The 57,671-nt window shown below is 36.6% G+C and carries 47 protein-coding genes and 1 pseudogene (2 of these 48 cut by a window edge); 14 read left to right on the top strand and 34 right to left on the bottom strand.

Annotation, left to right across the window (positions count from 1 at the left end):
• The 4 genes from glpX to spo0F all read right to left on the bottom strand — a co-directional run.
• A protein-coding gene (gene glpX, locus ACTT1L_RS13215; protein WP_000442336.1) for a class II fructose-bisphosphatase crosses the window boundary here: on the bottom strand, positions 1 to 526 show its 5' portion. It extends 440 nt beyond the left edge of the window; only the first 526 of its 966 coding nucleotides appear in the window; its start codon is at positions 524 to 526; its stop codon lies beyond the left edge, outside the window.
• A 116-nt stretch (positions 527 to 642) separates the two neighbouring features.
• Complete coding sequence (gene murA, locus ACTT1L_RS13220; RefSeq protein ID WP_086706997.1) at positions 643 to 1,932, bottom strand: UDP-N-acetylglucosamine 1-carboxyvinyltransferase; 1,290 nt, start codon at positions 1,930 to 1,932, stop codon at positions 643 to 645.
• Positions 1,933 to 2,264: 332 nt separating this feature from the next.
• Positions 2,265 to 3,122, bottom strand: a complete 858-nt coding sequence (locus tag ACTT1L_RS13225) for a class II fructose-bisphosphate aldolase (RefSeq protein ID WP_001131850.1) — start codon at positions 3,120 to 3,122, stop codon at positions 2,265 to 2,267.
• Positions 3,123 to 3,332: 210 nt separating this feature from the next.
• Complete coding sequence (spo0F, locus tag ACTT1L_RS13230; RefSeq protein ID WP_000398594.1) at positions 3,333 to 3,701, bottom strand: sporulation initiation phosphotransferase Spo0F; 369 nt, start codon at positions 3,699 to 3,701, stop codon at positions 3,333 to 3,335.
• 201 nt (positions 3,702 to 3,902) lie between these two features.
• On the opposite strand from spo0F, the gene ACTT1L_RS13235 reads away from it, so the two are divergent.
• The gene (locus ACTT1L_RS13235; RefSeq protein ID WP_442821946.1) at positions 3,903 to 4,427 is read left to right on the top strand and encodes a DUF2529 domain-containing protein; all 525 of its coding nucleotides are present in this window, start codon (positions 3,903 to 3,905) and stop codon (positions 4,425 to 4,427) included.
• Between the two features lie 30 nt (positions 4,428 to 4,457).
• Here the strand turns inward: ACTT1L_RS13235 and pyrG are convergent, their stop codons facing one another.
• The 8 genes from pyrG to ACTT1L_RS13275 form a co-directional block, all read right to left on the bottom strand.
• Complete coding sequence (gene pyrG / locus ACTT1L_RS13240) at positions 4,458 to 6,065, bottom strand: CTP synthase (RefSeq protein ID WP_000170454.1); 1,608 nt, start codon at positions 6,063 to 6,065, stop codon at positions 4,458 to 4,460.
• A 257-nt stretch (positions 6,066 to 6,322) separates the two neighbouring features.
• The gene (rpoE, locus tag ACTT1L_RS13245; RefSeq protein WP_000346283.1) at positions 6,323 to 6,856 is read right to left on the bottom strand and encodes a DNA-directed RNA polymerase subunit delta; all 534 of its coding nucleotides are present in this window, start codon (positions 6,854 to 6,856) and stop codon (positions 6,323 to 6,325) included.
• A 154-nt stretch (positions 6,857 to 7,010) separates the two neighbouring features.
• Complete coding sequence (locus ACTT1L_RS13250; protein WP_000238604.1) at positions 7,011 to 7,640, bottom strand: TetR/AcrR family transcriptional regulator; 630 nt, start codon at positions 7,638 to 7,640, stop codon at positions 7,011 to 7,013.
• A gap of 64 nt (positions 7,641 to 7,704) precedes the next feature.
• The gene (gene acdA / locus ACTT1L_RS13255; RefSeq protein WP_000545521.1) at positions 7,705 to 8,844 is read right to left on the bottom strand and encodes an acyl-CoA dehydrogenase AcdA; all 1,140 of its coding nucleotides are present in this window, start codon (positions 8,842 to 8,844) and stop codon (positions 7,705 to 7,707) included.
• 21 nt (positions 8,845 to 8,865) lie between these two features.
• Positions 8,866 to 9,996, bottom strand: coding sequence for an acyl-CoA dehydrogenase (locus ACTT1L_RS13260; protein WP_431085046.1), 1,131 nt, complete (start codon positions 9,994 to 9,996; stop codon positions 8,866 to 8,868).
• Between the two features lie 72 nt (positions 9,997 to 10,068).
• A complete protein-coding gene (locus ACTT1L_RS13265; RefSeq protein WP_000538858.1) occupies positions 10,069 to 10,920 on the bottom strand; it encodes a 3-hydroxybutyryl-CoA dehydrogenase in 852 nt (283 codons plus the stop codon).
• 49 nt (positions 10,921 to 10,969) lie between these two features.
• Positions 10,970 to 12,253 carry an acetyl-CoA C-acetyltransferase gene (locus ACTT1L_RS13270; RefSeq protein WP_116777227.1) on the bottom strand — a complete coding sequence of 428 codons (1,284 nt, stop codon included), beginning with the start codon at positions 12,251 to 12,253 and terminating at the stop codon, positions 10,970 to 10,972.
• A 9-nt stretch (positions 12,254 to 12,262) separates the two neighbouring features.
• Complete coding sequence (locus tag ACTT1L_RS13275) at positions 12,263 to 14,374, bottom strand: heterodisulfide reductase-related iron-sulfur binding cluster (protein ID WP_442821947.1); 2,112 nt, start codon at positions 14,372 to 14,374, stop codon at positions 12,263 to 12,265.
• Between the two features lie 306 nt (positions 14,375 to 14,680).
• Between ACTT1L_RS13275 and cls the strand changes: the two genes are divergently transcribed.
• From cls to ACTT1L_RS13290, 3 genes are all read left to right on the top strand, one after another.
• A complete protein-coding gene (cls, locus tag ACTT1L_RS13280) occupies positions 14,681 to 15,874 on the top strand; it encodes a cardiolipin synthase (RefSeq protein WP_076868018.1) in 1,194 nt (397 codons plus the stop codon).
• A 32-nt stretch (positions 15,875 to 15,906) separates the two neighbouring features.
• Positions 15,907 to 16,860 (top strand): UV DNA damage repair endonuclease UvsE, encoded by a 954-nt coding sequence (gene uvsE / locus ACTT1L_RS13285; protein ID WP_000605890.1) that lies wholly within the window; start codon positions 15,907 to 15,909, stop codon positions 16,858 to 16,860.
• A gap of 128 nt (positions 16,861 to 16,988) precedes the next feature.
• Entirely contained in the window at positions 16,989 to 19,667 is a 2,679-nt protein-coding gene (locus ACTT1L_RS13290; RefSeq protein ID WP_061131880.1) for a DUF4084 domain-containing protein, read from the top strand.
• Between the two features lie 17 nt (positions 19,668 to 19,684).
• Here the strand turns inward: ACTT1L_RS13290 and papR are convergent, their stop codons facing one another.
• Both papR and plcR read right to left on the bottom strand, forming a co-directional pair.
• Positions 19,685 to 19,831 (bottom strand): quorum-sensing peptide PapR, encoded by a 147-nt coding sequence (papR, locus tag ACTT1L_RS13295; protein WP_000734728.1) that lies wholly within the window; start codon positions 19,829 to 19,831, stop codon positions 19,685 to 19,687.
• Positions 19,832 to 19,920: 89 nt separating this feature from the next.
• Positions 19,921 to 20,778: a transcriptional regulator PlcR gene (gene plcR / locus ACTT1L_RS13300; RefSeq protein WP_000542931.1), complete on the bottom strand. Its 858-nt coding sequence runs from the start codon at positions 20,776 to 20,778 to the stop codon at positions 19,921 to 19,923.
• Between the two features lie 172 nt (positions 20,779 to 20,950).
• On the opposite strand from plcR, the pseudogene ACTT1L_RS13305 reads away from it, so the two are divergent.
• A pseudogene (locus ACTT1L_RS13305) lies at positions 20,951 to 21,453 on the top strand (M4 family metallopeptidase); the annotation flags it as partial.
• A 66-nt stretch (positions 21,454 to 21,519) separates the two neighbouring features.
• On the opposite strand, the gene ACTT1L_RS13310 reads toward ACTT1L_RS13305, so the two are convergent.
• Genes ACTT1L_RS13310 through ACTT1L_RS13325 form a run of 4 tightly spaced genes read right to left on the bottom strand, consistent with a single transcriptional unit; the run spans position 21,520 to position 24,883 of the window.
• Positions 21,520 to 22,122 (bottom strand): response regulator transcription factor, encoded by a 603-nt coding sequence (locus tag ACTT1L_RS13310; RefSeq protein WP_000619261.1) that lies wholly within the window; start codon positions 22,120 to 22,122, stop codon positions 21,520 to 21,522.
• A complete protein-coding gene (locus ACTT1L_RS13315) occupies positions 22,119 to 23,249 on the bottom strand; it encodes a sensor histidine kinase (RefSeq protein ID WP_000136743.1) in 1,131 nt (376 codons plus the stop codon). The genes ACTT1L_RS13310 and ACTT1L_RS13315 overlap by 4 nt, the downstream gene beginning before the upstream one ends.
• Positions 23,250 to 23,984 carry an ABC transporter permease gene (locus ACTT1L_RS13320; RefSeq protein WP_061131882.1) on the bottom strand — a complete coding sequence of 245 codons (735 nt, stop codon included), beginning with the start codon at positions 23,982 to 23,984 and terminating at the stop codon, positions 23,250 to 23,252.
• Positions 23,981 to 24,883 carry an ABC transporter ATP-binding protein gene (locus ACTT1L_RS13325; RefSeq protein WP_071741895.1) on the bottom strand — a complete coding sequence of 301 codons (903 nt, stop codon included), beginning with the start codon at positions 24,881 to 24,883 and terminating at the stop codon, positions 23,981 to 23,983. The genes ACTT1L_RS13320 and ACTT1L_RS13325 overlap by 4 nt, the downstream gene beginning before the upstream one ends.
• Before the next feature lie 157 nt (positions 24,884 to 25,040).
• On the opposite strand from ACTT1L_RS13325, the gene map reads away from it, so the two are divergent.
• The 4 genes from map (at position 25,041) to ACTT1L_RS13345 (ending at position 38,817) form a co-directional block, all read left to right on the top strand.
• Positions 25,041 to 25,835, top strand: a complete 795-nt coding sequence (map, locus tag ACTT1L_RS13330; protein WP_098857976.1) for a type I methionyl aminopeptidase — start codon at positions 25,041 to 25,043, stop codon at positions 25,833 to 25,835.
• Between the two features lie 827 nt (positions 25,836 to 26,662).
• The gene (locus tag ACTT1L_RS13335) at positions 26,663 to 36,403 is read left to right on the top strand and encodes a SpaA isopeptide-forming pilin-related protein (RefSeq protein WP_442821948.1); all 9,741 of its coding nucleotides are present in this window, start codon (positions 26,663 to 26,665) and stop codon (positions 36,401 to 36,403) included.
• 490 nt (positions 36,404 to 36,893) lie between these two features.
• On the top strand, positions 36,894 to 38,294 hold the full coding sequence (locus ACTT1L_RS13340; RefSeq protein WP_044791910.1) for a M28 family metallopeptidase: 1,401 nt from the start codon (positions 36,894 to 36,896) through the stop codon (positions 38,292 to 38,294).
• Positions 38,295 to 38,442: 148 nt separating this feature from the next.
• Positions 38,443 to 38,817 carry a hypothetical protein gene (locus tag ACTT1L_RS13345; protein ID WP_442821949.1) on the top strand — a complete coding sequence of 125 codons (375 nt, stop codon included), beginning with the start codon at positions 38,443 to 38,445 and terminating at the stop codon, positions 38,815 to 38,817.
• 24 nt (positions 38,818 to 38,841) lie between these two features.
• Here the strand turns inward: ACTT1L_RS13345 and ACTT1L_RS13350 are convergent, their stop codons facing one another.
• From ACTT1L_RS13350 to ACTT1L_RS13370, 5 genes are all read right to left on the bottom strand, one after another.
• Complete coding sequence (locus tag ACTT1L_RS13350) at positions 38,842 to 39,513, bottom strand: anti-sigma factor (protein WP_071742871.1); 672 nt, start codon at positions 39,511 to 39,513, stop codon at positions 38,842 to 38,844.
• Positions 39,497 to 39,811, bottom strand: coding sequence for a hypothetical protein (locus tag ACTT1L_RS13355; protein ID WP_048553440.1), 315 nt, complete (start codon positions 39,809 to 39,811; stop codon positions 39,497 to 39,499). The genes ACTT1L_RS13350 and ACTT1L_RS13355 overlap by 17 nt, the downstream gene beginning before the upstream one ends.
• Positions 39,798 to 40,325, bottom strand: a complete 528-nt coding sequence (locus tag ACTT1L_RS13360) for an RNA polymerase sigma factor (RefSeq protein WP_042876137.1) — start codon at positions 40,323 to 40,325, stop codon at positions 39,798 to 39,800. Before ACTT1L_RS13360 ends, ACTT1L_RS13355 begins: the two co-directional genes overlap by 14 nt.
• A 273-nt stretch (positions 40,326 to 40,598) precedes the next feature.
• Positions 40,599 to 42,269, bottom strand: coding sequence for an arginine--tRNA ligase (argS, locus tag ACTT1L_RS13365; protein WP_001086456.1), 1,671 nt, complete (start codon positions 42,267 to 42,269; stop codon positions 40,599 to 40,601).
• Entirely contained in the window at positions 42,269 to 42,706 is a 438-nt protein-coding gene (locus ACTT1L_RS13370) for a DUF1934 domain-containing protein (protein ID WP_000414868.1), read from the bottom strand. The genes argS and ACTT1L_RS13370 overlap by 1 nt, the downstream gene beginning before the upstream one ends.
• Positions 42,707 to 42,908: 202 nt before the next feature.
• On the opposite strand from ACTT1L_RS13370, the gene ACTT1L_RS13375 reads away from it, so the two are divergent.
• Positions 42,909 to 43,895, top strand: coding sequence for a S66 family peptidase (locus ACTT1L_RS13375; RefSeq protein ID WP_061185271.1), 987 nt, complete (start codon positions 42,909 to 42,911; stop codon positions 43,893 to 43,895).
• Positions 43,896 to 43,920: 25 nt separating this feature from the next.
• On the opposite strand, the gene ACTT1L_RS13380 is transcribed toward ACTT1L_RS13375, so the two are convergent.
• On the bottom strand, positions 43,921 to 44,283 hold the full coding sequence (locus ACTT1L_RS13380) for a YxeA family protein (RefSeq protein WP_000779936.1): 363 nt from the start codon (positions 44,281 to 44,283) through the stop codon (positions 43,921 to 43,923).
• 234 nt (positions 44,284 to 44,517) lie between these two features.
• Between ACTT1L_RS13380 and ACTT1L_RS13385 the strand changes: the two genes are divergently transcribed.
• A complete protein-coding gene (locus ACTT1L_RS13385; protein ID WP_000996317.1) occupies positions 44,518 to 45,555 on the top strand; it encodes a PTS sugar transporter subunit IIC in 1,038 nt (345 codons plus the stop codon).
• Between the two features lie 237 nt (positions 45,556 to 45,792).
• On the opposite strand, the gene speB is transcribed toward ACTT1L_RS13385, so the two are convergent.
• The 4 genes from speB to ACTT1L_RS13405 all read right to left on the bottom strand — a co-directional run bounded on the left by speB (position 45,793) and on the right by ACTT1L_RS13405 (position 49,451).
• Entirely contained in the window at positions 45,793 to 46,665 is an 873-nt protein-coding gene (gene speB / locus ACTT1L_RS13390; RefSeq protein ID WP_001209831.1) for an agmatinase, read from the bottom strand.
• Between the two features lie 217 nt (positions 46,666 to 46,882).
• Positions 46,883 to 47,710: a polyamine aminopropyltransferase gene (speE, locus tag ACTT1L_RS13395; protein ID WP_000424696.1), complete on the bottom strand. Its 828-nt coding sequence runs from the start codon at positions 47,708 to 47,710 to the stop codon at positions 46,883 to 46,885.
• 164 nt (positions 47,711 to 47,874) lie between these two features.
• Positions 47,875 to 49,038, bottom strand: coding sequence for an MFS transporter (locus ACTT1L_RS13400; protein ID WP_071742876.1), 1,164 nt, complete (start codon positions 49,036 to 49,038; stop codon positions 47,875 to 47,877).
• 5 nt (positions 49,039 to 49,043) lie between these two features.
• Positions 49,044 to 49,451: a MerR family transcriptional regulator gene (locus ACTT1L_RS13405; RefSeq protein ID WP_000276568.1), complete on the bottom strand. Its 408-nt coding sequence runs from the start codon at positions 49,449 to 49,451 to the stop codon at positions 49,044 to 49,046.
• Between the two features lie 152 nt (positions 49,452 to 49,603).
• Between ACTT1L_RS13405 and ACTT1L_RS13410 the strand changes: the two genes are divergently transcribed.
• Both ACTT1L_RS13410 and ACTT1L_RS13415 read left to right on the top strand, forming a co-directional pair.
• On the top strand, positions 49,604 to 50,329 hold the full coding sequence (locus ACTT1L_RS13410; protein ID WP_061131890.1) for a glycerophosphodiester phosphodiesterase: 726 nt from the start codon (positions 49,604 to 49,606) through the stop codon (positions 50,327 to 50,329).
• Positions 50,330 to 50,428: 99 nt separating this feature from the next.
• Positions 50,429 to 52,480, top strand: a complete 2,052-nt coding sequence (locus tag ACTT1L_RS13415; RefSeq protein ID WP_071742877.1) for a transglycosylase domain-containing protein — start codon at positions 50,429 to 50,431, stop codon at positions 52,478 to 52,480.
• A gap of 130 nt (positions 52,481 to 52,610) precedes the next feature.
• Here ACTT1L_RS13415 and ACTT1L_RS13420 read toward each other — a convergent pair whose 3' ends face one another.
• Together ACTT1L_RS13420 and ACTT1L_RS13425 are read right to left on the bottom strand one after the other, a co-directional pair.
• The gene (locus ACTT1L_RS13420) at positions 52,611 to 53,120 is read right to left on the bottom strand and encodes a YwhD family protein (protein WP_000136688.1); all 510 of its coding nucleotides are present in this window, start codon (positions 53,118 to 53,120) and stop codon (positions 52,611 to 52,613) included.
• Positions 53,121 to 53,145: 25 nt separating this feature from the next.
• On the bottom strand, positions 53,146 to 53,820 hold the full coding sequence (locus ACTT1L_RS13425) for a site-2 protease family protein (protein ID WP_000372461.1): 675 nt from the start codon (positions 53,818 to 53,820) through the stop codon (positions 53,146 to 53,148).
• A gap of 111 nt (positions 53,821 to 53,931) precedes the next feature.
• On the opposite strand from ACTT1L_RS13425, the gene ACTT1L_RS13430 reads away from it, so the two are divergent.
• Positions 53,932 to 54,117: a 2-hydroxymuconate tautomerase gene (locus ACTT1L_RS13430; RefSeq protein ID WP_001147171.1), complete on the top strand. Its 186-nt coding sequence runs from the start codon at positions 53,932 to 53,934 to the stop codon at positions 54,115 to 54,117.
• A 39-nt stretch (positions 54,118 to 54,156) separates the two neighbouring features.
• On the opposite strand, the gene ACTT1L_RS13435 is transcribed toward ACTT1L_RS13430, so the two are convergent.
• The 4 genes from ACTT1L_RS13435 to ACTT1L_RS13450 form a co-directional block, all read right to left on the bottom strand.
• On the bottom strand, positions 54,157 to 55,461 hold the full coding sequence (locus tag ACTT1L_RS13435) for an HD domain-containing protein (RefSeq protein ID WP_000262739.1): 1,305 nt from the start codon (positions 55,459 to 55,461) through the stop codon (positions 54,157 to 54,159).
• A 146-nt stretch (positions 55,462 to 55,607) separates the two neighbouring features.
• Positions 55,608 to 56,552 (bottom strand): ABC transporter substrate-binding protein, encoded by a 945-nt coding sequence (locus ACTT1L_RS13440; RefSeq protein WP_061131892.1) that lies wholly within the window; start codon positions 56,550 to 56,552, stop codon positions 55,608 to 55,610.
• A gap of 191 nt (positions 56,553 to 56,743) precedes the next feature.
• Positions 56,744 to 57,556 (bottom strand): ABC transporter ATP-binding protein, encoded by an 813-nt coding sequence (locus ACTT1L_RS13445; protein WP_000212060.1) that lies wholly within the window; start codon positions 57,554 to 57,556, stop codon positions 56,744 to 56,746.
• Positions 57,557 to 57,571: 15 nt separating this feature from the next.
• On the bottom strand, positions 57,572 to 57,671 hold the 3' portion of the coding sequence (locus ACTT1L_RS13450; protein ID WP_001260776.1) for a FecCD family ABC transporter permease. It continues 917 nt past the right edge of the window; only the last 100 of its 1,017 coding nucleotides appear in the window; its start codon lies off the right edge, out of view; the stop codon is at positions 57,572 to 57,574.

The raw sequence follows: 57,671 nt of genomic DNA on the forward strand, positions 1-57,671 counted from the left end.
TACGAATTTCTTCAATAATTGCTTGATGACGTGGACGGTTTAAAACTGTCGCTACAACATCTTCAATATCTTTGTTTTTCGCTTTCGCAACTGCACGTAAGTTATCGATAATAGGCGCATCAATATCGACCGCCCCAACTGCTTCTGGGCCAACCGCGATTTTATCCATGTACATGTCAGGAGCATGTAACAAATTACCATGATCTGCAATTGCAATAACAGCAAGAGCATTCCATCCACCAGCTGCTACAATGTTTGTCCCTTCTAAAGGATCAACTGCAACGTCTACACGCGGACCATATCCTGTACCTAATTTTTCTCCGATATATAGCATTGGTGCTTCATCCATTTCACCTTCACCAATTACAACTGTACCTTTCATCGGAATTGTATCAAATACATCACGCATAGCTGATGTTGCTGCACCGTCTGCCTCATCCTTTTTCCCGCGTCCCATCCAACGCGCTGATGATAAAGCTGCAGCCTCTGTTACACGTACTAACTCCATAGATAAACTTCTTTCCACGATAATCCCTCTCCTTTAAGTCTTTATATTTCTGCCGTATTTTGTGAATCGTGTTTTTCTATAAAGTGTACTTCCGCAAGTAGTGATGCTTCGCTTCCCCCTCGCGGAAGTATCACTTATGCGTTCTTCATTTCTTCAATTTCTTGCTTTGTCATTTGTTCTCGCCAAATGTTTGCACCAAGCCCTTTAAGCTTGTCTACTATATTTTCATAGCCACGATCAATATGCTCAAGTCCGGTTACTTCTGTAATTCCATCCGCCATCAATCCTGCAATAACAAGGGCTGCTCCAGCTCGCAAATCACTCGCTTTCACTTTTGCACCTTGTAATAAAACAGGACCAGTTACGATAGCTGACCGACCTTCTACTTTAATTTGCGCATTCATACGACGTAATTCATCAATATGTTTAAAACGTGCGCCATAAATCGTATCCGTTACAACACCCGTTCCATGCGCCTTTGTTAAAAGTGTTGTAAATGGCTGTTGTAAATCTGTTGGGAAACCTGGATATACAAGCGTTTTTATATCAACTACTTTTAATCTTCTATCACCGTTCACTGTAATCTGGTCATCATTCGTTTCAACTTGGACACCAGCTTCTCTTAATTTTGCAGTAACTGACTCCAAATGCTGAGGAATAACATTATCAACTGTTACTTCTCCTCCTGACGCAGCACCTAAAATCATATACGTACCCGCTTCAATACGATCTGGAATAATCGTATGATGACAACCGTGCAATGAATCCACACCATCAATTCGGATTACATCTGTACCAGCACCTTTAATGCGTGCTCCCATGCTAGTTAACAGTGTAGCTACATCAATAATCTCTGGTTCTTTCGCTGCGTTTTCAATAACAGTTCTACCTTTCGCTCGTACAGCTGCTAGCATAATATTAATCGTAGCTCCTACACTAACAACATCTAAATAAATACGTGCCCCTCGTAGTTCATCTGCTCTTAAATAGATAGCACCTTGTTCATTCGTAACATGTGCACCTAACGCTTCAAATCCTTTAATGTGCTGATCAATCGGCCTCGGTCCTAAGTGACATCCACCTGGAAGCCCAATAACAGCTTTTTTAAAACGGCCAAGCATCGCACCCATTAAATAATAAGAAGCACGCAATTTTTTCACTTTTCCATTTGGTAAAGGCATTGCAACCATGTTAGAGGGATTGACTACCATCTCTTCCTCCTGTCCATACGTTACTCTTCCTCCAATTTCCTCTAGTAAGTCTCCTAACATTTTCACGTCCGAAATATTAGGGACACCACCAATAGTTACTGGAGTATCTGCTAAAATTGTCGCTGGAATTAGTGCAACGGCGCTGTTCTTTGCACCACTCACACGAATTGTTCCATTTAAAGCTCTTCCGCCTTCAATTAGCAATTTTTCCATATTGAGCTCCCTTCTTGTGAATGTATTTACTTTCTATATTTTTATAGAAAGCTCCCCCTTAAGAATCTCAATCACTCTTTCCACCCTAACACTCAATAAATAGGAAACCATCATCTTCATTTCTCCTGTAATACAAAAAGATAAAGATTAACTATTTATCGAATTTACTTTATCAATTTAGATACATTATCACATTTATTAATAGGACTATGCACATTATTTTCTATTTCAAAAACAAAATGATAAAATCTTTAGACTTGTTCACGCTTTCATTATACAACGAAAGGAAACCGTCTAAAAGAGTAGACGGTTTCCAAAACGGAATTTTATTCTTACGCTTTACCGTTAGAACCGAATTCGCGAATTTTACCAATAACAGTTGCTTTGATAGCGTCGCGGCCAGGTCCGATAAATTTACGAGGATCGTAAACTTCTTGGTCTTTGTTTAATACTTCACGAACAGCTTTTGTAAACTCAATTTGGTTCTCAGTGTTTACGTTGATTTTTGAAGTACCTAAAGAGATAGCTTTTTCGATATCAGCAGTTGGGATACCAGTACCACCGTGTAATACTAAAGGTACGCCAGTGAAGTCACGAACTTGTTCCATTTCAGCGAATCCTAAGTTAGGCTCACCTTTGTAAGGACCGTGTACAGAACCTAAAGCTGGAGCTAGGCAATCGATACCTGTTGCTTCAACAAGGTGCTTACACTCAGCTGGGTCAGCGTAAATTACGCCTTCAGCGATTACGTCGTCTTCTTGTCCGCCAACTGTTCCAAGCTCAGCTTCAACAGATACGTTACGAGCGTGTGCGTATTCTACTACTTTTTTAGTAGTTTCTACGTTTTCTTCGAATGGGTGGTGAGAAGCGTCGATCATTACAGATGTGAAACCTGCATCGATTGCTTCTTTACATTTTTCGAAGCTTGAACCATGGTCAAGGTGAATCGCTACAGGAACAGTGATGTTCATTTCTTCGATTAAAGCTTTAACCATAGCTACAACTGTTTTGAAACCAGTCATATGACGAGCTGCACCCTCAGATACACCTAGGATTACAGGAGATTTTTCTTCTTCCGCAGCAGCTAAGATAGCTTGAGTCCACTCTAAGTTGTTCATGTTGAATTGACCAACTGCGTATTTTCCTTCTAGTGCTTTGTTTAGCATTTCTTTCATAGAAACTAAAGGCATGGTGAATCCTCCTAAAAAACGTTTTTTGTATCCGATAAGTTCTTATCGCTGGTAGTATGACCAGAATAAGGTAAAATATGTATATCTACATACCGGACTTTTTTCTACACTCAATAGGATAACAACTTGTACTCAAAAACTCAACCGTATTCACCTGCACAATAGTCCATGTAAACGCTTTTTTCCATATTTTTTATAAAAAATTCATTTTTAAGCCTCTACAGCGAGTTCATTTCTCACCGCTTGACGAATTTCATCAATATCAAATGGTTTAGCAAAATGCATTAAAGCACCTAAATCTTTTGCTTCTTGGATCATATCAAGCTCTCCATAAGCAGTCATTAAAATCACTTTAATACTCTCATCAATTTCTTTTACATGCTTTAAAATCTCTATACCATCCATACCTGGAATTTTCATATCTAACACAACTAAATCTGGATTATCTTTTTTCACGATATCTAAAGCTTGAAATCCATTCGCTGCTTGGAATGTCTGATAACCTTCTTTTTGGAACACTTCATGTAATAACACACGAATGCCATATTGATCATCAACGATTAAAATTTTCCCTTCCATAACTCCCAACCTTTCTGTGTAAGTACAAGATTTAAAGCTTCTTATATCTTAACGATTAATTTTCGCTATTCTTTACCAAATTCCTTCCTATTTCTTTCTTATTTTACCGTTTCCTATTTTGTTATGCCACCTTCGATTTCACCTTTCTAAAAAAATAAACTATAATGAAAGCCGGTAAACACGTACGAAGGGAGTAACATTATGTTAAAAATTTTTTCAACCCAATTAAGCGGTTATTTTTCCAGAGTTTCTCAAAAAGAGGAAATGAATATAGAAGATAGCGCCCGTCTACTTGCTCAAGCATTAGTTGGCGAAGGTTTCATTTATTTACATGGTACAAATGAAATGGAGGGCGTTGTTGCTGAAGCACTATTCGGTGCTGAACCAATGAAGCAAGCAAAACGATTTTTTGAAAATGGTAAAGAAGTAGAAGTAACTTCTGCAGATCGTGTGCTTCTTATTAGCCGTTTTTCAACAGATGAAGAAGTTGTAGCAATAGCAAAAAAACTGCAAGCAGATGGACACTCTATTATCGGCATCTCTGCTATTCAAGAAGGCAATGAATCACTAGAACAATATACAGATGTACATATTGATACAAAACTGTTAAAAGGGCTTATTCCAGACGATGAAGGTAATCGCTACGGATTCCCAAGCTTAATGATAGCTTTATTTGCATATCACGGAATCAAATTTACAATCGATGAAATGTTAAATGAATATTAAAAAAAGCGCCCTATTTCAGGCGCTTTTTTATTACTTGCTCTCTTTATTCGTAATAGAAGCTTTTACGAAGTCATGGAACAATGGCTGTGGACGGTTTGGACGAGAAACAAGTTCTGGGTGGAACTGTGCTGCCACGAACCAAGGGTGATCTTTTAATTCAATGATTTCAACTAGACGGCCATCTGGGCTTGTACCAGAGAATACAAATCCTTCTTTTTCCATATCCGGACGGAATTGATTGTTGAACTCATAACGATGACGATGACGCTCATATACAACCGGCTCATTGTAAGCGTTGTAAGCATTTGTTTCTTCAGCAAGCTTACATGGATATAGACCAAGACGAAGTGTACCACCTAAGTCTTCTACATCTTTTTGTTCTGGTAATAGGTCGATGATTGCGTAAGGTGTGTCAGGATTAATTTCAGAAGAGTTAGCTCCTTCTAATCCTAATACGTTACGTGCGAATTCGATTGATGCAAGTTGCATACCTAAGCAAATTCCTAGGAATGGAACTTTGTTTTCACGAGCATATTGAATTGCAACGATTTTACCTTCTACACCACGATCACCGAAGCCACCTGGTACAAGGATACCATCTGTGTCTCCTACTAATTCTTGTACGTTCTCTGCTGTTACGTGCTCAGCATTTACCCATTTCACTTCTACATCTGTGTCGAAAGAGTAACCCGCATGACGAAGTGCTTCTACAACAGAAATGTATGCATCTTGAAGCTCTACGTATTTACCAACAAGAGCGATTTTTGTTTTCTTAGAAAGGTTACGCACTTTTTCAACTAGCGCAGTCCACTCTGTCATATCTGCAGCTGGATTGTCTAATTTTAAGTGATCGCAAACGATTTGGTCCATATTTTGCTCTTGAAGAGATAATGGAACTGCATATAAAGTATCTGCATCGCGTGCTTCAATAACTGCTTTTGTATCAATGTCACAGAATAATGCAAGCTTGTCTTTCATATCTTGAGAAACAGGCATTTCTGTACGAACAACGATAATATTTGGTTGAATACCTAAACTGCGAAGCTCTTTAACGCTATGTTGCGTTGGTTTTGTTTTCATTTCACCCGCTGCTTTTAAGTACGGGATTAACGTACAATGAATGTACATTACATTGTCACGACCGATGTCGCTCTTAATTTGACGGATTGCTTCTAAGAATGGTAGAGACTCGATGTCACCAACAGTTCCACCGATTTCTGTAATAACAACGTCCGCGTTTGTTTCGCGACCAGAACGGTATACGCGCTCTTTAATTTCGTTAGTAATGTGAGGAATAACTTGAACTGTTCCTCCTAGGTATTCACCACGACGCTCTTTTTGAAGAACTGAAGAGTAAATTTTACCTGTTGTTACGTTGCTGTATTTGTTTAAGTTGATGTCGATGAAACGCTCATAGTGACCAAGGTCTAAGTCAGTTTCTGCACCATCATCTGTTACGAATACCTCACCGTGTTGGTATGGGCTCATAGTCCCTGGGTCTACGTTAATGTATGGATCAAACTTTTGAATTGTTACGTTTAAACCACGATTTTTTAAAAGTCTTCCAAGAGATGCTGCTGTAATACCTTTACCTAAAGACGATACTACACCGCCTGTTACAAAAATATACTTAGTCATGAAAAAGCTCCCTTCTATTTTGCTGTTATATAATCACCGTTGCAAAGCGCAACGTATGTAGATAACACTGTATCCATCTTATTGTTAGACTCTTTTTATTTTCTAAACAAAAAACAAAAAAGAAAATTGCTCCCCTCATCACATAAAGTAATAAGTAGGGAGCAATTTTCTTTTATATTTACACTTTAAAAGTATTATCGTCCTTTTTTAAAGAGCCCAAAAATGATTCTACATGGACGATAATGAAAAGTCAAGAACTACAGTTCTTCCTCTTCTTCTTCTTCAGTTTCATCATACTCAAGTTCTTCTTCAGCGAAGTCATCTTCATCGTCCTCTAAATCATCAAGATCATCGTCGTCTCCGTCTTCGTCTTCAAGAACCTTGTCCAAATCTTCTACATCATCATCTTCGTCTTCATTTCCGTCTACATCATCAAAGTCATCTTCATCTTCTTCAATGTAGTCGTCAAAACCGTCTTCTTCAACTTTACGTTTCTTCTTCGGTTTTGGTTGAGGCAAGATTTCTTCATCAATTTGCTCATATGGGTACCAGCTACGTAATCCCCAACGATTTTCTCCTAAATTAATGAAACGTCCATCGATGTTTAAGTCTGTATAAAATTGTGCGATCTTCGCATTAACTTGCTCTTGAGATAGTCCCAGCACTTGAGCGATTTCTTGAACCAACTCGTTGAATGTCGTTGCTTGTTTTTTATCCCCTAAAACGCTATGTACAACTTCAATCATTGAACATTCTTTTAGCTCTTCTGGTGAATATTGCTTAAAATCCACTTATGCGGCACTTCCTTTCATCAAATATAACCTTATATATAACGGCCTGCTTAAAAAAATCCATACTATTCATTATAAACAAAAGTCGCACAAATATGCTACAAAAAAAACGGGAAACTTTTATAGGGTAGTAAAATTATAATTCGTGCATTCCTTATTTCGGAAGCATATGGGCCCCTTGTAATACATACCTAATTTGCATGTCTGTATATTCCTCGAGCGTATATAGCTTTTGCAACGCCCAACGTCGAAATCCCCACATCTGTCCTTGTATAAAAATATTATGCGCAAGAAGCTGTATTTCTTTTTTATTTAATGTAAATGTTCCGTTTTCCGTACACTGTTCTAAAATATTCTCAAACATTCCTACCATTTGAAACTCCTTTTCTAATACGTACGGGAGTGATTCTTTCGGTAAAAAGCGTACCTCTTGATACATTATTAATACTTCTTCCTGCAATTCGTCCATCACTTTAAAATAATTCGTTATTGCTATCTTTAAACTTTCTACACTTCCTTTTTCCGTACAAACTACTTCCTCTAACCTTTCTTTTACATGTTCATAAATACTATCACAAACTAAATACAAAACATCATCTTTTGTACGAATGTATTCATAAAGCGTTCCAATACTAAATCCAGCTGCCTTTGCAATCTCTCTCGTTGTTGTACGCGGAAATCCTTTTTGTTTAAACAGTTGTACTGCACCTTTAATCATTTGTTCACGCCTTAACGCAACTAATTTTTCATCTTTCACTGATGCATGCACATTATGTTTAACCATCCCCTTCACCTCTCTATTATTTTTTGGAAGGAAAAAGCGTAGGAAAATACCTACGCCTTTGATCCTACTTCGTTAACATACGAGAAATTACGAGCCTTTGAATCTCTTGTGTTCCTTCATATATCTGTGTAATCTTTGCATCTCGCATGTATCGCTCTACTGGATAATCTTTCGTATAACCGTAACCACCAAATACTTGTACCGCTTCCGTCGTCACCTTCATCGCTGCATCACCTGCAAATACTTTTGACATCGCTGACTCTTTCCCATACGGAAGCCCTTCCGATTCCAGCCAAGCTGCTTGATATGTTAGAAGACGCGCCGCCTCCACATCCGTTGCCATATCTGCAAGTTTAAAGCCAATCCCCTGCTGCGCCGCAATCGGCTTCCCAAACTGATGACGCTCTCTTGCATATTCTACGGAAGCATCTAAAGCCCCTTGTGCAATACCGACCGCTTGCGCCGCAATACCGTTACGGCCACCATCTAATGTTTGCATCGCTATCTTAAACCCTTGTCCTTCTTCCCCTAGTAAATTCTCTACAGGAATACGGCAATCTTCGAACATAATTTCAGTTGTTGGTGAAGAGCGAATCCCTAATTTACTCTCCTTCTTCCCAACTGAAAATCCTGGTGTATCACTTTCCACTATAAATGCACTCGTGCCACGCTGCTTCGATTCAGGATCAGTTAATGCGAAAACAACATAAATATCAGCAATACCACCATTAGTGATAAATATTTTTGATCCATTTAATACATAATGGTCTCCATCTCTTTTGGCGATCGTCTTCATTCCACCAGCATCCGATCCAGACCCTGGCTCCGTTAAGCCGTACGCACCAATTTTCTTTCCTTCAGCCATCGGTCGTAAAAATGTTTGCTTTTGCTCTTCTGTTCCAAATTTAAAAATTGGCCAACCAGCAAGCGAAGTATGTGCAGACAATGTTACACCTGTAGAAGCACATACACGCGATAATTCTTCAATAGCAATTACATATGCTAAGTAATCGCTTCCAATTCCGCCGTATTCTTCAGGCCACGGAATACCAGTTAAACCAAGCTCGGCCATTTGATCAAATATTGCACGATCAAATCTCTCTTCTTCATCACGCTCAGCTGCCGTCGGTGCTACTTCATTCTTAGCAAAGTCTCGAACCATTTTTCTTATCATTTCATGTTCTTCTGATAGTTTAAAATGCATGCCCGTCTCCCCCTTGTGCTTTTATAAAGCTCGGCTAATAACAAGTTTCTGTATTTCGCTCGTTCCTTCATATATTTGCGTGATTTTCGCATCACGGAAAAATCTTTCTACTGGATAGTCCTTCGTATAACCGTATCCCCCAAATACTTGCACCGCTTCAATCGCAACTTCAACAGCTGTTTTAGAAGCGAATAATTTCGCAATAGATGCTTCCTTACCACATGGTAATCCTTGCGCTCTTAGCGATGCCGCCCTATATACGAGTAATCGCGCCGCTTCTACACTAGTTGCCATATCTGCAAGTTTGAAGCCAATCCCTTGCTGCGCCGCAATTGGCTTTCCGAATTGCTCACGTTCTTTCGCATAATCAATCGCACATGCAAGCGCCGCTTCAGTAATCCCTAATGCTTGCGCCCCAATCCCAATTCTTCCAACATCTAAATTCGCCATTGCTACCTTAAATCCTTGTCCTTCTTCACCAAGTAAATTCTCAGCCGGTACCTTCATATCCTCGAACGTAAGTTGTACAGTGCGAGAACCGAGCAGTCCCATTTTATGCTCATCTTTACCGATAATTAAGCCTGGTGTATCTTTCTCTACTATGAATGCAGAAATCCCACTCTTTCCTGCCTCTGGATTTGTAGAAGCGAATACAATATATGTACTTGCTTCACCACCATTTGTAATGAACACCTTCGATCCATTAATAATGTAATGATCGCCTTTCTTCACAGCTCTTGATTTCAAACTTCCTGCATCCGATCCTGCATTTGGTTCTGTTAATGCAAATGCACCTAAATATTCACCAGTCGCAAGTTTAGAAACGTATTTCTCTTTCTGTTCTTCTGTTCCGAAATATAAAATCGGGTTCATTCCAACTGACGTATGTACAGCTAAAATTACACCAACCGTTGCGCTTACCTTTGAAATTTCTTCAATTGCTAAAATGTAAGAAATAAAATCCATTTCTGCCCCGCCGTATTTTGCAGGCGCTGGAATTCCCATTAATCCAAGCTCACCCATCTTCTGCAAAATCTCTTTTGGAAACACCCCTTGTTCCATACTAGGAACAAAGGGAGCAATTTCCTTCTGTGCAAAATCTCGAACCATTTTTCTCATCATTTGTTGCTCTTCATTAAAACGAAAGTTCATATACTCCGCCTCCATTTGCTATAAATCCTTTTAATAATTTGGTAAGACCACTATTTTGTAACAAAGGGGGATTTATTCGTAAACGTAGAAACCACGACCTGTTTTACGTCCTAACCATCCTGCATTTACGTACTTACGCAGTAATGGACATGGGCGGTATTTACTATCACCTAAACCTTCATGCAACACTTCCATAATATATAAACACGTGTCTAAACCGATAAAATCAGCGAGCGTTAAAGGACCCATCGGGTGATTCATACCAAGTTTCATTACTTCATCAATCGCTTCTTTCGTCGCTACACCTTCATATAACGTATAAATTGCTTCGTTAATCATCGGTAATAAAATACGATTCGATACAAATCCTGGGAAATCATTTACTTCAACTGGTACTTTGCCAATTTTCTTCGTAATATCTTCAATTGTTTTGTATACCGCATCATCTGTAGCCAAACCACGAATAATTTCAACAAGTTTCATAACCGGAACCGGATTCATAAAGTGCATACCGATTACTTTTTCCGGACGTTTCGTTACCGCGGCAATTTCTGTAATTGGCAAAGATGACGTATTTGTCGCTAAAATTGCGTGTTCTGGAGCAATTTCATCTAAATTCGCAAAGATTTTCTTTTTAATATCCATTTTCTCGACAGCTGCTTCGATAATAAGATCTGCTTCCTTCACACAATCTAAATCAAGCGTTACTGCAAGACGGTTTAATGTCGCTTCCTTTTCTTCTTCCTTCATGCGCCCCTTTTCTACTTGACGTGCTAAGTTTTTCGTAATAATAGCCAATCCTCTATCTAATTGCTCCTGTTTTAAATCTTGTACCTTCACATCGTATCCTGCCATTGCACATACTTGCGCAATTCCTGATCCCATTTGTCCTGCACCAATTACAACAATTTTTTGTACACCCATTTCTTCTTCCCCCTTAATTTTTAATAAACTATATATCTTCTAATCTTAATTAGTGAACTTCAATCATCACTGCATCGCCTTGACCGCCACCACTACAAATCGAAGCAATTCCAATTCCACCGCCGCGTTGCTTAAGTGCATGGATTAGTGTAACGATAATGCGCGCTCCGCTTGCTCCAATCGGATGTCCCATCGCTACTGCGCCGCCATTTACATTCAATTTTTCTGGGTCAATTCCTGCGATTTCTGTACTTGCAATTGCTACTGCTGCAAATGCTTCATTAATCTCGAATAAATCGATGTCTTCAATTGTCTTGCCTGTTTTTTCAAGCAATGCGTTAATTGCATAACCTGGCGTTCTCGGGAAATCTTTAGACTCCACTGCAATTGCTGTATGTGCCAAAATTGTCGCTAACGGCTTTCTTCCTTCTTGCTTTGCTCTTTCTTCGCTCATTAATACAAGTGCAGCACCACCATCGTTTAAGCCTGGTGCATTACCAGCTGTCACTGTCGCTGTTTTATCAAATACAGGTTTTAATTTTGCTAACTTTTCAATTGTTGTATCCGCGCGTGGCGCCTCATCCTTTGCAACGACAATAGGATCGCCTTTTCTTTGCGGAATCGTTACTGGCACGATTTCCTCTTCAAAACGTCCTTCATTATGTGCTGAAACCGCACGCTGGTGGCTACGATATGCCCATTCATCTTGCGCTTCGCGAGAAATTCCATCTTCCTTCGCAACTTCTCCGCCATAAACACCCATGTGTATACCTGAAAATGCGCATGTTAAACCATCAGCAACGTTTAAATCAACGACTTCGTTGTTGCCCATTCTATATCCCCATCTTGCTCCTCGTAAAATGTAAGGACTGTTACTCATCGACTCCATACCACCAGCTACAATCAATGATTGATCGCCAGTACGAATAATTTGATCCGCTAACGTAACCGCACGAAGCCCCGATGCACAAACTTTATTCACTGTTTCCGTCTGCACTTCCCAAGGGATTCCAGCAGCCCTCGCCGCTTGGCGCGACGGAATTTGCCCCTGCCCACCTTGAATAACCGTTCCGAATATAACTTCCTCAACATCACTAGCAGAAACATTTGCTCTTTCAAGCGCCGCTTTAATTGCAATCCCTCCAAGTTCTGTTGCTTTTACATCTTTTAAAGATCCTCCAAATTTTCCAACTGGTGTTCTTGCAGCACTTAAAATAACTGTTTTACTCATGTTTCTTTCCCCCATTTCATTTTTTAACACTGAGCGCTCGCTCGGTATCCCTACGTTGAGAAGAGGTGCAATCATTGCACCTCTTTCTAAAGTTGTATGCATTCCTACAAACTAGATTGCTTCTTTCTTCTGTCCAATCACTGAGCGTTCTAAAATCTCTGTTACATCGAGAGTTTGAACTTTCTCTTCAACTTCTTTCGCTTTCGTCCCATCACTAATCATCGTTAAGCAATACGGACATCCTGTACCGATAATGGATGGCTGTACAGCTAATGCTTGTTCTGTACGAGCAACGTTAATGCGTGAACCTGTTGTTTCCTCCATCCACATTAAGCCACCACCTGCTCCACAGCACATTCCCGTTTCATGGTTACGTGCCATTTCTACAAGATTCACACCAGGAATCGCTTTCAAAATGTCACGCGGGGCTTCGTATACTTCGTTGTATCTTCCTAAGTAGCAGGAATCATGGTACGTAACTGTTTCCTCAATAGCGTGAACCGGTTTTAAGCGTCCTTCTTTCACCCACTGAGCTAACAGTTCTGTATGATGATAGACTTCTGCTTGCAAGCCAAAGTCCGGATACTCATTTTTAAATGTGTTATAAGCATGAGGGTCAATCGTAACGATTTTCTTCACTCCTGCTTTTTCAAATTCCTCGATATTTTTTGTCGCCATCTCTTGGAAGACAAATTCATTTCCAAGACGGCGCGGTGTATCTCCAGAGTTCTTTTCCTTATTACCGAGTATCGCAAATGAAATGCCTGCTTCGTTCATCAACTTCGCAAACGATATCGCAATCTTCTGACTACGATTATCATATGATCCCATTGAACCAACCCAGAATAAATATTCGAACTCCTCGCCAGCTTTCGATTTTTCTTTTACAGTTGGAACCGTTACTTCATCATCACCTTGGCGCCAAGTTTCACGCTCTTTACGGTTTAGACCCCACGGATTCCCTTGGCGCTCGATGTTTGTCATCGCACGCTGTGCTTCCGCATCCATCTTTCCTTCTGTTAAAACGAGATAGCGGCGTAAATCAATAATTTTATCAACGTGCTCATTCATAACTGGACACTGATCCTCACAGTTACGACACGTTGTACAAGCCCAAATCTCTTCTTCTGTAATAACATCTCCAATTAAACTTGGATCGTAAGCGAGTGTTGCAGCCGCTGATTCTTGTTGCCCTTTCCCAGCTGCCATCATCGCTAACTGATTTCCTTGTGTATTATTAAAAGCAACTACTGGAACCCAAGGCGCTTTTGATGTTACTGCCGCTCCTTTATCAGTTAAATGATCGCGAAGTTTTAAAATTAAATCCATCGGCGATAACATTTTACCTGTTCCTGTTGCCGGACACATATTTGTACAACGACCACACTCTACGCAAGCGTATAAGTCAATAAGCTGATTTTGTCTAAAATCTTCGATTTTACCAACACCAAATGTTTCTTGTGTTTCATCTTCAAAGTCAATCTTTTCAAGTTTCCCTGGATTTGAAAGACGGCCGAAGAAAACGTTAGCTGGTCCCGCAATTAAATGCGCGTGTTTCGATTGTGGAACATAAACTAAAAATGTTAACAAAATTAGTAAATGCACCCACCAAGAGAAATAGAACACAGAAATGGCTACGGTTTCATTTATCCCTGAGAAAACGTAAGCGATTGCAGAAGCGATTGGCTCACTCCATGAAAGCTCCTCGCCATGCCATATAATTCCCATCCCATTACCAAGTAGCACAGAAATCATTAAGCCACCGATAAAGATAAGAACAAGGCCTGATTTGAAATTACGTTTTAAACGAACTAGCTTCTCAACATAACGTCGATGAAAAGCCCAAAAGACTGCAATTAAAATAACAAGTGTGACAATTTCCTGGAAGAATGTAAATGCAGGGTATAGTGGTCCAAGTGGAAGATGTGATCCTGGTGCGAGTCCTTTCCAAACGAAGTCAATTGCTCCAAATTGGACAAGAATAAATCCGTAAAAGAACATAACGTGAATAATGCCGCTCTTTTTATCTTTCAGCAGCTTTTTCTGACCGAAAACATTGACCTTAAGGAGATCCCAACGCTCTTTAAAACGACGGTCAAATTCAATCTTTTTTCCTAACTGTATGTAGGCCATCCTCGTTCGTATAAGATACACAAACAAATATCCCGCATAAGCAATAACAGCAATGGCAGCCAGCCAATTCATGATCAGTAAGCTATTCATTTTTATGCTACCCCTCTCTTTGTAAGCCCTCTTTCTTTTTTAGAATCTTCAAAAACATATAATTTTCTGAATTTTATCCCCTACCTTCATTATATAATGAGTGAGCATTCAGTCAACAGTTTTTTGTTATACAACAACATATTTTTTAATAAAGCTGTTTATTTCGGTGAAACTATAAAGTGAAACTTTAATCATTAGAAGTTATTTACTCCCTACTAATTATTAGCCCACAAATAACCGAATAAAATGAATGTTTGATTTATAAAAAACAAATGGTGAAAAGACCGTGAAGGAGGGAATTTACTCATGTTCTTCTTATCTCTCTTATTAATAGGTATTGCTCTCTGGATTGTAATTGATCTTTCTTATGGGAGAATTGTTCATTTAAGGCGTGTACGTTCTCGTTCTTTCCCTTTACGTCAAAGTGATTTTCACCTTTATACATACGGAAAAGATTTGTATGACACTCTATTTACTGATATAAAACAGGCGAAACACCATGTGCACGTTTTGTTTTTCATTGTAAAAAACGATACAATCAGCCGAGAATTTTTAAAGTTACTTATTGATAAGGCAAAGGAAGGAATTGAAGTAAGACTTTTACTCGATAGATTGGGAAGCCATCATTTATCAAACGAGGCCGTTCGCTCCCTACAAAAACATGGTATCTCTTTTTCATTTTGTCACAAAGTAAAGTTTCCTTTTCCTTTCTTTTCTGCAAATCAAAGAAACCATAGAAAAATTACAGTTATCGACGGGAAAATTGGTTACATTGGGGGATTTAATATTGGTGAAGAGTATTTGGGACATAATGAGCGGTTAGGATTATGGAGGGACTATCATTTACGTCTTACAGGCGAAGGAGTACAAGATTTACAAAAGCAATTTTTACATGACTGGTTTGATGATACAAACCAAAATTTATTGGACGCTTCTCTTTATTTTCCGAAACAGCAACCCGGTACTATCGAACATCAATTTATTCCAACTGATGGTGCCTATTTACAACATACTTTTTTACATTTAATTGAAGGTGCAAAAAAGGAACTCTTTATCGGTACACCCTATTTCATTCCTGGAAGAAAAATTATGAACGCATTATTAGAAGCACGAAAACGAGGGGTTCAAATCACGATTCTCGTTCCAGAAAAAGCGGATCACCCCCTTGTTCGAGAAGCAAAATTCCCATATTGCCGAAAGTTAATACAAGCTGGCTGTAATATTTACGCATTTCAACAAGGTTTTTTTCACGCTAAAGTTATTATAGTTGATGACTATATCTGTGATATCGGAACTGCAAACTTTGATATGAGAAGTTTATATATTAACCATGAAATCAACTGCCTTTTATATGATGAACATTTTATACAAACAGTAAAAAATAAATTCCACGAAGATCTAGAAAATGCGTCATTACTTTCCTTGAAAGATGTTAGTCCGAATTCTCTCATTAATAGAGGCAAAGAATGGATAGGAACAATACTTGCTTTCTTCCTATAGGAAAGATAATGCATAAAGGAGATGTATTCATTATGATTATGCGTTTCGGATATGTCTCACATGCAATGGCACTCTGGGACTGTTCTCCGGCTAAAACGATGACATTTACAAGCTTTCAAAAGCTTAGTAAACAAGAACGAGAAGATAAATTATACGATGTTACGCGGCAGAATCTTGAGCATACAATACGTATTCTTCATTACAATATAGCGCATGAAATTCCATTATATCGCTTATCTTCTTCCATCGTCCCACTTGCAACACATCCCGAAGTCGAGTTTGATTACATCGGATTGTTCACACCGCTTTGGCGTACAATTGGGGCATTAATTAAAGAACATAATTTACGAGTAAGTTTTCATCCGAATCAATTTACACTATTTACAAGCGACAAACCACACATTACGACTAACGCTATTACAGATATGACCTATCATTATAAAGTATTAGATGCAATAGGCATTGCAGATTCTTCTTATATTAACATCCATGTAGGTGGTGCCTACGGAAATAAAGAAAAAGCGGTTGAACGTTTCCATGACAACATAAAAAAACTTCCTGCACATATAAAGAGGCAAATGACACTTGAAAATGATGATAAAACATATACAACTGCTGAAACTTTATCTATTTGCCAAAAAGAAAAGATCCCATTCGTATTTGATTATCACCATCACATGGCAAATCTTTGCGAAGAACCGTTAGAAGAGTTACTTCCTGCAATTTTTGAAACTTGGTCACATACAAATATCGTTCCTAAAGTTCACATTTCCTCTCCTAAATCAAAAAAAGAATTTAGGGCTCACGCGGAATATATTGATTTAGAGTTTATTAAACCTTTCTTACACGTTGCAAAAAAAATCAATCATAATTTCGATATTATGATTGAAAGTAAACAGAAAGATTTAGCGATGCTGCAATTCATACATGAATTATCCTCTATAAGAGGGGTAAAAAGAATAAGTAGCTCAACATTACAATGGTAAATTGTAATGTTGAGCTATTTTTTTCAAAAAAAGTAATTTTTTCAGTAAAAAACATCCTATTTTATATGCTATGATTGGAATTAGCATTTTCCACCTGTGATTCAACTTTATTGAAACGGAGTCATAATATGATTAATCAAAAAAAATACGTACACTTTGTCACGATGTACATAATTATATTTTCTCTTTGGATATTTCTTATCCCTAAGGACTTAAATATAAAAGAAATTGGAATTCTCTTCTTATTTTTTTTCGCTACACTCTTTTCTTGCTATTGCCTATATAAAGCAATTAAGAAAATGAAGCGCGGTGACAAATTATTTTGGGTTTTAGTACTATGCACTTGCCTATGTGGATTGACAATGGAGATAACTCTATTTCTTCATTCACTTTCTATATATGACCAAGTCATATTCTCATATAAGGCATTGCCCTTTTTTATCGTACAATATATTTTGCTCTTTTCTGGCTTTGCTATAAAGTTCATAAAGCATTACTCTATTAGAGGACTAGCTCAATTTTCATTCGATAGCATCTTTATCGTTATTATGAATATTTATTTTACCTTAACTTTTATTTTGGACATTTCAAGCTTTCGTATGTTAACAACAGATACCTGGGTTTTAATTGGATATTTTATTGCACAATCATTAGTAATCTACGCCGTAATTAGTCTATATAGAAGAGAAGAATATTCTTCTAGCAGAATTTCATTAATTATCGGCTTTACTATTATACTCGTGTACGGATATATACACCTGTTTCAATTAAACGCAGGGATAAAACCTTCTTCTGAAGTCTCTTACTTAATACATACTGCTTCGATTTTATTAATTGGTTTGTCATCCATACTATATATTTTAGATAAACCAATACAGCATGAAACGAAAACAAAATATTATCGGTTTGATTATGTGCGCTTTATATTACCTTATTTTAGTATAATCATTACTTTTTCTTTTATTATCTTTCAACCTTGGGATGATAAGTTCATGTTGATCGGTCTAGTATTATCTCTTATCTTATTATTCTTACGACAACTTTATATGTGGAAAGATAATCAGGCACTAATCGATACATACGAGCAGTTGACTACACAACTAGAAGATAAAGTAGAAGAAGGTGCATCTGCTTTATCAAAAAGTGAACAACGTTATAAATCTTTATTCGAAGATCACCCGGATGCTGTTTTCTCTTTAAATATGTACGGTATTTTCCAGCAGTCTAATACAGCTTGCGAAAGCTTATTTACTGCCTACTATTGTGAAGTAGAAAGCTATTCCCTTTTACACTTTATTGACTCAAAAGACCATGATTTACTAAAGAAAGCTTTACAACTAACGAAAGAAGGTAGACCACAAACTTTAGAAGTTCGTACAAAGGAAAAAGAAGGTTACTACTATTACCTTCACATTACACTCATCCCTACTTTCATAAACAAGGAAGTTGTCGGGATGTTTGGCATAGCACGTGATATTACAACTTTATATGAAAAACAAAAACAAGTAGAACATTTAGCCTTTCATGATGCACTTACCGGATTACCAAATCGCCGTAAGTTTGAAAAAGATTTAAAAAACATTTTAAATACCGCTCAGGCTAGCGCAAATGATGTTGCCGTCATGTTTCTTGATTTAGATCGATTCAAAAAAATTAACGATAGACTCGGTCATGACGTCGGAGACTTGTTATTAATTGAAGTAGCAAAACGATTACGCAGTTGCCTACGTTCAAAAGATGTCGTTGCTCGCCAAGGTGGAGATGAGTTTACAATTCTATTACCAGATATGTACTCAGAAAAAAGTGCGGCCTTTATAGCTGAACAAATTTTAAATATTTTAAACAAACCATTCTTCATTAAAGATGAAGAACTGTCTATTACACCAAGTATCGGAATTGCAATGTACCCTGATTGTGGAACTGATGTAACAGCATTAATGAAAAATGCTGATATGGCTATGTATCGCGCGAAAGCAAATGGAAAAAACCGATTTGTTTTCTTCTCAAAAGAAATGAGTATCGCTCAAAATGAGAGTAACTTCTTAGAAGGAGAACTTTCAAAAGCATTACAACAAAATGAATTTTTCCTTGAATACCAGCCACAAGTAAGCACAAAAACAAAACAAGTTATTGGTTTTGAAGCATTAATTCGTTGGAAACATCCAAAGCTCGGTATCGTATCCCCAGCCCAATTTATCCCTCTAGCAGAGGAAACTGGATTCATTATTGAACTTGGAAATTGGATTTTACGTACTGCTTGCTTAGAAGCGAAAAGATGGCATAATCAAGGTTTCTCTCACTTAAAAGTCGGTGTAAATTTATCTGTAGTTCAATTTAATCATGCAGATTTAATCCCAACTATTTCAAAAGTTTTAGAAGAAACAGAGTTAAAACCAGAAGCACTAGATATCGAAATTACAGAAAGTATCGCCATTAACCAAAATCAATCTGTAGTTGCAAAACTAGAACAACTTCAAAATCTCGGTATTCAAATTTCAATTGATGACTTTGGAACTGGTTATAGTTCTTTAGCTTATTTAACAAAATATCCAATTAATACATTAAAAATTGCTCGAGAATTTATTTGCGGAATTACAACTAGTCCTTTAGAGGAAGCGATTATTTCTTCCATTATTACACTATCAAAAGAACTAAATTTAGAAGTTATCGCAGAAGGTGTAGAAACTGAAGAACAATGGAAGTTTTTATATGAGCAAAACTGTGACCACATTCAAGGATTCTTTATTAGCAAGCCCGTTTCTAGTAAAGACGTTTGGAGGTTACTCCACAAAAAAACAACCGTCTAAGTAAGACGGTTGTTTTTTTAATATTCAAAAGGTACATCTGAAGCTAATTGTACTTCTTGATCATTATGAGAAATTACTTGGTTTTTCTCTAAAGCTGTATCTCCTAATGAAATACCCCATGCCATTGCTAACGTTAACAGACTACCAATAAGTAGTTTTTTCATATTCCATCACCCACATTTTTTCTTTAAATATATCATGAAAATTTATCCACATCTTATGCAATTATGCATATTTTCTTTTTAAATCTTTTTTATTTCTTCATCCTTTTTATAATTGATTCTTTTAATGTATGGTTTCCTAATATATCGAAAAAGAAGTAAGCTTTTTCGTAAGCATCTTCAATTTCTGCTCTATCACACTCTAGCTTTTCTAGGCACTCAACTTTTCGATAGTATAACTGTCCAATCAATGTCATACTATTAATTTGACACGATAGTTCAATGGCTTTATTTGCGTGACAAAGTGCTTCTTCGTATTGATTGTCTAAGTATAATGCCTTTGCATAATTATGTCTCACCTTCACATCAAACTCTTTATTATCATGCAATACTTCTAATTGCTTTAATATATTTTCATATAACTCAATACTCTTCTTAAAATGGCCATTTTCAGCGTAAATGTTTGCAATTGCGTTTTCAATATACAGGTTCTGGTATACATCTATACCTACCAATTGTTGATTGAGCAATTTCTTTAATTCTAAAATACAATATTCGTAATCAATTTTTTTCAATACGTAAGCAGCCACATGATATTGCCATTGAAGAAACTGCTGAAGCTCAGGATGATATTCTTCCTTTTTCAACTCATTCCATACTTTATTATAAATTTCCTTATATTTCTTCTGCTTACAAAGCGTAATAATTCGGTCTTTTAGCTGCTTATTCCTTTCAATGTCAGAATAGATAAGTACCTCATAAAAATGGATAATAGGAACTTGTAACTTTGCTGCAATACCTTGTAATATGTCCATACTTGGGTATACCGCGCCCGATTCAATTCGGCTCACTTCCGATTGGTGACATATATTCTCGGATAACTGTTTTTGTGTTAATCCTCTCATCACCCTAATTTTCTTAATTTCACTTCCTAATTTTTCTGCGTGCATACTTACTCACCATCCCACTATAACAATCTAATTTTTCGAGTTGTCATACCACTACAATAAAGTGAATTCGACAATTTTTGATATGAAATAATGCATAATATATATATATAAAATTCGGCAAATTTTTCATACAATCCATCCCATATACAATAATAGATTAGGAGTATTATAGATAAATTATAGAAAACTTGCCCATGCTTTTATTACACTCGGTCTTTTTTATCCTTTATCAGCAAAAGCGATCCACACCCAAGAATTAGACAAAATGAATTAAAAGTTGAAATTGCTCAGCCTAGTTTAACAATTTAGAAATTAACACAACCCCAAAATGATACGAAAGAAAATATTGCGAAAAACTATTTAAAAGGTGAGGTAAATGGGGCTAAGGCTCAACAAGAGCAAGTAAAAACTGAAAAAAATGGAGAATTTCAACCTACCGATAAAGAAAATCAAACCGAATTTCATCTTGAACAATCTTTCAAAAACTATAAAGTATATGGTCAAGATTTCATTGTAAAAGTAGATAAAAATGGAGTAATTACAACTATTAGTGGCAAATTGGTCCAAAATTTAGACCAACAACTTAATCTAACTATAACAAATTTTTTGTCGAAAAATGAAGTAAAATCTTCATTATGTACTACACTTCAACTTCCAAGCAATTCAACTAAGACGTAATTCTCTAGTGAAACCGATGTTTATAAGAAAAAAGAAGTTTACCATTCATAGGTAAACTTCTTTTCATATCCATCCCTTTTCTTCCGCAATTGTAATTGCCTCAATTCTATTTTTCGCATCAAGCTTCGTTAATACTTCAGAAATATAATTACGTACTGTACCTGGCGAAAGATAAAGTGCCTTTGCGATTTCATTTGCCGTCTTTCCCTCTTTCGCAAGTAGCAATACTTCTTTTTCACGATCTGATAACGGATTTTGCTCCTGCCATAAGCCGAACATTAAATCTTGAGAAATCTCTCGTTTACCTTTCATTACGTTGCGAATCGATGCAGCTAAATCCTCGCTTGGGCTATCTTTTAATAAATATCCGTGCACACCAGCTTTCATTGCTCGTTCAAAATATCCAGGACGCGCAAATGTCGTTAAAATCATTACCTTGCACGCTGAATTTTCTTTCTTTAACGTTTCCGCAACATCTAATCCACTTTGAATTGGCATTTCAATATCCATAATGCTTACATCAGGCTTTAACGATTCAATTAGTTTTAGCGCCTCTTCCCCGTTTGCAGCCTGCCCAATTACTTCAATATCATCTTCTAGATCGAGTAGGGCTCCTAACGCACCACGAAGCATTCGCTGATCTTCTGCAATAATAATTCGAATCATGCCTTCACCTCATCTTTTCCTGTTCTAATAACAACTGGAACTTTTACTGTTAATAGTGTTCCTGGATTAATCGTACCCAGTTCAACAAATCCATCAATAAGAGCGATTCGCTCCTTCATACCACGAATACCATTCCCATCGTGATTTTGATCCGCTAAACCAATTCCGTTATCTTCTACTGTCAAAATCAATTCACCTTGTAATTCTCGTACAGAAACTATGCACCGCGTTGCCTTACTATGCTTTACAACATTCGTAACAGCTTCACGTAAACACATTCCTAAAATATTTTGTTCAATGGGTGATAGCGAACTTGCACTCGTTTCTTGTTTGATCTCTAATTCAATATTAGCAGCTTGTAAGATCGCTTTTATTTGCTCAAGCTCTTCTTCTACCGTAATCATGCGCATATCAGAAATTAATTCCCTTAGCTGTTTTAAAGCAGTTCGAGATGTTTGTGTAATCTCCTTCGCTTCCGTACTTGCGCGCTCTGGATTTTTGACGATTAGCTTTTCAACAAGCTGACTTTTCAACGTAATAAGAGATAGCGTATGCCCGAGCGTGTCATGAAGATCCCTTGCAATACGCTGCCTCTCTTCACGTTTTACTAAGTCCTTAATTTGCTCATTCGCTTCGTTTAATTGATTTCTTAACATCTTTTTCTGGTTAAAATTGCGCATACCAAATGGTGTAAGAAGCATTAAAATAAACATCGGAACGATATTTACTAAACTTGTCGGTGTTAGTTGATTCATATTTATAAATACAAATACTCCAAGCATTACAACTAACAAACATAGTAATATCCGAAATACTTTCTTACTTGGTGCAAACCCCATTGCACTTGCTGTGAAAAAGCCAAAGAATATCATGAAGGGATTATAAAATAAAGCAAATAAAAGCGTAAGTATCATTTGAATACAAGCCCACAAAATGAACGTCTTCTGAACAAAATAAAGTTGACGGTATGTGATCATGAAAACTATCAACATACCGCTTCCTATTACAAGCTTCCATCCCGATACTTGTGTTAAATTATAAATTGGAAATAACAAGTAAACGAGCCACATATACGGAAAGAATCCCATATGTTTCGGAAAAATTTCAATCCTCTTCTTCTCTGTCATTTATACCGCTTCCTGTCTTTTTCTTATATATATTGATACTACAACAAATATAAGGAAATAACCTCCTAATACCGCGATATTTTCCCAACCAATTGATTTTCCAGCTACAATATCCCATGCACCACTTCCGAAGTGATATGTTGGTGTCCATTCACCGATAGATCTTAATATTTTCGGGAATACTTCGATTGGCATCCATAGACCGCCAATTACAGCTAAACTCATATTTAAAATATTCGCTAAACCCGCTGCTGCATCCGCCTTCTTAATAGAACCTATTACTGTTCCTAATGCTAAAAATGGTGTTACACCTAACAACAACCATAATCCAGCACCAATCCATTGCCCTACCGTTAACTCAACATGATTAATTAATATTCCTGCAATAAAAATAACTAAGATTGAAAAAGCATTTACTACTGTTTGAGCGATGATCTTTGCTGTTATATACGCTCCCTCTGGAAGTGGTGTAATTTTCAACAAATGTGTCCACCCTTGCCCTTTTTCCTGAGAAATCCTTACACCGAAACTAAAAAGTGCTGTCCCTACAATACTAAACGTCGCCATTGAGATTAAATAATGCGCTTTCCACGCATCTCCGTTTTGTGGCACTTGAATAACATTAGTGAAAATGTAGTAAAACATAACTGGCATTAATAATGAGAAAAAGATAAATAATTTATTGCGGAACGTACGTAAAATTTCTATTTTGCATTGCATCCATAAAGCTTTCATGCGATTTCCCCCTTCTGATTTGCGACAAACTGTTCAAATGCTTCATCAAGACTTCCACGTTCAACTGAAATATTTGTTACAGGTAAGTTCTTTTCATAAATTGCTTTTAAGGTTGCATCCGTATCTTCAGTTATTAAAGTGAAGTGACCTTCGTTTGATTGTACTTCTGTTACGCTTGGTAACCCTTTTAATAATTTTACAGGAATACTTTCCTTCGAATAAAATGTAATTGTTTTTCGTGAAATCGTCGCTTTCATCTCATCTGGTGTACCGTCTGCGATAATCTTTCCATTTGCAAACAATAAAATACGATTCGCCAATGCATCCGCTTCTTCTAAATAGTGCGTCGTTAAAATAATTGTTTTCCCTTCACTTGCTAACTTTCGAATCGTTTCCCAAAACGTTCTTCGAGACGTAATATCCATTCCAACTGTCGGTTCATCTAAAAATAGCAAATCTGGATTTCCTGCAAGTGCGAGTGCGAAATTTAACCTTCTCTTTTGACCACCTGATAATTTCTCACATCTTTGCTTTCGTTCCGATTTTAAATTCGATAACTGTAGCAACGTTTCTTTCGCTATCGGATTCGTATAATAGCTGCGGAATAACTCAATTGCCTCTTCCACCGTAATGCTATCAATAACACTTACTTCTTGTAACATCGCGCCGAGTCTATTACGAACATCTCTATGCTTTGGACTCTTTCCAAATGTAGAAACCATTCCTTCCGTCGGATCCTTTAATCCAAGCATCATCGACATCGTCGTCGTTTTCCCTGCACCATTCGGTCCAAGCAGTGCTACGATTTCTCCTTTACTCACATGAAATGAAACGTTATTTACTGCTTTTTTATGTTTAAATGTTTTAGAAACACTATTTACTTCAATAATCTTTTCCATCTCTCCACCCCCGCTGTTTCTTATATTTACATTTTATTCCTTGGAAAACTTAGGAAACAGTATGATGCGTCATGACATCGATATGACAATTGTCATGTATTCTTTATGAGAGGAATCAGCCTGCATACCGCAAGCGAGTAGCAGGACGAAAATAAACATGATACAATCGGATAAGATATATATTCGAGGAAGGACAGTGGTTTTCATGATTATTCGTAATGAACAAGATTTAGAAGGCTTACGAAAAATCGGCCGCATCGTTGCGCTTGCACGTGAAGAAATGAAAAAAGAAGCGAAGCCAGGTATGACAACGAAAGAGCTTGATTTGATTGGCAAAAAAGTATTAGATGAGCATGGTGCTATTTCTGCGCCTGAAAAAGAATATGATTTCCCTGGCGTAACTTGCATCAGTGTAAATGAAGAAGTTGCTCACGGTATTCCAGGTGATCGTGTATTAAAAGAAGGCGACCTTGTAAATGTCGACGTATCTGCAGCACTTGATGGTTATTATGCAGATACAGGTATTTCATTTGTACTTGGAGAAGATGAAGCAAAAGAAAAGCTTTGCCAAGCAGCTGTTGATGCCTTTTGGGCAGCAATGAAAAAGGTGAAAGCTGGTTCAAAACAAAACCAAATTGGTCGTGCCGTTTCAAACTTTGCACATAAAAATGGATACAATGTTATTCAAAACTTAACTGGCCACGGTATTGGTCTTAGCTTACATGAAGCACCAAACCACATTTTAAGCTATTTTGATCCAATGGATAATGCGCTTCTAAAAGACGGTCTTGTTATCGCTGTAGAGCCATTCATTTCTATGAAAGCTGATCACATTATCGAACGTGGCGATGATGGTTGGACATTCGTTACACCTGATAAAAGCCTTGTTGCACAATGCGAACATACAGTTGTCGTAACACGCGGCGAACCGATTATTTTAACAGAAGTATAAAATTAAAAATGACCGTTTTTTAGAATTTTTCTACTAAAACGGTCATTTTTAATTTTTGGAAAATATTTGTTAAACCGCTGTTGAACTCTTTATCATTTAAGTATATAATCTTTAGCGAAGGTTATTCATAATCATCTTTAAGAGAAGATAACACTATTATCAAAAGGGATACCTTCTTTTTTCTTATGTAAAACAGCTTCAAAAATGACCGCAGTAATGATTTAGCCGAATATTATAAATAACTTATATTCCACTAAATCCGAAAAGGAACTGTACCATCTTAACTTCGGTCCACAAATTGTACAACTCTCTCTAGGCAGAAAGTTAATTTTCATAAATGTAATAAGTGACATTCTTAAGATACAATTATCTCAATTTCATATTACATAAATGAATATTTTCAAAGTGCATATTGTCTTCACCCTAACCAAAATCAACCCTATTCAGATTTTTTCCACATAATTTTAAAACAAAAAACAAACTTTTAACTTGGGATACATTACTTTGGTTAGCATGTATCGTAAAACCTACCTTTATGACTATCCAGTTCATAACACATTCACAAGAAAATGCTCTTGTATATAAAGGTCTGATATCGTTCCTTTTATCAGCATACTTTCGACATTTTTTGTCGAATTATGTATATTCCAGATTTTTACGTTACTTTATATATGCCTTTAATTAAACATCTATTCTGTCAGAGAACGTACATAGAAACGGAGGGATAGTAGCAACAAATACTTTATAATAATTAACTTTTTTTATATTCCATTTGTTCATGTGGAATATATTCCTCAGTGAACAAATGAATGTTCAAAGGAGGCAAAATGAAAAAACTTTTCAATATATGTTTAATTGTATTTGTACTATTTTCACAGTTTATTAGTTTCCCGTACAATCAGGCAAAAGCTGAGACTTTAAAGGAAACTTCATTATTTGACACTGTTGAGATGAAAGATGCAACGGATCAGATTATTGACGAAGCAAAAAATCCTAACAACTTAATAAAGATAGGATCAACCATTCAAGTAGAATATGCTTGGTCAATAAAGGATCAACAAGTTGTACATGCAAACGATACAGCAGTACTTCAAATACCACTTGCATTAAAAGTATCTAAAGATTTACAAGGAGATTTAGTAACAGATCAAAAAAATATTGGTCAATATTTTATAACAGCTAAAGATAATAAATTAAAACTAATATTTAATGATCAAGTAGAAAATTCGAAAGACGCTAAAGGAAAAATTAAAATTGATACTGTGTTTAACCCAACTTTAAAGACTGAAGAAAAATCAGTTCAAATCGCTTTTCCTTTAGGAACACTGGTTCAGCCTATAACAGTTCCTATTCAAGTAGAAGATTCTAAAGAAGATGGCACCAAACAGGATACTAATAAACAAGTGCCAGATCAAGTAGCTAAACCTGCTACTGATAATCCGGAGCAAGATTCAGCAACCAAACCCGTTACTGATAATCCGGAACAACATTCAGCAACTAAACCTGCTACTGACAATCCGGAACAAAACCCAGCAACTAAACCTGCTGCTGACAATCCGGAACAAAACCCAGCAACTAAACCTGCTACTGACAATCCGGAACAAAATCCAGCAACTAAACCTGCTACTGACAATCCGGAACAAAATCCAGCAACTAAACCTGCTACTGACAATCCGGAACAAAATCCAGCAACTAAACCTGCTACTGACAATCCGGAACAAAATCTAGCAAGCGATCCTGCTGAGAGTACAAATTCAGGTCCAAAGCAAATAACAACAAACATTTTAACGGGTGTAAAGTTGACGGATAAAGACGGAAAACCATTTACAGAGGATAACCGTCCAAGTACAGATTCCCCTGCCAATATTGAGTTTACATGGGAACTTTTAAAATCGATGAATGTTAAAAATGGAGATTACTATATTTTTGATCTTCCTAAACACTTTAAGATTTACAATACAATTAACAGTCCTTTATACGATAGTGAAAACAATCCAATTGGTAACTTTACTGTTACAAAAGATGGAAAAGTCACGATGACATTTAACGATTATGTTGAAGAACATCCAGATGTTGTTGGTAACCTACAATTAAAGACAGAATTTAATAAAGCTGAAATTAAAGGTACAACAACACAAGAAATTCCTTTCCCAATTAAAGATAACGATGTTTCTATTACAGTTGACTTTAAGCCTAATGTAAAAACAGCCACGAATAAAAAGGGGTTACCTGATAGACCAATTAATACAAATGAGATTAATTGGACAGTAGAGATGAATAAAACGAAAGACACCCTTATAAACGCCGTTTTTAAAGATAACATCCCACAAGGTACAAGCTTAAATAAAGATTCTATTAAAGTTTATTATTTAGAAGTTGATGTTAACGGGAACGCAACACGTGGTAAAGAAGCCGATCCAGCAGATTACAAAATTATTTCATCAGATGGTTCAAAATTGGAGATTGCTTTTAAGGAGAATATCAGTAAAGCATACCAAATCGAATATGCCACAAAAATTACTGATGAAAATGTAAAAGACTTCCGAAATAACGTTACGATAACGAGTGATAATCAAAAACAACAAAACGCAAGCTCCACTGTAACGGTTTCTCGTGGTACACATTTAAACAAAACAAGTAAATATGATCCAAAGACGCAAACGATTGAATGGACAATTACTTACAACGGTGATCAAAAAAATATCAAAAAAACTGATGCACTTTTAAAAGATATTTTTGACGATACACATGAACTAGATGCAAATTCTATCGTTGTGAAAAACGCTTCCTACGATGATAATGGAAGGCTTGTAACAGGAGATACTGTTAATAATTACACTGTAACTAACAAGAAGAATGGATTCGACTTACAGTTTAATGAGGATATTAATAGTGCTTATGTAATTTCCTATAAAACAAAGCCAACTAGTAATGTCATAAAAGATGGAAAAATAAAAAATACAGTTACAGCTGATAATGGTTCAAGTAAAGAAAATGAAGTTGGCTTCAAGCAGCAAAATATTATTAAATCTAATAATAAAGCTGAAACAAACTATAAAGACAAAACAACAACCTGGACAATTACGGTAAATAATAACAACTATCCATTAAACAACGCGATCATTACGGATACCTTTGACCATGGTGGATTACAATTAAAAGATAAAAAACTAGAAATTAAAGACGGAGATTATACCCTTCAAGCTGGGACTGATTATGTTTTAGATGTAACAGATAAAGGTTTCAAAATTACCCTTATAGGTACATATCAGTCTAATATGACAAAGACATTAGTCGTAAAATATACGACAGACTTTGACTATACAAAATTAGAAAGTGGTAAAACTTCATTTAAAAATACAGGTAACCTATCTTGGATAGACGCAGGGTCCAATCCACAATCAAATAAAGTTGAAGCGGACTTTGATCCTGATACTTTCACAAAGGCGAATGGATATAAATACGGTTCTTATAACGCCCAAACGAAAGAAATCACTTGGATAATAGGTTTTAATTATAATAATGTTGAGATTAAAGACCCATATGTTATAGACGTAATACAAGATAAACAAAAGTTAGTACCAGGATCCATTGAAGTGCGCGATATGATTTTAAATGGAAGTCCTGACAATGCACAACCTGGTAATGCTGTACCAACTGAGAAATATGAACTTGAAGAACCTACAGAGAAAAATAAAAACACCCTAAAGGTTCATTTCAAACAATCAATTAATTCACCTTACTATATTATCTTTAAAACAAGCCTCGATGGTGAACTTATCCAAGGCATCTACAAAAACGAGGCAGAGTTAAAAGATGGCTCTAAAATTGTAAACACGCTTAAAGGTGATGCTCAAGTAAATAAAGGTGGCAGCTTCGTTACTAAAAAAGCTGTGCAAGATGACAACTATATTAATTGGAGTATTGCAATTAATGAAAGCCAATCGACCATTGCAGACGCAGTTGTAACAGACGATCCAACAGACAATCAAGTACTTGTGGAAGATTCATTCCACTTATATCCTACAACTGTCGATTACTATGGAAATGTAACAAAAGATACAGCAAATGAATTAAAACAAGGAACAGACTATAAACTCAAAATAACAACAGACAATAATACCGGAAAGCAACATTTTGAAATTGCTTTCTTGAAGAAAATTGATCGAGCTTATATTTTAGAATATCGTTCATTTATTAATGCAGACGATAAAGAAAAAGTAAGTAATAAAGCAAAAATCACAGGCAATAAGTTAACAGTAACAAATACAGAAACTACCGAAACGATTGAAGTACGAATGTCTTCCGGTTCCGGCGGAGGATCTGCTACTAAAGGTCGTGGAAACCTTGAAATTATAAAGGTAGATAACGACAATAAGAACACTCCATTAGCTGGAGCAGAATTCACTTTATACGATCGTACAGGTAAAACTGTTATCCGTAAAATTACAACAGACAAAGATGGTATCGCTAAATTTAATAACTTAAAACGCGATAAATATTTATTAAAAGAAACAAAGGCTCCTGAAGGCTATGTAATTAGCTGGGAGTTAAAACAAGGGAAAATTGTTGAACTTGGTACACAAGAGACTACAACATATAAACTTGTAAATAAGAAGTTTGTCGGGAAAGTAGTTTTAACAAAGTCTGATGACCTGAACAAAAACGTAACACTACAAGGTGCCGTTTTCACACTACTTGATAAAGACAAAAAAATAATTTCAGAACATGAAAAATTAACAACAAATGATAAAGGACAAATTACTGTAAATCATTTAAAACCAGGAACTTACTACTTACAAGAAACAAAGGCTCCTGAGCATTATAAATTAGATGATCGACTGATTGAGGTTAAAATCAAGGAAGATCAAACAACAGTAATAAACCGCACTGCAACAAACAGCTTGATTCCAGGTTCGGCCATTTTAACAAAAGTCGATAAAGATGGAAAAACTTTAGCAGGTGCGGAGTTCAGTGTACGAGATCGACATAACAATGTAATTCGTGGATATGAAAAACTAACGACAAATGATCAAGGCCAAATTGAAGCAAAAGATTTACGCCCTGGAGACTATCAATTTGTCGAAGAAAAAGCTCCTAAAGATTATGACATAGATAAAAAACCGATTGAGTTTACAATTGTAAAAAGTCAAAAGAAAGCAGTGACTGTTACTGCGACGAATCAACTCATTAAAGGTGGCGTCACTTTAACAAAAACTGATGATATCGATGGTACAGCTCTTGCAGGTGCTGTATTTAAAATTGTCGATGCTAATGATGAAAAGAAAGTCATTCGCGAAAATGTAACAACTGGTGCGGATGGTAAAGTAACTGTTAAAGACTTAGAGCCTGGTACGTATAAATTTATTGAAACAGAAGCTCCTAAGGATTATGTGTTAAATACAAATCCTATCGAGTTTACAATCGATAAAAGCCAACAGTCATTTGCTACTGTTACGGCAACTAACAGTTTAAAAACAGGAGAAGTTGAATTATTAAAAGTTGATGAATTCGGTGATAAAAAACCTCTAAAAGGTGCCGTATTTAAAATTGTTGATGTAAATAATAATGATGTTCGTACTGACCTAACTACAGATGCTGATGGAAAAACAAAAGCTGATAAGCTACGTCCTGGTACGTATAAATTTATTGAAACAGCTGCTCCTGAACATTACGTTTTACGAGCAGAACCTATTGAATTTACAATCAATAGAAGTCAGAAAGAAACTCTACTTGTGAAAGCTGAAAATGCTTTAAAACCAGGAGATGTTGAATTAACGAAAGTTGATGATATCGATGGTACAGCTCTTGAAGGTGCGGTATTTAAAATTGTCGATGCTAATGATGAAAAGAAAGTCATTCGCGAAAATATAAAAACTGGTGCGGATGGTAAAGTCATCGCTACTGGCTTACGCCCTGGCGATTATAAATTTATCGAAGTAACAGCACCGAAATATTACGATAAAAATACAAATCCAATCAAGTTCACAATTACAGAAAGTCAAACAACGTCGGCTACTGTTACTGCTAAAAACAGCTTAACAAAAGGCGGTATTGAATTAACAAAAGTGAATGCTGCAGATGAAAAGGAAACACTTGAAGGTGCGGTATTTAAAATCGTTAATAGAGATACAAATGAAGATGTTCGTACGGAACTTGTTACGAATAGTAAAGGAATGCTAGTTGTTGACGACTTATGTCCTGGTAACTATAAACTTATCGAAACAAAGGCTCCAACTTATTACGATGTAAATGTAGAACCTATTGAATTTACAATCGAAAAAGGACAACAAAAACTTCTTCCACTTACATTTAAAAATAGTTTAACGAAAGGAAAAGTTAAACTTATTAAAGAAGATGATGTGGAGAGTAGTATCGCTCTTGCCGGCGCAGTGTTCACATTACAAGACGCAACAGGCAAAGAAATTGCGAAAGATTTAAAAACAGATGATTACGGAGTAATAGTTATTCCTGATTTAGCACCAGGAGATTATCAATTTATTGAAACCTCAGCTCCTGAACATTATAAATTAGATCAAACGCCTATTAAGTTCACGATTAAAAAAGGTAGCAAGGATGACCTTCCAGTCCCTGTCACTGTAACAAATAGTTTACTTACAGGCGGCGTTACTTTAACAAAAGTTGATGACATTGATGGCGTTACTCTTGAAGGCGCAGAATTTATAATTGTTGATGCTCATGATACGACAAAGGTAGTTCGTAAAGGATTAACTACCGATGAACATGGTAAAGTTTCTGCTTCTGACTTACGCCCAGGTGACTATCAATTTATTGAAGTAAAAGCTCCAAAAGACTATGACTTAAGGAAAGATCCTATTCCGTTCACTATCGGAAAAAGTCAAAAAGAAAATATTAACGTTACCGCTACTAACAGCTTAAAGAAAGGTGCAGTCACATTAACGAAAATTGATGACATCGATCGTACAATGTTGAAAGGTGCAATCTTTAAAATTGTTGATATGAATGGTAACGAAGTTCGCACAAACCTTGGTACAGATAAAAATGGAAAAATTTCCGTTTCTGATTTACGTCCTGGAGACTATCAGTTCATTGAAACAAAGGCTCCTGAGCACTATGTATTGGACGAAACACCGATTCCATTTACAATTGAAAGAAGTCAAACGAAAGAGATCAATGTTACAGGGAAAAATACTTTAAAAAAAGGTAGCGTTGAATTAATAAAAATTGACGATATTGATACTGATACGAAGCTCGCTAATGCTGTATTTAATTTATTAGATGCAGACGGAGAAGTAGTTGAAGAAGGCTTAAAAACAAATGATGAGGGAAAAATCATTGTTGAAAACCTACGTCCTGGTACGTATCAATTCGTTGAGACAATCGCTCCTGAACATTACAATTTAAATAAAAAACCGATCGAATTTACAATTAAGAAAAGCCAAACTGAAACTCTTCATATTACGGCTAAAAACGCTCTAACAAAAGGTGCAGTGGAACTTTCTAAAGTAGATGACATCGATAGCACTAAACTTGAAGGTGCAGTATTTAACATTGTTGATATGAAGGGTACTGTAATCCATAAAGATCTTGTTACAAATAGTAAAGGGAAAATCGAAATCGATGACCTACGTCCGGGCGATTATCAATTCATCGAAACAAAGGCTCCTAAGCATTATGTTTTAGATGAAACACCAATCCATTTCACTATTGAAAAAGGACAGAAGAAAGCTATTTCTTTAACTGCTAAAAATAGCTTACAACAAGGTAGTATTGAACTACTTAAAGTAGATGATCTAAACGATCAAATGAAACTTTCTGATGCGGTATTTAATTTACTAGACCAAAACGGGAAAGTACTTAAAACAGATTTAAAAACAAATAATGAAGGAAAAATCGTTGTTGAAAATTTACGTCCTGGTACGTATCAATTTGTCGAAACAACCGCTCCGAAACATTATGATTTAGACAAAAAACCAATTGTAGTTACAGTTGAAAAAAGCCAAAAAGATATTGCTACTGTTACTATGAAAAATAGTTTAACAAAAGGCGGAGTTAAACTTTCTAAAGTAGATGACGTCGATGGTACTACTCTTGAAGGCGCAGTATTTAACATTGTTGATATGAATGGTACGGTAATTCATAAAGACCTTGTTACAAATAGTAAAGGAAAAATTGAAATTAACGACCTACGTCCAGGTGATTATCAATTCATCGAGACAAAGGCTCCAAAACATTACGATTTAAATAAAGAACCAATTCCTTTCACTATCGAAAAAGGACAAGCTGAACCGATTTCTGTTACTGCTAAAAATAGTTTAACAAAAGGTGCTGTAGAACTTTCTAAAATGGATGATATCGACGGTACGGCTCTTGAAGGTGCAGTATTTAAAATTGTTGATATGAACGGCAATGACGTTCGCACTGGCATTACGACAGATGCGAAAGGAAAAGTTTCTATTCCTGATTTACATCCGGGAGACTATCAATTTATTGAAACAACAGCTCCTAAGCACTATAAACTAGATGCTACACCGATTAAATTTACAATTGAGAAAAGCCAAGCAGAGAAGTTACAAATCACTGCTAAGAACAGCTTAATTGAAGGTGCTGTAGAGTTAATTAAAGTGGATGATATAAATCCAGATACAAAACTTTCCGATGCAGTATTTAACATCATTGATGCGAAAGGGAAAATTGTTCGCACGAATTTAACTACTGATAAAGACGGGAAAGTTTCTGCTTCTAATTTAAGACCAGGAGATTATCAATTCGTGGAAACGAAAGCTCCGAAACATTATGATTTAAATAAAACACCGATTCCTTTCACTATCGAGAAAAGCCAAACAACTCACGTTTCTGTTACTGCTAAAAATGGCTTAACTAAGGGTGGCGTTGAATTAACGAAAGTTGACTCTTTAGATGCGAAAGAAACGCTAGAAGGTGCGGTATTTAAAATTACTGATATGAACGGTAATGATATTCGTACGAATTTAGTTACCAATAAAGACGGAAAAATCATCGCTAAAGACTTACAACCTGGAGACTATCAATTTATTGAAACGAAAGCTCCGAAACATTATGACTTAAATGAAGATCCTATTAAGTTCACAATTGAAAGAAGTCAAACAAAACATGTCTTCGTTACAGCTACTAACAGCTTAACGAAAGGTAGTGTGGAGTTAATTAAAGTCGATGATATTGAAGAAAACACAACACTCGAGGGTGCGGTATTTAAAATTGTTAATAAGGATGGACACGACGTCCGTACTGATTTAACTACTGATAAAAACGGCCGTTTAGTTGTGGATGAATTACCGCCAGGAGACTATGAGTTTATCGAAACAAAAGCTCCTAACCATTATGACTTAAACGAAACACCTATTAAGTTCACAGTTAAAAAAGGACAAGAAAAAATCGCTTCCGTTACTGCTAAGAATAGCTTAACGAAAGGTGCTGCGGAACTTTCTAAAGTGGATGATGTCGATGGTACTGCTCTTAAAGGTGCTGTATTTAAAATCGTTGATATGAACGGCAATGACGTTCGCACTGATTTAACTACTGATAAAGATGGCAAGATTTCTGTTTCTGATTTACGTCCGGGAGACTATCAATTCGTTGAAACGAAGGCTCCTACTCATTACGACTTAAATCAAACTCCTATCAACTTTACTGTTGAAAAGAGTCAAACCGCTACAGCTTCTGTTATCGCTAAAAATAGCTTAACGAAGGGCGCTGTGGAATTAACAAAAGTTGATGACATCGACGGGGCTACTCTTGAAGGAGCTATCTTTAAAATTGTTGATATGAACGGCAACGACGTTCGCACTGATTTAACTACTGATAAAGATGGCAAGATTTCTGTTTCTGATTTACGTCCAGGAGACTATCAATTCGTTGAAACGAAGGCTCCTACTCATTACGACTTAAATCAAACTCCTATCAACTTTACTGTTGAAAAGAGTCAAACCGCTACAGCTTCTGTTATCGCTAAAAATAGCTTAACGAAGGGCGCTGTGGAATTAACAAAAGTTGATGACATCGACGATGTTACTCTTGAAGGCGCAGTATTTAAAATCGTTGATATGAATGGCAATGACGTTCGTTCTGATTTAACTACTGATAAAGATGGCAAGATTTCTGTTTCTGATTTACGTCCGGGAGACTATCAATTCGTGGAAACAAAGGCTCCTACAGGCTATCAATTAGATGCATCACCAATAAGCTTTACAATTGAAAAAGCGCAAGCTACACCACTACAAATTACAGTTTCAAATAAAAAAATCGATTCTTCATCAGGTGGAGAGGAAAAACCAGTTACTCCTCCTAATAAAGAAGAGGAAACAGGAAAAGAAACTTCTGAAGAACTAGAGAAAGGAAATCCTGAAGCACACGGTAAAGGAACTTCCGAAGAACTAGAAAAAGGTAACCCTGAAACACAAATAAACAAACAGCAAGATGACCGAAATACGGGTAAAGAACTTCCAAATACAGGTCACAAAAAAGATTCTACTCAAACAGTAGGTATCTTACTTCTACTAGCTGGTTTGTTAAGTATTTTAGCTACAAAACGCAAAAAATATTATTAATAGTTTTTCACACCCCATCAAGTGAATATTTGATGGGGTGTTTTTTTATACAAAAAAGGACGATACATAGAGTATCGTCCTTTTAACGGGGTGAGGCTGTCCAAAAGTACGGAAAACCTTTGAACAGCCTCGTATTTTCATATGGATGCCTTACATATATCACTGATGATAATTATGAAATGCGGAAACATATTTATCATCACATGATTCAAACACGAGAAAAGAAACCCTACAGTGGATTCTTTTCTCTACATAATCTAAAGTTTGGGTACACTAGATTCATGCAATGTAGGAGCTTTCCAAATAGAAAGCGAACCTTCGTTTAAAATGATAGCATACATATCTCCGTCAAAAATATGCAAATGTGCATATAGCGTTTTTTATTTCTCAATGTCAGAATATTGAAAAATAATAAAGATAAGGGTAAAATGAAGTCGTTATCCGTCTTCTTTTGTCAGTCAGAGAGAATAGAAGAATAGGAGAGGAAGAAATGAAAAAATCTTTGAAACAAAAAATAGTAAGCTCTTTGCTTGCTGTATCACTCGCTGTTAGCTTAGCCCCGATTGGACAAGCCAAAGCTGATTCCACGTCAGAAATCACACAGACTTCATCTATTACAAAACAAGTTGATGCAAGCCGTGCTATCGAACACATCCGTTTCTTATCCGAAACAATTGGTCCTCGCCCCGGTGGAACAAAATCAGAGGAATGGGCTTCCCGCTACGTCGGTATGCAGCTTAAATCAATGGGCTATGAAGTAGAATATCAACCATTCCAAGTGCCGGATCAATACGTTGGATTTATTGAATCACCATTATCCACAAAACGTAATTGGCAAGCTGGTGCTGCCCCTAACGCACTAATTTCTACAGAGGCTGTTACAGCCCCTCTTATCTTTGTTCAAGGTGGGACAAAATTAGAGGATATCCCAAATGAAGTAAACGGAAAAATCGTTCTATTCGAAAGAGGAACAACAGTTGCAGACTATAATAAACAAGTTGAAAATGCTGTTAGCAAAGGAGCAAAAGGTGTTCTTTTATACAGCTTAATTGGTGGACGTGGAAATTACGGACAAACTTTCAATCCCCGCCTAACGAAAAAACAGTCTATCCCTGTCTTTGGTCTTGCTTATGCACAAGGAAATGCATTTAAAGAAGAAATCGCTAAAAAAGGGACAACAATTCTTTCCCTAAAAGCAAGACATGAATCTAATTTAACGTCATTAAACGTCATTGCTAAAAAGAAACCAAAAAATAGTACAGGTAATGAAAAAGCTGTCGTTGTAAGTTCACACTATGATAGTGTCGTTGGAGCACCTGGAGCAAATGACAATGCTTCTGGTACAGGGTTAGTATTAGAGTTAGCACGCGCTTTTCAAAATGTAGAAACTGATAAAGAAATTCGTTTTATTGCTTTCGGTTCTGAAGAGACTGGCTTACTTGGCTCTGATCATTACGTTAATAGTCTATCCCAAAAAGAGCGTGACCGAATTTTAGGTGTCTTTAACGCAGACATGGTTGCTACAAATTACGATAAAGCAAAAAATTTATATGCTATGACGCCTAACGGTTCTCCAAACCTTGTAACAGATGCGGCCTTGCAAGCAGGTAAACAGTTAAATAATGACCTTGTACTGCAAGGAAAATTCGGTTCTAGTGATCACGTACCATTTGCTGAAGTTGGCATTCCTGCCGCTCTATTTATTTGGATGGGTGTCGATAGCTGGAATCCATTAATCTATCATATCGAGAAGGTATATCACACACCTCAAGATAACGTATTTGAGAACATTTCACCTGAACGTATGAAAATGGCACTAGAAGTAATCGGAACTGGTGTTTATAACACTCTTCAAAAACCTGTTACGCAAACCGAACAGAAAGCTGCTTAATCATTTGTAAAAGACCACTGATAAAAATCAGTGGTCTTTTATTGAGAAAAAATATATATGCATAAAAGCATATTTTCTCCTACTCATTATCGTATACAATATTAACTGTAACAAAAATGATTACAACAATTAAGGAGGCTTTTCTACTATGAAAAAAATGATTTTAGCCGGTGCATTAACTTTAGCAGGAATTACTGGTGCTACCGCGTTTATTCCTGAAACAAAGGCCACTGCCGCTACTCAAGAACAAAGCTTTACAAAATTTTATTCTTTGCAAACTGGAAGTAGTTCTGAACAAGAACCTGTTTTCCTTCAAAAGGGACAAGAGTTAACAATTCAACCTAACAGCAAAACCCCTAGTTACAGTGTTTATGACTCAAATCATAACCTTATTGGACGTTATTCTGATGGCTACGGCCGAATTTTCACTGCAAAAACAGATGGGAATATGTACGTTCAATTTCATGCACCTTATGTTTACTATAGTCCTGTTAGCTTTTCGGTTACGTATACAATCCGATAAAATAAAGGCCCTTCCCAAGGGCCTTTATTTTGTTTCCCAATTCACTTTTACAAAACCATCTTTCACCATTAAACCACTTATACTAAATACATACTTTTCATTCGCTTTCAATGTAGCTTTAAAAGTACCTTTTTTGGATTCACAGATTTCTTTTAACTCCCTTATACCTTCTCCTTTCCTTTCATACAAGCTAAAGCATAAATTCCCACGTTTTGCATCTGTCTCATAGGAAAATGTTACTTCTGTGTCTTTTGCATACTCAAGTTCAATATCTTTCCCAGCAATATCCCATGATGAGAATTTTGCCTCATAGCTTGTCTCTCCTTGTTGCTCACTCTCTAAATATATATCACCAGCTCTCCACATATCATCTAACGTTTGAACGAAAGCGAAGCCGCTCAGTAATACAAACATCGCACTTGCAAATATGACAACTAATGTTATCTTTTGTTTTTTCATAGCATTCATCGTATGCTCTCCTTCTATTTTCTTGTTACTTCTCCGTATCATATATAACAAAACTCCAATAAAAAACGGCAATATAATCGCTACAACACTCCACCACTTACTTATTCCACGCGTTTTCGCATCTGTATACACCCATGATGTTATACATACTAAAAGTGCTATAAAAGCCAAAAACATTGTAATCCCAGCTACCTCAAATACTACAAATGGATTATCGAACTCTATCATGTAATTTATACTCCTTCTTTAAAAATGACTGTATGACAACATATATAGGAATGTATAGGTGCATCATAATAACTATCGTTATAATGATAGTTATTTTATGATCCAAATGACTAATAAACTGCTCTAGGGTGACTGTTAATACAATCATCCAAATAGCATGAATGAAAACAACCCATCTCTTCTCTAATTTCCGAGCATTTCGCATGCCCTGCTTCGTATTATTTATTAGCTCTTCGCTAGGAATCATCTCTCCCGCTAAACTACTTTTTATCTTTTGATCAAATTTATCTTCCTTCATAAACGAACCCCTCCAAATGTTCTCGCATTTGCTTCTTCGCATAATTAAGGCGGTATTTCACCGTACCAATTGGTATATTTAATATTTCACTCATTTCTTTGTAAGAATATTGTTCATAGTAGTAGAGTACGAGCACTGTTTTATATTTTTCATTTAATAACTGTATAACTTCTCGTATCATTTCTGCTTCGACTTTTTGAATAAACTCTTCTGATATATTCATATCATCTGCATGCTCTATTTCTCCGCCATCTTCTTTATGAAATAAATCCAATACACGATCTTTCCATCTTTTCTTCTTACGATAAAAATCATAAAACGTACGAACACAAATTGTAGTAATCCACTTTTTATAATTCTCCACGTAAGAAAGTTGGTGCCGCGATGAAAAAACTTTTATCCACGTCTCTTGAAAAATATCTTCCGCGTCTTCTTTCGTCTTCGCTAACTTATAGCATAAGGAATATATTTGCTGCTTATATATGTCAATCAATTCTTCTACCTTTTCTTCCATCATAAACCTCCTGTCATTTATATAAGACGACGCAAATTCTCCTTTTGTTTGATAAAATTTTATTTTTTTATTATCTCCATACAAAAAGGCAATCACAACATCGTGTGATTGCCTTTTACTGAAAGCGAAAAATTGGCTCGGCTTTTCTTTATGTCTAGCTCTGCCTCCTAGCCCCTTCCGTCTAAGAACCTTCCCCACGAGAAGATAAAATGCATCTTCTGTGGGAAAGAACCTTAGCCTTCGGGACTAAACAGTCGGCTCCGCTTTTCTTAATTACATTTTTTCTGGCGCAGATACTCCTACGATTGCTAATGCGTTTTGAAGTGTAGTGCGTACTGCTTTCATTAACTCGTAGCGAGCTTTACTTAATTCTAAGTTATCTTGGTTTAATACTTTTTCTGCATTGTAGAAGCTGTGTAATGTTGCTGCTAATTCAAATGCATAGTTTGTAATACGGTGTGGTAAACGTTTTTGTGCTGCATCAGCAACTACTGCTGGGAATTCACCAAGTTTTTTCAGTAACTCTACTTCTTTCTCAGAAGTAACAAGTTTGTAGTTCACGTCTCCGCCTGTAGCTAATCCTAATTCTTCACCTTGACGAAGGATACTGCATACGCGAGCATGAGCATATTGTGCATAGTATACTGGGTTTTCATTAGATTTTGATACAGCTAAGTCCATATCGAAGTCTAAATGAGAATCACCGCTACGCATTGCGAAGAAGTAACGCATTGCGTCCACGCCTACTTCTTCCATAAGCTCACGAAGTGTAACTGCTTTACCTGTACGTTTACTCATTTTCATTTTTTCACCGTTTTGGTATAGTTGTACCATTTGGATGATTTCTACTTCAAGTGTTTCTTTATCGTAACCTAACGCTTGAATAGCAGCTTTCATACGTGGAATGTAACCGTGGTGGTCAGCACCCCAAATGTTGATTAACTTATCGAAACCACGCTCTAATTTATCACGGTGATACGCGATATCTGGCGTTAAGTACGTGTAAGAACCGTCGTTTTTAATTAATACACGGTTCTTATCGTCACCGTAAGTCATTGAACGGAACCAAGTTGCACCGTCTTCTTCAAAAATCTCGTCGCGCTCTTTTAATACAGCAAGAGCTTGATCAATTTTTCCGTTTTTGTATAATGATGTTTCTGAGAACCATACATCAAATTTAACACGGAAGCTTTCTAAGTCTTTTTGAAGTTTTGCTAACTCATATTTTAAACCGTACTCACGGTAGAATTCATAGCTTTCTTTTTCATCAGCTTTCGCATAACGATCGCCAAACTCTTCTGCTAAACGTTTACCGATTCCAATGATGTCCGCACCATGGTATCCGTCTTCTGGCATTTCTTTCTCTAAGCCTAAAGCTTGCATGTAACGAGCTTCAACAGAAAGAGCTAAGTTATGAATTTGGTTACCAGCGTCATTAATGTAGTACTCACGAGATACATCGTATCCTGCTTTTGCTAATAAGTTACATAAAGTGTCACCTACTGCTGCACCACGTGCATGTCCTAAGTGAAGGTCACCTGTTGGATTCGCAGATACGAACTCAACTTGTACTTTTTCACCTTTACCAGTATTCGTTTCACCGTAAGCTTCACCAGCATTAACGATCGTTGGGATTAAGTCTGTTAAGTAGCTATTATCCATGTAGAAGTTAATGAAACCAGGACCTGCGATTTCAATTTTTTCAATAGAAGCTTTTGCTTTATCGAAGTTTGCAACTAATTCTTCTGCAATCATACGAGGTGCTTTTTTCGCAACGCGTGCAAGTTGCATTGCCATATTTGTAGAGAAGTCACCATTTGTTTTATCTTTTGGAGATTCTAATACAACGTTTGGAATCTGTTCTTCTGTTGCTAATTCTGCCTTTAATACAGCAGCTTGAATTTCTTCTTTAATCAATCCTTTTACTTGTTCTAAAGAATTCATTATTTTGCCTCCTTCAAATTAAGTGTAATTGTATATCTGCCAGCTTCTTGTTCACTTAGAAGCAATGCGTACGTTAAGAAGAGTTGTCCTTTTTTCTTTTCATCCGACCATTTAAAAAGAACGTTATCAGTCTTTGTTTGCAATGCAAACGTACCAAGTTCACTCGTATACGTACCAGTTGTCCATTCACCTTTCACATGCGTCTGACGCATTGAAACAGCACCTGAACGCATAATGAGAACTTGTTCATCTTGAATTTTAATAATTGTTTTCACTTCGCCTTGTTCGTTCGGCTCTTGGAATGTTACATATGTACCTTGACCTTTTACATAGTATTGACCATTTGCTTCAAAAGCAACGGTTTCCTTCCTCGCCCCTTCACGGATTTCTGTTACGAAATGAACGTGTACCGGCAAGCCTGCAAGTTGTTTCTCCACGTCTTGCACACCTTTCAAATGTTATAGATATTAAATACTACTTATAATAAATCACTTTTCCTATCATATCAAAAAAAACCTCTATCTGTCTGCTGAAAAATCAGGAAAACTCCATTTCAAAACATAATTCACTTTCACTTTATTTCATATGATAAAATATTTCTTAAATCTAAATATTCTTTCTTTTAAAGAGGTGAATGAAGTGCTACCAACAAAATTGAAAAAAGGTGATGAAATTAGAGTTATTTCACCATCTTGTAGTTTAAGTATTGTCTCAACTGAAAACAGGAAGCTTGCTGTAAAAAGGTTAACCGAAATGGGCTTTCACGTTACATTTTCAACATATGCTGATGAGATAGACAGATTTGCTTCCTCTTCTATTTCTTCACGCGTTCAAGACCTTCACGAAGCATTTAGAGACCCGAATGTAAAAGCCATTTTGACGACACTTGGCGGATACAATTCTAATGGCTTATTAAAACATCTCGATTACGATTTAATTCGAGAAAACCCGAAATTTTTCTGTGGCTATTCGGATATCACTGCACTAAATAATGCAATTTACACTAAAACAGGACTTGTTACATATTCAGGCCCCCATTTCTCTTCATTTGGAATGGAGAAAGGGCTCGAGTATACGAACGATTACTTTTTACAATGCTTAACTTCTACTGATCCTATCGAAGTCCTGCCATCTGAAACATGGAGCGATGATTCTTGGTATATAGATCAAGAAAATCGAGAATTTATTAAAAATGAAGGATACATTTCGATTCACGAAGGAGAAGCTACGGGAGATATTATCGGTGGTAATATGAGCACATTGAACTTGCTACAAGGTACACCATATATGCCTAACTTAAAAGATAAAATTTTATTTCTTGAAGAGGATAGTTTAACTGGGGGAGCTACTCTTAAAACTTTTGATCGATATTTACATTCTCTTATGCAGCAGCAAGATTTTGAACATGTAAAAGGCATCGTTATAGGAAAGATGCAAAAAGGCGCAGAATGTACGATAGAAGACGTGCAAGAAATGATTGCTTCAAAGCCTGAGCTTGCACATATCCCTATCATTGCAAACGCAAGTTTCGGTCATACAACCCCGATTTTCACTTTCCCAATTGGCGGACGTGCAACAATCATTTCTAACAAAGAAAAAACATCTATCACTATTTTAACGCACTAAAAAAGGAGCGAATGGGTCGCTCCTTTTATCGTTTTTCTATTTTCTCCAACGCTTTTTGCGGAATTGATTCTTTCGGGATTTCAGCCCATCCTTTTCCTTGCATACCTTTTGCATAAATTTTTATAAAAGCACCCGTATGCAATTCACGGTTCATCATTCTTTTAATAACCTGTAACTTTCCGTCTTCTGTATACCCTTTAAAAGTATACAAGTATTCTCCGTCTTTTTTCTCACCTTTATCTATAACCGCATAATAATCTTGTATTTCTTTATTTGAAAAGAAGTTGTCTACAAAAGCATGTACACCTTCTGTTTTTGTGTTCAAATAATACGCTGTTCCACCTAGAATAATGGCGAATACAACTAAAACTTTAATTACCAATTTCATACATGAACCTCCTGTTTGCACTTCTTTTTCCCTAGTCATATATCTATACTTGTATTATACGAAAAATGGCATACTATACTCTATCTAAAAGTCTTACACTTTCCTTACATTATTGTAAGGCATTTTCACCTTATAGCAATTTCCCAAGAAAAAATTTTTCCGTTTCATGAACTTTTATATTATTATTGAATGATACAAATTTTTATTACAAAAATCAAAGGAGACAGTTTTCAAATGGCTATCTTGCAAGGTTTAGCACTATTACTTGTTGTACTTTGTCTATTTACACTTTTTAGTTACCGTGCTCCTTACGGCATGAAAGCAATGGGTGCTTTAGCTAATGCAGCAATCGCAAGTTTTCTTATTGAAGCATTTCATCGTTATATAGGTGGAGAAATGTTTCATAATGACTTTTTACAATCAGTAGGAGAAGCTTCCGGTAGTATGAGCGGTGTCGCAGCAGCGATTTTAGTCGCATTAGCAATCGGTGTTTCCCCCGTATATGCTGTTTTAATCGGTATCGCTACTAGTGGATTTGGTATTTTACCAGGATTTTTCGCTGGATACGTTTGTGCCTTCGTCGTGAAATTTCTCGAAAAGAAATTACCGGCTGGTGTAGAGTTTTTAGCAATTTTATTTATCGCTGCACCAATCTCACGCGGAATGGCAATGCTTATGGATCCGCTCGTTAACGCAACACTTGGTAAAATCGGTTCTATGATTTCAGTTGCAACTACAGAAAGCCCTATTATCATGGGTATTATGCTTGGTGGATTAATAACAGTTATTTCTACCTCTCCACTGAGTTCTATGGCACTCACTGCAATGCTTGGATTAACGGGTTTACCAATGGCAATTGGTAGTCTTGCCGTAGCAGCCTCAGCCCCAATGAACTTTATTTTCTTTAAACGACTAAAGATTTGTTCAAAGAAAGACACAATTGCTGTAGCAATCGAGCCTTTAACACAAGCCGATGTTGTTTCAGCAAATCCAATTCCAATTTATGCGACAAACTTCGTTGGCGGTGCACTTGCTGGTATTATTACATCTCTGTTCCAGCTCGTTAATAATGCACCAGGAACAGCATCACCAATCCCAGGACTTCTTGTTTTATTCGGATTTAATGACGTTGTAAAAGTAACAATTGCTGCTATATTATGTGGAATCGTTACCACGATTGTTGGATACATCGGATCAATTGTGTTCCGTAAATATCCAATTCGCTCTGCTGATGACATTCGCGGCATTACTTCGGAAGAGAAGGTTGCATAAGAAAAAGAGCTATTCCCGTTGTTTAGGAATAGCTCTTTTTAATGTTACGTAATGGTAAATGAAATTATATCGACGATTTTTCAAATATATCGATCACAACTCAAAATATATCAACGATTTTTTCATTATATCGACGATTCGACAAGACATATCGACTTACCGACACATAACGACAAAATAAGAGCCCCTAATCATATAGAGGGCTCTTATTTTATCCAGCTACAGCGGATTCCGCTTTTATTTCACCCAACCGAGCAGCATTTCCCGCACGAATTTGCTTGCTGCGACTGGTGTTTGATCACTATGGTCGTAGACAGGAGCTACTTCTACTAAGTCTGCTCCAACTACATTTATATTTGAATTTGCAATTGCTACGATGGAATCTAATAATTCTTTAGATGTGATACCACCAGCTTCTAACGTTCCTGTTCCTGGAGCGTGAGCTGGGTCTAATACATCAATGTCGATTGTGACATAGACTGGGCGTCCTGCAAGTTTTGGTAATACTTCTTTTAACGGTTCTAATACGTCAAATTTATATAAGTTCATACCTACTTCTTTCGCCCATTCAAATTCTTCCTTCATTCCAGAACGAATTCCGAAAGAATATACGTTTTCCGGACCAATTAAATCACACACTTTACGAATTGGTGTAGAGTGGGATAAAGGCTCCCCTTCATACGATTCACGTAAATCAGTATGAGCATCCATATGGATGATTGCTAAATCCGGATATTTTTTTGCCATTGCCTTAAAAATTGGCCAAGACACTAAGTGCTCACCGCCGAGACCTAGTGGAAACTTATCGGCATCTAAAAGTTTTGATACATATTCTTCAATCATGTCTAAGCTGCGCTGTGCGTTTCCGAATGGTAATGGGATATCACCCGCATCAAAATATTTTACCTCTTCTAGTTCACGATCTAAATACGGACTATATTCTTCAAGACCGATTGATACTTCACGAATACGTGCAGGGCCAAAACGAGATCCCGGACGGTAACTTACTGTCCAATCCATAGGCATCCCATAAATAACTACCTTCGACTCTTCAAAACTTGGATGACTTTTAATAAATACTTTACCTGAATAAGCTTCATCAAAACGCATATTCTTTTCCTCCTTATGTGGAACTTAAGGTATCCCAACCTTTCATTATTTCTCAAATTTGGAGCGAGTTGCTCCTCTTTCTCGATTTACCGGGTCTTCTATTTCATACAAAGAAGACAATTTTCTTTACAGAAGTGTAAATAGCTAGCATGTTCAAGTCTTCTGGACAAACACCTTAAATGAGCTATTTACACTTTATTTGTTCCGTGCGATTCTCTTACTTAATTAAATCGCCAACAAATTTCGGTAATGCGAATGCTGCATTGTGTAATTCTTTTGTGTAGTATTTCGTTTCGATTTCGTGGAAACGCTCTTCACTTACTTCTAATGGATCATGTTTTTTAGATCCGATTGTGAACGTCCAAAGACCGCTTGGGTAAGTTGGAATGTTCGCTGTGTATAAACGAGTAATTGGGAAAATCTCTTTTACATCTTTAAACACAGTTGTAATTAGTTCTGGCGTAAACCAAGGGTTGTCCGTTTGTGCAACGAAAATACCATCTTCTTTTAACGCTTTTGAAATTCCAGCGTAGAAGCCTTTTGTAAATAGGTTTACTGCTGGTCCTACTGGCTCAGTAGAATCTACCATAATTACGTCATATTCATTTTCGCTTTCTGCGATATGTAGGAAACCGTCTCCTACTTTTACTTCTACACGCTCATTATCTAATGCACCTGCAATTGATGGTAAGTACTGTTTAGAGTACTCAATTACTTTTCCATCGATTTCAACAAGAGTTGCTTTCTTTACGCTTGGGTGTTTTAACACTTCACGAATAACACCGCCATCGCCGCCACCTACAACTAATACGTTTTCAGGGTTTGGATGTGTAAATAAAGGTACGTGCGCTACCATTTCATGATAAACGAACTCATCTTTTTCTGTTGTCATAACCATGCCATCTAAAATAAGCATGTTTCCGAACTCTTCCGTTTCGACCATATCAAGTTTTTGGAATTCTGTTTGCTCCGTATGTAATGTGCGGTTAATACGCGCCGTAATCCCAAAATGTTTTGTTTGTTTTTCAGTGAACCATAGTTCCATCGTACAATCACGCCTTTCAATGCAAATTTATAATAGGGACATCATTAATGTCCCCTAACAAAAATAAAACAAAACATCCAAAATGTATAGTTAAAAGTACAAAAATACCGAAAATATATTTTAGTCAGAGCGTTCTAACATATACATATAAAGAAAACCCTTTCTTAAGAAAGGGCTTTTCTCTCTACTTCTACCTGTTTTCGAATCGGAATTAAAATCATTACACAACCAACTAATACAACAATCCCACCTACTAAAAATGGACTTTGCGGTGAAACAGCGTGGCCGATAATCCCTGATAAAATGGGAGCAATTGCGCCACCTAACCAACGAACGAAGTTATAAACACCAGATGTAACAGATCTTTCATAAGGTGAAATATCCATTACATAACTTGTAAATAATGCATTATTTAATCCTGATGCTAATCCTGATAGAACAATTAATACAATTTGTAACCACATAATTTTCACGAAGAATAGTGCAATTAAGAATAGCGCAAATACGAGTAAACTGCCTTTCAACAATGTTTTCGGCTCATATTTCCCTTCTAGCTTATGTGCTAAAATTGCAGAACCGTAAGCTAACGCGAGTCCCCATCCACAAAATACAAAACCTAATTGAATAGCAGATAAATGCATAATAAGTGGTGAATATGCTAACACAACGAAAAATCCGTAGTAGTATAACATTCCTGAAATGGCGCCTTGCATAAACGGCTTATACTTCACCAGGTTAAATAATTCTCCTACGCCTGCCGCTTTACGCTTCACTTTTCGCTCTGGTTCTTTCACAAAGAAGAAAACTAAAATAAATGCTAAGAAAATTAAAATACTCGTCGCAAAAAATGGGTAACGCCAAGAATGTCCACCTAATATCCCGCCTAATAATGGTCCACCTGCCATTCCTAAACCGATAGCCGCTTCATATAACCCTACTGCTTCATGAACTTCTTTACTTAATGCAATCAATAAAGTCATCGCCGTTGCGAAGAACATCGCATTCCCTAATCCCCATCCAGCGCGGAAAAGAGATAACTGAGCAATCGTTTGCGATATACCGCATATAAACGCAAATACAGTCACGATGGCAAGACCGATTGTCATCATTCGTTTATCACCAAATCTCGATGCAAATATTCCAGCTGGTAACATCATAATTGCCATCGTTAAAATATATGCTGTAAATAACATCTCTACTTGCCAATGCGATGCACCAATCTTTTCAGCAATAATTGGCAAAATTGGATCGACTACCCCTATACCTGAAAAGGCAAGGAAAGTAGCCAACACTGTAATCAATCTCCCTAGTTTTTGTTTGCTCTCCATTTTGATTACTCTCCTTTTGTATTCTCTAAAAATGTCACTGCACGATGTAAGCTGTCTTCAAGTTCTCCCTTTACACGCTGCATTTGCTCCATTTTCTCGTCTAGCGTTTGCACTTGTTTTTCAAGCATCTCTTTAATTTCTTGAATCACTTCACGATCACGGGGATTCTCACTATTTCTTCTTTGCTCCATTCTTTCTTTTAACGATAAAAAATGTTGCATTTCTTGAAGCGTAATCCCTAACACTTCTTTCGCTTCCACAATTCTTTTAATTCTAGCGATATCTTCGTCTGTATACAGGCGAATGTTCCCCTCACTACGTTCTGGGGGATGAATTAAACCAATTTCCTCATAATAACGAAGTGTACGTTTTGTTAAACCAACTTGCTTTGTAACTTCATCAATCTTATACATGTTTATTCCTCCCTTCACTCGATTATTACATTTTACGTTAACGTTAACTTTTGTGCAACTGTTAGACTTTTGTAAATGTTTGTCATATTAAATTGTATTTTTTCAAAAGCAGTTTCATAATGAAAGAAAAGAAATGATAAGGAGAATTTCACATGAGTAAACCACTTATTTTCGCTCATCGCGGCGTAAAAGGAACACATCCAGAAAATACGATGATTGCCTTCCAAGAAGCTGAACGCATCGGCGCCCATGGAATTGAGCTTGATGTCCACCTATCAAAAGATGGTGAACTTGTCGTAATTCACGATGAAACAGTCGATCGTACAACGAATGATGTAGGTCTTGTCTCTGAAAAAACGGTAAAAGAGTTACAAGCTTTAGATGCCGGCAGCCATAAAGATCCTTCTTTCCATGAAGCAAAAATCCCAACGTTACGCGAAGTATTCATTTGGTTATCTACAACAAAGTTACAGCTCAACATTGAGTTAAAGACAGATGTCATTCACTATCCAAACATTGAAGAAAAAGTTGTTGCTCTCGTTCGAGAATATCATCTTTCTAATCAAATTGTATTCTCTTCATTTAATCACGACTCTGTTTCATTATTAGCAGAAATTGCTCCTGAAATCCCAAGAGCCATTTTATATGACCAGCCACTTGCTGATCCTATCGCCGAAGCAAAAAATAGAGATGCAACTGGTTTACACCCAAACTTTCAACTACTAACAAAGGAATTTGTTCAACTCGCGCAAAAACAAGGGTACGTTTTCCGCCCTTATACAATTAACGAATACAAAGATTTACAAACTATGATTGATTATGGCGTAGATGTCATTATTACCGATTGGCCAGCACGTGCATTTGAGCTCCTTTCTTAATTGAAGGAGCTCTTTATTTTCGAAATTTCATTGTTTAAAATAATCGAAAACCCTCAATACTAATACAATAATGTTTGTATGAATGAGGGGCTGAAAAAGATGGATCAAACTATGAATACAAAACTTAAAAAATATAAACGTCTTTTCTTCACCGTAATGTTTTCTTCTGTTCTTTTTTTCGTTTTCTCCTTTTTTGTTATTATTATAGTTGCAAAAATTATGGGACCTCCTCCTGTCGCTGTCCCGCAAACAAGTGTCTTTTATGCTAATGATGACACTGTTATAGGACAAAGTAATGAGATGCAAAAACGATACAATGTATCTCTCAAGGAAATTTCTCCTTACGTAAAAGAGGCAACACTTTCTATCGAAGATCAAAGATTCTACAAACATCATGGCTTCGATATGAAGCGTATCGCTGGTGCCATTGTTGCTGATTTAAAAGCGATGGCAAAAGTCCAAGGCGCTAGTACGATTACACAACAGTATGCCCGTAACCTATACTTAGATCATGATAAAACGTGGAAACGTAAACTATTAGAAGCAATGTACACAATCCGTCTTGAAGTGAATTATAATAAAAATCATATTTTAGAAGGATATTTAAATACAATTTATTACGGGCATGGTGCTTATGGAATCGAAGCTGCGTCCCGTCTATATTTTGATAAAACAGCAAAAGAATTAACATTAGCGGAAGCTAGTATGCTCGCGGGTATACCAAAAGGACCTAGTGTCTACTCTCCCTTTTTAAAAAAAGATCGTGCGAAAGAACGACAATCTCTTATATTAGATGAAATGGTAGAACAAGGCTATATTACGAAGAAACAAGCAGCTTCAGCAAAGAAAGAATCACTAACTTTCGCTTCATTAGATACGAAAAAAGTCGCAGAGGTTGCGCCTTATTTCCAAGATGCTGTACAAGCTTCTCTTCTTCGCGATGTTGGATTAGATGAGCAAGCCTTACAAAAAGGCGGCTTGCGTATTTATACAACGCTAGACCCAAAATTACAATCAGTTGCAGAACAAGCTGTAAAAGACCACATACCTGACACGACAAACATACAAACTGCGCTCGTCTCTATGAATCCAAAAACAGGTGAAGTAGCTGCCCTTGTTGGTGGAACTGATTATAATACAAGTCAATTTAACAGGGCTACACAGGCCGCTCGCCAGCCTGGATCTACATTTAAGCCATTTCTATATTATGCGGCATTAGAACGAGGATTCACCCCTGCTACGCGCTTAAAAAGCGAATACACCGTGTTCACTTTAGGTGACGGTGTTTCAAAGTATAAACCGAAAAACTATAAAGACTATTATGCAGACGATTTTGTAACAATGGCGCAAGCTCTTGCGGTCTCTGATAACATATATGCCGTGAAGACCAATTTATTTTTAGGCGAAGACATTCTTACAAAAACGGCGAAGCAATTCGGCATTAAAAGTGCATTAAAAGATGTCCCTTCCCTCGCGCTCGGTACATCTCCTGTAAAACCAATTGAAATGGTTAACGCTTATAGCATGTTCGCAAACGGGGGAAGAGAAGTAAAACCTATTTTCATTCGCCGCATTATGGATCATGAAGGAAATATTTTATACGATGCTCATTTGGATAGTAAACAAGTTCTTGATAAGAGCAAAGCATTTGTGATGGAAGAAATGATGACAGGCATGTTTAATAAAAAACTAAGCAGTTATGCTGCTGTAACTGGTCAATCAATGTTATCTAAACTATCAAGAACCTATGCCGGAAAATCTGGTTCTACCGAAACAGATAGTTGGATGATTGGGTTTACCCCGCAACTCGTAACTGGCGTATGGGTTGGATATGATCAACCTAAATCAATTTCAAACGTAGCAGAACAAGGCTATGCGAAAAGAATATGGACTGATACGATGGAGAAAGGCTTAGATGGACAACCTAAAAAAGAGTTTAAACAACCAAGTGACGTCGTTGCAGTCGATATTAACCCTGAAAACGGGAAAATCGCTACAAAAAATTGCCCAATTTCAGTGAAAATGTATTTTGCAAAAGGTACAGAACCAACTGAATATTGTATGGATCACGTTGATGATAAAGAGGAATTTGAAAAGACAACTGAAGAAAAGAAAAAAACAAGTTGGTGGAAAAAATATCTTCCTTGGTAGAATATCAAGCTATTTCACTGAACGTGGAATAGCCTCCTAGTCGAATCGTCGATATATCTTCATACAACAAGCCAAAATAAAAAGGATGTCTCACTAGTCCAACAATCGACTAGTGAGACATCCTTTTCTTTTATTCACTTAATAATGCACGGCGCAATTCTTCGCTAGACTCGTTCCAAATCGCTTCATTATGTTCTTTTAAGAATGTACCAAGTACTTTTTTAGATGATTCGTCCATATGTTCAACCATAATGTGACGCTTCAATGATTTATCCATTTTGTTTACGTGCTCTGGAAGTGACTTATATCCGCGGCGAATTTCACGGTCAACTGTCATTTCACAAGCTGTTACACCTGCGTAATACGCACCTGTTGCTGTTCTTTCAATCGTTACCCATACAAGCCAGTATGGTTTTCCGTTTGGAACTTCATCTTTATTTGTTAAAAACTTAATACCTTTTTCTACTGTACTACGTGCATGCATCGCACCGATATCAACAAATGCTGTTTTCTCTAGTACATCGACAAATACAGGTGAAATGTTTTCTAGACTTAATGCCCCAACGCCAAAACCACCATGTCCATCTGTTGAATCATTTTTCACGATATTAAAACCGATTTTTTTCTTTTTCTCTGTCATATGTAAATTCCTCCTCACTTAATGATTATAAAAGGCCAAAGATAGGCGCAATAATACTGTTTAAAAATGCAAATACGTATGGAATGACAACATTAAAAATAGGTTGGATTGTGTAATTGCTAAGCGGTGTAATAACTAGAATTAATAAAGCAATTGCCCCGTATTTTTCATACTGTGTCATTTTCGCACGAATATTTGTTGGTGCTAAATCCTCCACTACGCGATATCCATCAAGTGGCGGGATTGGTAATAAGTTAAAGACAAGTAAAACGATATTCAACATAATAAAAATCTGGAAAAATTGAGCTAGCGTATCTGCTACTGCAAATGGAATTGAGTCTAATACACCAAATGTTAATAAGCTATACCAAATAATTAAACCGATTGCGCTTAAAATTAAGTTACTAATCGGTCCTGCAATTGAAACTAATATACCTGCAAGACGAGGTCTTTTAAAGTTATATGGGTTAACAGGAACTGGTCTCGCCCAACCAAAACCAAGAATTAATACAGCAATCATCCCGATAGGATCTAAATGTGCCATCGGCGATAAAGTTAAGCGCCCTTGTCTCTTTGCTGTATCGTCTCCAAATTTATATGCTACATATGCATGCGCAAATTCATGCACTGATAATGCGATAATAATGGCCATTGCTACCAAAGGAATTTGGTGCAACGGGTATCTAAATAACTGATCCATGCTTCATCTCCTCTTCAATATGTCAAAAAAAGAAATTATTTGTTTTTTGATTGTTCTTCCACATAATCCGCTATAATAAGAGTGTAACTTACATAAAAGGAGCGATTATATATGCCATACGTAACAGTGAAAATGCTAGAAGGACGCACAGAGGAACAAAAGAAAGCTCTTGCTGAGAAAGTAACAGCAGCAGTAAGCGAAACAACTGGTGCTCCTGAAGAAAACATCGTTGTTTTCATTGAAGAAATGTCTAAAAACCATTATGCAGTTGGCGGAAAACGCTTAAGCGACAAATAATTTCAAGTTCTTTCATAAGAAGCAGCCATTAGCTGCTTCTTATTTTTTGCCTTCGAGTAACTCGATGATTCTCTCTTTATATTTTCCTTTTCTTCCATCTTCATAGATTAAATCATGCGGGTAGAATAGCTTTTGATCCCTTCTCTTCTTACCAGTAATCGCCTCAACAATATCCGATTCACGTGAAAGCTCTCTAAGTTCTCCATTTGGCATAAGAAGTAAGATTGGTAGACGTTCTTCTTCTTCACCAGCACGGTAAAAGTCGTACGGTAAGTCTGATGTTGAATCAACTACTAAATAGTATTCTGGATCGAGTCCAATCTTTTTAAATAAGCTACTTAATTCCATCCAATTATCTAAACCGTGCTTATCTGTAAACTCTACATATTTAAATAGGTTTCGATTCATAAAACGACGGCATAGATCACTTAAAATTGGATCTTCTTCGTCCTGCCATACTTGGAAGTAATAATACATAACGTTCTCGTCTAACTTTAAATAATCCTCTACTGTTACTTCTTCTTCAAATAAAGAATAGAAATGAACAGGGTGATTTTTAAATGTATAGTACTTCTCATGCAATGATTTTGCACGGTGTAAAATCTTCGTTAAAATAACTTCAGCACTTCGAGTTACTGGATGGAAATATACTTGCCAATACATTTGATAACGACTCATAATATAATGCTCAACAGCATGCATACCACTATTTTTAATAACTACTTGATTTCCGTACGGACGCATAACGCGCAGTATACGTTCCATATCAAAGTTTCCATACTTTACGCCAGTGAAATACGCATCTCTTAATAAATAGTCCATGCGATCTGCATCAATTTGACTGGAAATCATGCTAATCGCTAATTTATTAGTAGATGTTTTCGCAATTACATCGGCTACCTTTTGTGGGAAATCTTTATCCACACGACTTAATACACGATTAATTTCCGTATCTCCAACGATAATCTTTTGCGTGAATTTCTCATGGTCTAATGAAAATACTTTTTCAAACGAATGAGAAAACGGACCGTGACCGACATCATGAAGCAATGCCGCACATAAGCATAACAATCTATCTTCAGCATTCCAATTCGGTCTGCCATCAAACACATCATCAATCATACGACGAATAATTTCATATACACCTAACGAATGAGTAAAGCGACTATGCTCTGCACCGTGAAATGTAAAAAATGTCGTTCCAAGCTGCTTAATACGGCGCAAGCGTTGAAATTCTTTCGTTCCGATTAAATCCCAAATAACACGATCGCGTACGTGCACATATTTATGTACCGGGTCTTTAAACACTTTTGTTTCGCTGAGTTTGTCGTTTAAATATACCACTTTCCGACATCCCCCTTTCTTTACTGCATTCTTACTATATATTATAAACGAAATAGGAAACAGAAAGAAATGAAAGACTATATTAATTGCCCTTATATAAAGAAAAAATCACTTTTACCGGGGTAAAAGTGATCTCTTTTTATATATTATTTACCTAAAACGAACTCAGCAACTTCATCTAAGATCATTTCTTTACCTAGTGGGAAGTAACCTTTGTTTAATTCTTCGTTTTTAATTGTAAATACGTGGTTGTTTTTAACAGCGTTCATATTTTTCCAAATTGATTCTTCTTGGAATTCTTTTAGGCGCTGAGAACCGTCACCAGTCGTAAATACGAATAAGTAATCTGGGTTGTAATCGATTAAAGCTTCTTTTTGTACTTGTACTAACGGTTTATCAGTTGGTGTACCTTTAACTGCTGGTAATTTTAAATCATTAAAGATTACACTACCGTAACCGTAGTCACCGTATACACGGAAAGCATTTGGATATGCAGCCATTTTCATGAATTTAGCATCGCCAGTTTTCGCAACGATTTTGTCATGTAATTTGCTTGCTTTTTCGTCATACTGTTTGAACCATTCTTTTGTTTCTTTCTCTTTACCGAAGATTTGACCTACTTCTTCGAATTTTGGACGCCATTGGTCTAATGGAGTTTTTAACATAACTGTTGGTGCAATTTTAGATAATTGATCATAAATCTTTTCTTGACGATTATTTACAAGAATTAAGTCTGGTTTTGCAGCAGCTACTGCTTCGATGTTAATTTTATCTCCCCAAGCAGAACCAACTGGTTTTACGTCTTTTAATTTCTTTTCAATATGTGCATCAATTTTTTCTTGAGATGTATTAGCAGTAATAATTGGTTTCATACCAAAGATTAATAATTCTTCTGTTGAACCACTAAGGTCAGCAATTTTCTTGGGATTTGCAGGGATTTTAATTTCCCCTTTTGCATGTTGTACAGTGCGCTCTTCAGTCTTCGCATCCTTCGCATCTGCTTTCTCCTCTTCTTTGTTAGAACAAGCTGCAAATAGTACAGAAGTAACGACTAGTACCATTGCTAATAACGCCATTTTAAAATTCTTCATGTTCCCACTCCTTCTAGCTGTATTTCTCTTATAAGTTACAGTGAACTATAAGAAACAAGGTTAACAATTAATAAATATATATTGATTAATTGTTGCTTATGCCCCCGTTCTAACGGGTGTTCAACTTCCTATTTACTAATAAGAAGCTCAACGTCCATTAGAAGCCCCCCTCTTTACGAGGGGGATTCTACTTATGCTTTTTTACGCAATTGATTACTAATCATCGCTAAATCATACGTTAAACAAATTGGCTTACAGTTTACTGGACATGGAACAATTTGAGCTTCAATCTCAAATACATTACGAAGTGTTTCACTCGTCATCACCTCATCTGGCGTTCCTTGTTTCATTAATTTACCAGCTTTTAATGCAATCATATGATCTGAGAAACGAGAAGCATGGTTTAAGTCATGGATAACCATAACAATCGTTCTACCTTCTTCTTCATTTAACTTTTTCAATAAGTTTAATACTTCTAATTGATGAGCCATATCTAAGTACGTTGTCGGTTCATCTAATACGAGTAATTCTGTCCCTTGTGCAAGAGCCATTGCAATCCATACGCGTTGACGTTGCCCACCTGATAATGCCTCTGCTGGACGATTTGCGAATTCTGTCATTCCCGTCACTTCAAGTGCCCAATGAATGTAGCGATAATCCTCTTCTTTCAACGTTCCAAATCCTTTTTGATGAGGAAAGCGTCCATATGAAACGAGTTCAAATACAGTAAGGCCAGTTGGTACTTCTGCAGTCTGTGGTAAAATTGCCATTTTCTTTGCGATTTCTTTCGTTGGTTGTTTCTCGATTGCTTTTCCGTCAAGATAAACAGTACCTTTTTTTGCTTTCAAAATACGAGAAGCCGTTTTTAATAATGTGGACTTTCCACAACCATTTGGTCCAATAATTGTTGTAATTTTCCCTTCCGGAATTTCAACTGTTAATCCATCAATAATTAACCCTTCATTATAGCCAACAGATACCGCATCAACTGCTAAAGTTGCCATACAAAAAGCCTCCCTTTACTTTGTCCTCATAAGTAAGTATATAAAATACGGTGCACCAATTACAGAAATAACAAGACCGACCGGTATTTCTGAAGTTGGTAACACACTTCTTGAA

The sequence above is a fragment of the Bacillus sp. FH genome, assembly GCF_052216825.1.
Taxonomy (GTDB): Bacteria; Bacillota; Bacilli; order Bacillales; family Bacillaceae_G; genus Bacillus_A; species Bacillus_A paranthracis.

Coding starts and splice junctions, on each gene's coding strand:
- ACTT1L_RS13445 (WP_000212060.1), bottom strand. CDS start 57,556: ATGGCAACTTTAGCAGTTGATGCGGTATCTGTTGGCTATAATGAAGGG.
- speB (WP_001209831.1), bottom strand. CDS start 46,665: ATGCGTTTTGATGAAGCTTATTCAGGTAAAGTATTTATTAAAAGTCAT.
- speE (WP_000424696.1), bottom strand. CDS start 47,710: ATGGAACTATGGTTCACTGAAAAACAAACAAAACATTTTGGGATTACG.
- acdA (WP_000545521.1), bottom strand. CDS start 8,844: ATGCATTTTAAACTATCAGAAGAACATGAAATGATAAGAAAAATGGTT.
- ACTT1L_RS13275 (WP_442821947.1), bottom strand. CDS start 14,374: ATGAATAGCTTACTGATCATGAATTGGCTGGCTGCCATTGCTGTTATT.
- ACTT1L_RS13320 (WP_061131882.1), bottom strand. CDS start 23,984: ATGAAAGCTTTATGGATGCAATGCAAAATAGAAATTTTACGTACGTTC.
- ACTT1L_RS13380 (WP_000779936.1), bottom strand. CDS start 44,283: ATGAAATTGGTAATTAAAGTTTTAGTTGTATTCGCCATTATTCTAGGT.
- map (WP_098857976.1), top strand. CDS start 25,041: ATGATACAATCGGATAAGATATATATTCGAGGAAGGACAGTGGTTTTC.
- plcR (WP_000542931.1), bottom strand. CDS start 20,778: ATGCACGCAGAAAAATTAGGAAGTGAAATTAAGAAAATTAGGGTGATG.
- ACTT1L_RS13315 (WP_000136743.1), bottom strand. CDS start 23,249: ATGACAGAGAAGAAGAGGATTGAAATTTTTCCGAAACATATGGGATTC.
- ACTT1L_RS13420 (WP_000136688.1), bottom strand. CDS start 53,120: ATGACAGAGAAAAAGAAAAAAATCGGTTTTAATATCGTGAAAAATGAT.
- ACTT1L_RS13250 (WP_000238604.1), bottom strand. CDS start 7,640: ATGGTTAAACATAATGTGCATGCATCAGTGAAAGATGAAAAATTAGTT.
- ACTT1L_RS13440 (WP_061131892.1), bottom strand. CDS start 56,552: ATGAAGAATTTTAAAATGGCGTTATTAGCAATGGTACTAGTCGTTACT.
- ACTT1L_RS13225 (WP_001131850.1), bottom strand. CDS start 3,122: ATGCCTTTAGTTTCTATGAAAGAAATGCTAAACAAAGCACTAGAAGGA.
- ACTT1L_RS13345 (WP_442821949.1), top strand. CDS start 38,443: ATGAAAAAAATGATTTTAGCCGGTGCATTAACTTTAGCAGGAATTACT.
- ACTT1L_RS13265 (WP_000538858.1), bottom strand. CDS start 10,920: ATGGGTGTACAAAAAATTGTTGTAATTGGTGCAGGACAAATGGGATCA.
- ACTT1L_RS13325 (WP_071741895.1), bottom strand. CDS start 24,883: ATGGAAAAGATTATTGAAGTAAATAGTGTTTCTAAAACATTTAAACAT.
- ACTT1L_RS13310 (WP_000619261.1), bottom strand. CDS start 22,122: ATGATTCGAATTATTATTGCAGAAGATCAGCGAATGCTTCGTGGTGCG.
- ACTT1L_RS13260 (WP_431085046.1), bottom strand. CDS start 9,996: ATGAACTTTCGTTTTAATGAAGAGCAACAAATGATGAGAAAAATGGTT.
- cls (WP_076868018.1), top strand. CDS start 14,681: ATGTTCTTCTTATCTCTCTTATTAATAGGTATTGCTCTCTGGATTGTA.
- ACTT1L_RS13235 (WP_442821946.1), top strand. CDS start 3,903: ATGTTAAAAATTTTTTCAACCCAATTAAGCGGTTATTTTTCCAGAGTT.
- ACTT1L_RS13290 (WP_061131880.1), top strand. CDS start 16,989: ATGATTAATCAAAAAAAATACGTACACTTTGTCACGATGTACATAATT.
- ACTT1L_RS13415 (WP_071742877.1), top strand. CDS start 50,429: ATGGATCAAACTATGAATACAAAACTTAAAAAATATAAACGTCTTTTC.
- ACTT1L_RS13335 (WP_442821948.1), top strand. CDS start 26,663: ATGAAAAAACTTTTCAATATATGTTTAATTGTATTTGTACTATTTTCA.
- uvsE (WP_000605890.1), top strand. CDS start 15,907: ATGATTATGCGTTTCGGATATGTCTCACATGCAATGGCACTCTGGGAC.
- argS (WP_001086456.1), bottom strand. CDS start 42,269: ATGAATTCTTTAGAACAAGTAAAAGGATTGATTAAAGAAGAAATTCAA.
- ACTT1L_RS13430 (WP_001147171.1), top strand. CDS start 53,932: ATGCCATACGTAACAGTGAAAATGCTAGAAGGACGCACAGAGGAACAA.
- ACTT1L_RS13405 (WP_000276568.1), bottom strand. CDS start 49,451: ATGTATAAGATTGATGAAGTTACAAAGCAAGTTGGTTTAACAAAACGT.
- murA (WP_086706997.1), bottom strand. CDS start 1,932: ATGGAAAAATTGCTAATTGAAGGCGGAAGAGCTTTAAATGGAACAATT.
- ACTT1L_RS13350 (WP_071742871.1), bottom strand. CDS start 39,513: ATGATAGAGTTCGATAATCCATTTGTAGTATTTGAGGTAGCTGGGATT.
- spo0F (WP_000398594.1), bottom strand. CDS start 3,701: ATGGAAGGGAAAATTTTAATCGTTGATGATCAATATGGCATTCGTGTG.
- ACTT1L_RS13270 (WP_116777227.1), bottom strand. CDS start 12,253: ATGCATACAACTTTAGAAAGAGGTGCAATGATTGCACCTCTTCTCAAC.
- ACTT1L_RS13360 (WP_042876137.1), bottom strand. CDS start 40,325: ATGGAAGAAAAGGTAGAAGAATTGATTGACATATATAAGCAGCAAATA.
- ACTT1L_RS13355 (WP_048553440.1), bottom strand. CDS start 39,811: ATGAAGGAAGATAAATTTGATCAAAAGATAAAAAGTAGTTTAGCGGGA.
- papR (WP_000734728.1), bottom strand. CDS start 19,831: ATGAAAAAACTACTTATTGGTAGTCTGTTAACGTTAGCAATGGCATGG.
- ACTT1L_RS13400 (WP_071742876.1), bottom strand. CDS start 49,038: ATGGAGAGCAAACAAAAACTAGGGAGATTGATTACAGTGTTGGCTACT.
- ACTT1L_RS13340 (WP_044791910.1), top strand. CDS start 36,894: ATGAAAAAATCTTTGAAACAAAAAATAGTAAGCTCTTTGCTTGCTGTA.
- ACTT1L_RS13385 (WP_000996317.1), top strand. CDS start 44,518: ATGGCTATCTTGCAAGGTTTAGCACTATTACTTGTTGTACTTTGTCTA.
- pyrG (WP_000170454.1), bottom strand. CDS start 6,065: ATGACTAAGTATATTTTTGTAACAGGCGGTGTAGTATCGTCTTTAGGT.
- ACTT1L_RS13410 (WP_061131890.1), top strand. CDS start 49,604: ATGAGTAAACCACTTATTTTCGCTCATCGCGGCGTAAAAGGAACACAT.
- ACTT1L_RS13425 (WP_000372461.1), bottom strand. CDS start 53,820: ATGGATCAGTTATTTAGATACCCGTTGCACCAAATTCCTTTGGTAGCA.